Source organism: Pseudomonas sp. 300 (assembly GCF_055803035.1).
In genome coordinates this window covers 1,060,469-1,117,350 of record NZ_JAVLRV010000002.1, presented here as the reverse complement: position 1 = coordinate 1,117,350, position 56,882 = coordinate 1,060,469, and the positions used below count along the sequence as shown (strand labels likewise).

The 56,882-nt window shown below is 58.8% G+C and carries 53 protein-coding genes and 4 pseudogenes (2 of these 57 running past the window's edge); 41 read left to right on the top strand and 16 right to left on the bottom strand.

Annotation, left to right across the window (positions count from 1 at the left end; translation table 11 throughout):
- On the bottom strand, positions 1-276 hold the 5' end (the start) of the coding sequence (locus tag Q7W83_RS11545) for a fumarylacetoacetate hydrolase family protein (RefSeq protein WP_150639531.1). The gene continues 906 nt to the left of window position 1, outside the view; only the first 276 of its 1,182 coding nucleotides appear in the window; the start codon lies at positions 274-276; its stop codon lies beyond the left edge, outside the window.
- Positions 277-390: 114 nt separating this feature from the next.
- On the opposite strand from Q7W83_RS11545, the gene Q7W83_RS11540 reads away from it, so the two are divergent.
- From Q7W83_RS11540 to arsN2, 7 genes are all read left to right on the top strand, one after another.
- Positions 391-1,341 carry a LysR family transcriptional regulator gene (locus tag Q7W83_RS11540; protein ID WP_008024779.1) on the top strand — a complete coding sequence of 317 codons (951 nt, stop codon included), beginning with the start codon at positions 391-393 and terminating at the stop codon, positions 1,339-1,341.
- Between the two features lie 128 nt (positions 1,342-1,469).
- Positions 1,470-3,050 carry an aldehyde dehydrogenase (NADP(+)) gene (locus tag Q7W83_RS11535; protein ID WP_473656077.1) on the top strand — a complete coding sequence of 527 codons (1,581 nt, stop codon included), beginning with the start codon at positions 1,470-1,472 and terminating at the stop codon, positions 3,048-3,050.
- Positions 3,051-3,140: 90 nt separating this feature from the next.
- Positions 3,141-4,523, top strand: coding sequence for an MFS transporter (locus Q7W83_RS11530; protein ID WP_473656075.1), 1,383 nt, complete (start codon positions 3,141-3,143; stop codon positions 4,521-4,523).
- Positions 4,520-5,260, top strand: coding sequence for an SDR family oxidoreductase (locus Q7W83_RS11525; protein ID WP_473656074.1), 741 nt, complete (start codon positions 4,520-4,522; stop codon positions 5,258-5,260). The genes Q7W83_RS11530 and Q7W83_RS11525 overlap by 4 nt, the downstream gene beginning before the upstream one ends.
- Positions 5,261-5,298: 38 nt before the next feature.
- The gene (locus Q7W83_RS11520; RefSeq protein WP_150632653.1) at positions 5,299-6,147 is read left to right on the top strand and encodes an ureidoglycolate lyase; all 849 of its coding nucleotides are present in this window, start codon (positions 5,299-5,301) and stop codon (positions 6,145-6,147) included.
- Between the two features lie 533 nt (positions 6,148-6,680).
- Positions 6,681-8,180 carry a sensor domain-containing diguanylate cyclase gene (locus Q7W83_RS11515; protein WP_458377272.1) on the top strand — a complete coding sequence of 500 codons (1,500 nt, stop codon included), beginning with the start codon at positions 6,681-6,683 and terminating at the stop codon, positions 8,178-8,180.
- A 193-nt stretch (positions 8,181-8,373) separates the two neighbouring features.
- Positions 8,374-8,841, top strand: coding sequence for an arsenic resistance N-acetyltransferase ArsN2 (gene arsN2, locus Q7W83_RS11510; protein ID WP_150639526.1), 468 nt, complete (start codon positions 8,374-8,376; stop codon positions 8,839-8,841).
- Positions 8,842-8,937: 96 nt separating this feature from the next.
- On the opposite strand, the gene arsA is transcribed toward arsN2, so the two are convergent.
- From arsA to Q7W83_RS11490, 4 genes are all read right to left on the bottom strand, one after another.
- Complete coding sequence (arsA, locus tag Q7W83_RS11505; protein ID WP_458377273.1) at positions 8,938-10,698, bottom strand: arsenical pump-driving ATPase; 1,761 nt, start codon at positions 10,696-10,698, stop codon at positions 8,938-8,940.
- A 210-nt stretch (positions 10,699-10,908) separates the two neighbouring features.
- On the bottom strand, positions 10,909-11,385 hold the full coding sequence (locus tag Q7W83_RS11500) for a MarR family winged helix-turn-helix transcriptional regulator (RefSeq protein ID WP_150632649.1): 477 nt from the start codon (positions 11,383-11,385) through the stop codon (positions 10,909-10,911).
- Between the two features lie 110 nt (positions 11,386-11,495).
- Positions 11,496-12,839 carry a spinster family MFS transporter gene (locus tag Q7W83_RS11495; protein ID WP_473656073.1) on the bottom strand — a complete coding sequence of 448 codons (1,344 nt, stop codon included), beginning with the start codon at positions 12,837-12,839 and terminating at the stop codon, positions 11,496-11,498.
- A 106-nt stretch (positions 12,840-12,945) separates the two neighbouring features.
- A complete protein-coding gene (locus tag Q7W83_RS11490) occupies positions 12,946-13,179 on the bottom strand; it encodes a hypothetical protein (protein WP_150632648.1) in 234 nt (77 codons plus the stop codon).
- Here Q7W83_RS11490 and Q7W83_RS11485 point away from each other — a divergent pair.
- Positions 13,165-14,145 (top strand): cupin domain-containing protein, encoded by a 981-nt coding sequence (locus Q7W83_RS11485; protein WP_458377275.1) that lies wholly within the window; start codon positions 13,165-13,167, stop codon positions 14,143-14,145. The two genes, Q7W83_RS11490 and Q7W83_RS11485, sit on opposite strands and share 15 nt — an antisense overlap.
- A 17-nt stretch (positions 14,146-14,162) precedes the next feature.
- On the opposite strand, the gene Q7W83_RS11480 is transcribed toward Q7W83_RS11485, so the two are convergent.
- The 7 genes from Q7W83_RS11480 to Q7W83_RS11450 form a co-directional block, all read right to left on the bottom strand.
- Complete coding sequence (locus tag Q7W83_RS11480; RefSeq protein WP_473656072.1) at positions 14,163-15,734, bottom strand: methyl-accepting chemotaxis protein; 1,572 nt, start codon at positions 15,732-15,734, stop codon at positions 14,163-14,165.
- A 15-nt stretch (positions 15,735-15,749) separates the two neighbouring features.
- Positions 15,750-16,514, bottom strand: a complete 765-nt coding sequence (locus tag Q7W83_RS11475) for a class II aldolase/adducin family protein (RefSeq protein ID WP_150632646.1) — start codon at positions 16,512-16,514, stop codon at positions 15,750-15,752.
- Between the two features lie 23 nt (positions 16,515-16,537).
- Positions 16,538-17,524: a ketopantoate reductase family protein gene (locus Q7W83_RS11470; protein WP_150639523.1), complete on the bottom strand. Its 987-nt coding sequence runs from the start codon at positions 17,522-17,524 to the stop codon at positions 16,538-16,540.
- Positions 17,525-17,599: 75 nt separating this feature from the next.
- Positions 17,600-18,394: an ABC transporter ATP-binding protein gene (locus Q7W83_RS11465; protein ID WP_178082315.1), complete on the bottom strand. Its 795-nt coding sequence runs from the start codon at positions 18,392-18,394 to the stop codon at positions 17,600-17,602.
- Entirely contained in the window at positions 18,391-20,193 is a 1,803-nt protein-coding gene (locus tag Q7W83_RS11460; protein WP_150632644.1) for a branched-chain amino acid ABC transporter ATP-binding protein/permease, read from the bottom strand. Before Q7W83_RS11460 ends, Q7W83_RS11465 begins: the two co-directional genes overlap by 4 nt.
- The gene (locus tag Q7W83_RS11455) at positions 20,190-21,227 is read right to left on the bottom strand and encodes a branched-chain amino acid ABC transporter permease (protein WP_150632643.1); all 1,038 of its coding nucleotides are present in this window, start codon (positions 21,225-21,227) and stop codon (positions 20,190-20,192) included. The genes Q7W83_RS11460 and Q7W83_RS11455 overlap by 4 nt, the downstream gene beginning before the upstream one ends.
- 106 nt (positions 21,228-21,333) lie before the next feature.
- Positions 21,334-22,485, bottom strand: coding sequence for an ABC transporter substrate-binding protein (locus Q7W83_RS11450; RefSeq protein WP_150632642.1), 1,152 nt, complete (start codon positions 22,483-22,485; stop codon positions 21,334-21,336).
- 789 nt (positions 22,486-23,274) lie between these two features.
- Between Q7W83_RS11450 and Q7W83_RS11445 the strand changes: the two genes are divergently transcribed.
- The 16 genes from Q7W83_RS11445 (at position 23,275) to Q7W83_RS11370 (ending at position 37,654) form a co-directional block, all read left to right on the top strand.
- Positions 23,275-24,387 (top strand): amidase, encoded by a 1,113-nt coding sequence (locus tag Q7W83_RS11445; protein WP_150632641.1) that lies wholly within the window; start codon positions 23,275-23,277, stop codon positions 24,385-24,387.
- A 26-nt stretch (positions 24,388-24,413) separates the two neighbouring features.
- Positions 24,414-25,586 (top strand): acyl-CoA dehydrogenase family protein, encoded by a 1,173-nt coding sequence (locus tag Q7W83_RS11440; RefSeq protein WP_150632640.1) that lies wholly within the window; start codon positions 24,414-24,416, stop codon positions 25,584-25,586.
- 26 nt (positions 25,587-25,612) lie between these two features.
- Complete coding sequence (locus Q7W83_RS11435; protein ID WP_084317862.1) at positions 25,613-25,972, top strand: IacB protein; 360 nt, start codon at positions 25,613-25,615, stop codon at positions 25,970-25,972.
- A gap of 16 nt (positions 25,973-25,988) precedes the next feature.
- A complete protein-coding gene (locus Q7W83_RS11430; protein WP_150632639.1) occupies positions 25,989-26,522 on the top strand; it encodes a nuclear transport factor 2 family protein in 534 nt (177 codons plus the stop codon).
- A 53-nt stretch (positions 26,523-26,575) separates the two neighbouring features.
- Complete coding sequence (locus Q7W83_RS11425; RefSeq protein WP_150632638.1) at positions 26,576-27,850, top strand: aromatic ring-hydroxylating oxygenase subunit alpha; 1,275 nt, start codon at positions 26,576-26,578, stop codon at positions 27,848-27,850.
- 15 nt (positions 27,851-27,865) lie between these two features.
- Entirely contained in the window at positions 27,866-28,345 is a 480-nt protein-coding gene (locus tag Q7W83_RS11420) for an aromatic-ring-hydroxylating dioxygenase subunit beta (protein WP_150632637.1), read from the top strand.
- Between the two features lie 10 nt (positions 28,346-28,355).
- On the top strand, positions 28,356-29,096 hold the full coding sequence (locus Q7W83_RS11415; protein WP_150639518.1) for an SDR family NAD(P)-dependent oxidoreductase: 741 nt from the start codon (positions 28,356-28,358) through the stop codon (positions 29,094-29,096).
- 79 nt (positions 29,097-29,175) lie between these two features.
- Positions 29,176-30,135, top strand: coding sequence for a PDR/VanB family oxidoreductase (locus Q7W83_RS11410; RefSeq protein ID WP_150632635.1), 960 nt, complete (start codon positions 29,176-29,178; stop codon positions 30,133-30,135).
- A 19-nt stretch (positions 30,136-30,154) separates the two neighbouring features.
- A complete protein-coding gene (locus tag Q7W83_RS11405) occupies positions 30,155-30,655 on the top strand; it encodes a flavin reductase (protein WP_150632634.1) in 501 nt (166 codons plus the stop codon).
- Between the two features lie 225 nt (positions 30,656-30,880).
- On the top strand, positions 30,881-32,158 hold the full coding sequence (locus Q7W83_RS11400) for an OprD family porin (protein WP_150632633.1): 1,278 nt from the start codon (positions 30,881-30,883) through the stop codon (positions 32,156-32,158).
- Between the two features lie 139 nt (positions 32,159-32,297).
- Positions 32,298-33,479, top strand: coding sequence for an alpha-hydroxy acid oxidase (locus tag Q7W83_RS11395; protein WP_150639517.1), 1,182 nt, complete (start codon positions 32,298-32,300; stop codon positions 33,477-33,479).
- 151 nt (positions 33,480-33,630) lie between these two features.
- Positions 33,631-34,737: an NAD/NADP octopine/nopaline dehydrogenase family protein gene (locus Q7W83_RS11390; protein WP_473656071.1), complete on the top strand. Its 1,107-nt coding sequence runs from the start codon at positions 33,631-33,633 to the stop codon at positions 34,735-34,737.
- Complete coding sequence (locus Q7W83_RS11385) at positions 34,734-35,732, top strand: 3-hydroxybutyryl-CoA dehydrogenase (protein ID WP_473656070.1); 999 nt, start codon at positions 34,734-34,736, stop codon at positions 35,730-35,732. Before Q7W83_RS11390 ends, Q7W83_RS11385 begins: the two co-directional genes overlap by 4 nt.
- Before the next feature lie 134 nt (positions 35,733-35,866).
- Entirely contained in the window at positions 35,867-36,490 is a 624-nt protein-coding gene (locus Q7W83_RS11380) for an NIPSNAP family protein (protein ID WP_473656069.1), read from the top strand.
- Positions 36,491-36,637: 147 nt separating this feature from the next.
- Positions 36,638-37,189 (top strand): GMC family oxidoreductase, encoded by a 552-nt coding sequence (locus Q7W83_RS11375; RefSeq protein WP_263596863.1) that lies wholly within the window; start codon positions 36,638-36,640, stop codon positions 37,187-37,189.
- Positions 37,190-37,246: 57 nt separating this feature from the next.
- Complete coding sequence (locus tag Q7W83_RS11370) at positions 37,247-37,654, top strand: helix-turn-helix domain-containing protein (protein ID WP_473656068.1); 408 nt, start codon at positions 37,247-37,249, stop codon at positions 37,652-37,654.
- 45 nt (positions 37,655-37,699) lie between these two features.
- Here Q7W83_RS11370 and Q7W83_RS11365 read toward each other — a convergent pair whose 3' ends face one another.
- Both Q7W83_RS11365 and Q7W83_RS11360 read right to left on the bottom strand, forming a co-directional pair.
- Positions 37,700-37,954, bottom strand: a complete 255-nt coding sequence (locus Q7W83_RS11365) for a hypothetical protein (RefSeq protein WP_473656067.1) — start codon at positions 37,952-37,954, stop codon at positions 37,700-37,702.
- A 27-nt stretch (positions 37,955-37,981) separates the two neighbouring features.
- On the bottom strand, positions 37,982-38,887 hold the full coding sequence (locus tag Q7W83_RS11360) for a LysR family transcriptional regulator (RefSeq protein WP_150632626.1): 906 nt from the start codon (positions 38,885-38,887) through the stop codon (positions 37,982-37,984).
- 97 nt (positions 38,888-38,984) lie between these two features.
- Between Q7W83_RS11360 and Q7W83_RS11355 the strand changes: the two genes are divergently transcribed.
- The 12 genes and pseudogenes from Q7W83_RS11355 to Q7W83_RS11300 all read left to right on the top strand — a co-directional run bounded on the left by Q7W83_RS11355 (position 38,985) and on the right by Q7W83_RS11300 (position 50,326).
- Complete coding sequence (locus tag Q7W83_RS11355) at positions 38,985-39,770, top strand: SDR family NAD(P)-dependent oxidoreductase (protein WP_473656066.1); 786 nt, start codon at positions 38,985-38,987, stop codon at positions 39,768-39,770.
- Between the two features lie 298 nt (positions 39,771-40,068).
- On the top strand, positions 40,069-41,469 hold the full coding sequence (locus Q7W83_RS11350) for an aspartate aminotransferase family protein (protein ID WP_473656065.1): 1,401 nt from the start codon (positions 40,069-40,071) through the stop codon (positions 41,467-41,469).
- A 70-nt stretch (positions 41,470-41,539) separates the two neighbouring features.
- The gene (locus Q7W83_RS11345) at positions 41,540-42,907 is read left to right on the top strand and encodes a glutamine synthetase family protein (RefSeq protein WP_150632623.1); all 1,368 of its coding nucleotides are present in this window, start codon (positions 41,540-41,542) and stop codon (positions 42,905-42,907) included.
- Between the two features lie 36 nt (positions 42,908-42,943).
- Positions 42,944-43,015 (top strand): annotated as a pseudogene (locus tag Q7W83_RS11340) (aldehyde dehydrogenase family protein); the annotation flags it as partial.
- Between the two features lie 51 nt (positions 43,016-43,066).
- A pseudogene (locus Q7W83_RS11335) lies at positions 43,067-43,222 on the top strand (histone deacetylase family protein); the annotation flags it as partial.
- Between the two features lie 163 nt (positions 43,223-43,385).
- Positions 43,386-43,505, top strand: a pseudogene (locus Q7W83_RS11330) (MFS transporter); the annotation flags it as partial.
- A gap of 116 nt (positions 43,506-43,621) precedes the next feature.
- On the top strand, positions 43,622-44,890 hold the full coding sequence (locus tag Q7W83_RS11325; RefSeq protein ID WP_473656064.1) for a serine hydrolase domain-containing protein: 1,269 nt from the start codon (positions 43,622-43,624) through the stop codon (positions 44,888-44,890).
- 125 nt (positions 44,891-45,015) lie between these two features.
- Positions 45,016-46,353, top strand: coding sequence for an alginate export family protein (locus Q7W83_RS11320; RefSeq protein ID WP_473657613.1), 1,338 nt, complete (start codon positions 45,016-45,018; stop codon positions 46,351-46,353).
- 39 nt (positions 46,354-46,392) lie between these two features.
- Positions 46,393-47,496, top strand: coding sequence for a polyamine ABC transporter substrate-binding protein (locus Q7W83_RS11315; protein WP_150632620.1), 1,104 nt, complete (start codon positions 46,393-46,395; stop codon positions 47,494-47,496).
- A gap of 48 nt (positions 47,497-47,544) precedes the next feature.
- Entirely contained in the window at positions 47,545-48,033 is a 489-nt protein-coding gene (locus Q7W83_RS11310) for a DUF3237 domain-containing protein (protein WP_150639506.1), read from the top strand.
- 136 nt (positions 48,034-48,169) lie between these two features.
- Positions 48,170-49,468, top strand: a pseudogene (locus Q7W83_RS11305) (PDC sensor domain-containing protein); the annotation flags it as partial.
- Positions 49,469-49,507: 39 nt separating this feature from the next.
- Positions 49,508-50,326 carry a methyl-accepting chemotaxis protein gene (locus Q7W83_RS11300; RefSeq protein WP_412071776.1) on the top strand — a complete coding sequence of 273 codons (819 nt, stop codon included), beginning with the start codon at positions 49,508-49,510 and terminating at the stop codon, positions 50,324-50,326.
- Between the two features lie 71 nt (positions 50,327-50,397).
- On the opposite strand, the gene Q7W83_RS11295 is transcribed toward Q7W83_RS11300, so the two are convergent.
- Both Q7W83_RS11295 and Q7W83_RS11290 read right to left on the bottom strand, forming a co-directional pair.
- Complete coding sequence (locus Q7W83_RS11295; protein ID WP_150639504.1) at positions 50,398-51,351, bottom strand: aldo/keto reductase; 954 nt, start codon at positions 51,349-51,351, stop codon at positions 50,398-50,400.
- An 89-nt stretch (positions 51,352-51,440) separates the two neighbouring features.
- Positions 51,441-52,052 carry a TetR/AcrR family transcriptional regulator gene (locus Q7W83_RS11290; RefSeq protein WP_473656063.1) on the bottom strand — a complete coding sequence of 204 codons (612 nt, stop codon included), beginning with the start codon at positions 52,050-52,052 and terminating at the stop codon, positions 51,441-51,443.
- Between the two features lie 357 nt (positions 52,053-52,409).
- On the opposite strand from Q7W83_RS11290, the gene Q7W83_RS11285 reads away from it, so the two are divergent.
- From Q7W83_RS11285 to Q7W83_RS11265, 5 genes are all read left to right on the top strand, one after another.
- Entirely contained in the window at positions 52,410-53,078 is a 669-nt protein-coding gene (locus tag Q7W83_RS11285; protein ID WP_473656062.1) for a GntR family transcriptional regulator, read from the top strand.
- Between the two features lie 72 nt (positions 53,079-53,150).
- Entirely contained in the window at positions 53,151-53,957 is an 807-nt protein-coding gene (locus Q7W83_RS11280) for an ABC transporter substrate-binding protein (RefSeq protein WP_150653630.1), read from the top strand.
- 12 nt (positions 53,958-53,969) lie between these two features.
- On the top strand, positions 53,970-54,743 hold the full coding sequence (locus Q7W83_RS11275; protein WP_150653629.1) for an amino acid ABC transporter permease: 774 nt from the start codon (positions 53,970-53,972) through the stop codon (positions 54,741-54,743).
- A gap of 2 nt (positions 54,744-54,745) precedes the next feature.
- Positions 54,746-55,525, top strand: a complete 780-nt coding sequence (locus tag Q7W83_RS11270) for an amino acid ABC transporter ATP-binding protein (RefSeq protein ID WP_150632613.1) — start codon at positions 54,746-54,748, stop codon at positions 55,523-55,525.
- A gap of 84 nt (positions 55,526-55,609) precedes the next feature.
- On the top strand, positions 55,610-56,882 hold the 5' portion of the coding sequence (locus Q7W83_RS11265) for a gamma-glutamyltransferase family protein (RefSeq protein WP_473656061.1). 338 nt of this gene lie beyond the right edge of the window; 1,273 of the gene's 1,611 nt are visible here — the first part of the coding sequence; its start codon is at positions 55,610-55,612; its stop codon lies beyond the right edge, outside the window.

The window sequence follows — 56,882 nt, the reverse complement described above, 5'->3', positions numbered from 1 at the left end:
TCTGGACGGGTCGGCGTCAGGTCCGGTGTTGGCGAGCAGGGCCTCGATACTGGTAATGAAGGTGCCCGGCGTCTCGCGCACTGCCGACACAGGAGCGTCCAATTCCAGCAAGTCACTCAGGGTCGCGAAGCGCTCCGACAGATCGAACACGCCGTCGGCGCGCAGAACGATCGGCGAAGGCCCGGCGATCTGGCCCGGTACCCAGGCGCGACCGATCAAGGTACCGGCGACGCCATCGACGGGCAGGGTGTTTTCGGGAGTAAGCAATAGCGACATGGGGCATCTTCCTGGTTCGTAAAGACTTCACGCTAGGGCGGACACTCGATAAACTCCAATGAGATAAATTCAGTATTCGATAACTTGTGGTTATTACTTGTACGAGGCGTGTTCATGTCGGATCTGTCCTTCTCCAGTTTCTGCGGCTGGCTCAAATTCAGGCATTTGCTGCTGATCGACACGTTGGGGCGCACCCGCAACATGCACTTGGCGGCGCAACAGATGAACCTCAGCCAGCCGGCCATCAGCAAGATGCTCAAAGAGATCGAAAGCCTGCTCGGTTTCGCCTTGTTCGAGCGCCAACCACGGGCCATGCCGCCCACGGCATTAGGCGAGCACGTGCTGCGGTATGCGCAAATTGCCTTGAACGATGCCCGCTCGTTCGTCGAGCAAATCAGCAGCCTGCGCGAGGGAGGGCACGGTCACCTCAAGGTCGGCGGAATATTTGCCGCTACGGCGGTGGCCCTGCCCGAGGCGATCTTGCAGATCAAACAGCGCTGGCCATTGCTGTCGATCGAGGTAGTGGAGCAAACCAGTAACCATCTGATGGAAATGCTTGAAGAGAAAAAGCTGGACCTGGCCATCGCCCGTTTCACCGATCAAAGCCAGCAACAACGGTATGACTTTCAACCGCTGGCTCCCGAACCGTTCTGCATTGTGGTCAACGACCGGCATCCGCTGGCAGGTGTCGGACCCATCTCGTTGGAGCAATTGGTGGACTTGCCATGGATTCTTTACCCGGTGGGCACGCCGATTCGCGGGCGCATGGAACTCGCGTTCGCCGAAGCCGGCGTGGGAATGCCCCGCAACACCGTCGACACCATTTCGATGCAGACCTTTCTCCAGGTGCTGCAGCGTGGGCCGATGATCGGGATGCTGCCCAATGCCATGGTCAACCCTCTGCTCGAAAGCGGTCAGCTCAAGACGCTGGATACGCCTTTGCATTTGGTCCCGCAGGATTACGGCATCCTCACCCGCAAGGGCGAGCAACTGGTGGGGGCCGCTCTGGAGTTTGCCGAAATACTCAAGGACAACGCCCGCTTGAACAACGATTCAGCGAGTTAATTACGATGAGGTTTATCGGGTATTACGATAACGGATCGTTATCGGTTAATCCAAAAATGCCATTGGGAAAGAATCGATTCGCGACAGTACAGTAGCGACCTGCTTTCAATCAGGGTCAGGAGACTGTCATGCCCGAACTGTCCGGACACAATTTCATCGCAGGAGGCCGCAGCGCCGCCGGATCGGTGGTGTTGCACAGCGTTGATGCGACGACCGGGCAACCTTTGCCCAGCGCCTTCATTCAGGCCACGGTCGAGGAAGTGGACGCCGCGGTAACGGCCGCCGCCCAGGCCTATCCGGTTTATCGCCATCTGCCGGCCGCCCGTCGCGCCGAGTTCCTTGAGGCCATTGCCACAGAGCTGGATGCACTGGGCGATGACTTCGTTGCCCTGGTCTGCCAGGAAACCGCTTTGCCTGCGGCACGCATCCAGGGCGAACGAGCTCGCACCAGCGGCCAGATGCGCCTGTTCGCCCAGACCCTGCGTCGCGGCGACTTCTACGGTGCACGCATCGATCTGCCAATTCCGGCACGCCAACCCTTGCCGCGCGTCGATCTGCGTCAATGTCGCCTGGGTGTCGGCCCGGTCGCGGTGTTCGGCGCCAGTAACTTTCCGTTGGCATTTTCTACCGCTGGAGGTGACACCGCGGCTGCGCTCGCTGCCGGTTGTCCGGTAGTGTTCAAAGCCCACAGCGGACACATGGCGACCGCCGAACGAGTGGCCGAAGCCATCGTTCGCGCTGCCGAGCATACCGGCATGCCCGAGGGCGTGTTCAACATGATTTTCGGTGCGGGTGTGGGAGAAACGCTGGTCAAGCATCCGCTGATTCAGGCGGTCGGTTTCACCGGTTCGCTCAAGGGCGGCAGGGCGCTGTGCGACATGGCCGCCGCCCGCCCGCAACCGATCCCGGTATTTGCCGAGATGAGCAGCATCAACCCGGTGCTGGTCCTGCCCGAGGCACTGCAAGTGCGCGGCGAGCGCATCGCTACTGAACTGGCGGCGTCGGTGGTCATGGGCGCGGGGCAGTTCTGCACCAATCCCGGTCTGGTCATTGGCATTCGTTCGCCGGCCTTCAGTCACTTTGTGCAGACGCTCAGCGCCTTGATGGCTGATCAGCCCGCGCAAACCATGCTCAATGCGGGAGGCCTGCGCAGTTACGTTCACGGTTGCGAAACGTTGCTGGCGCATCCGCAGATCATTCATCTGGCAGGTCCGGCACAGCAGGGCAACAAAGCGCAGGCGCAATTGTTCCAGGCCGATGCCAGCCTGCTGCTGACGGGCAATGAATTACTGCAGGAAGAAATCTTCGGCCCGGCCACCGTGGTGGTTGAGGTGGCTGATCGGGCCGAGCTGTTGGCGGCCTTGCACGGTTTACGCGGCCAACTGACCGCGACCTTGATGGGTGAGACGGCAGAGTTGGAACAGTCCGCCGACCTGGTGGCGCTGCTTGAGCAAAAAGTCGGTCGCGTACTGGTCAATGGTTATCCCACCGGTGTGGAAGTCTGCGATGCCATGGTCCACGGCGGTCCTTGGCCGGCGACATCCGATGCCCGTGGCACCTCGGTGGGTACATTGGCTATCGATCGCTTCCTGCGCCCGGTGTGCTACCAGAATTTTCCGGATGCCTTGCTTCCTGATGCGCTGAAGAACGGCAATCCACTGGGACTGATGCGCCTGGTCAACGGAGAAAAAACCACCGAGGCACTCTAGTCATCGCTTCATTGCCGAGTGAACGGTTCATTCGGCCTGACCCATTCGATAAAAACAATCAGGCATGTCCACATGCCCAGGGGTTACCTCATGCAAACGATATCCGAGCAATTGCCTGCGCAGGCGCACGCCAGCGCACTCGAATTTGAAGACCGGACCTACCGCAAGGTGATCTGGCGAATTCTTCCTGTCCTGCTCCTGTGTTACATGGCCGCTTACCTGGACCGGGTCAATATCGGCTTTGCCAAACTCGACATGCTCAACGAGTTGCAGTTCAGCAATACCGTCTATGCCTTGGGCGCCAGTATGTTCTTCTGGGGCTACTTCCTTTTTGAGGTGCCCAGCAACTTGTTGCTGCATCGCTACGGCGCGCGCTTCTGGATCGCCCGGATCATGTTGACCTGGGCCGTGATCTCCATGGCCGTGGCGTTCACCGTACCGCTGGCGGGTTTCTTCCACATAGAATCGAGCACGATGTTCTACGTGCTGCGCTTCTTGTTGGGCATCTGCGAAGCCGGCTTTTTCCCGGGTGTGATTCTGTACCTCAACTACTGGTTTCCGACCCATCGGCAAAGCCGGGTGATGTCCGGGTTCCTGATGGCTTTGCCGGTCAGCCTGACCCTGGGCGGGATACTCTCCGGCTGGCTGATGAGCAGCATGCAAGGCGTGCAGGGTATGTCCGGATGGCAGTGGATGCTGATCATCGAAGGCATTCCATCGGTGATCATGGCGTTCGTCGTCATCGTCTGCCTGGCCAACAACATCGACTCCGCCAAATGGCTGTCCGCTGCGGAGAAAGCCTTGCTCAAGGCCAATCTGCAAACCGATAACCAAGGCAAGGCTTCCCGCCTGAGCGAGGTGTTTTTCAATCCTCGGGTGTGGTTGCTGGTCTTTATTCTGCTGACCTTCAACACCGGCTTCTACGGCCTGGCGTTCTGGATGCCCTCGATCATCAAGAGCACGGGCATCACCAACAGTTTGCACATTGGCCTCCTGACTGCCATTCCCTATTCGATAGCCACGGTTGCGATGCTGCTCAATGCACGGCACTCCAACCGGACCGGTGAGCGTCGTATGCACGCGGCGGTCCCGGCCTTCATCGGTGGTTTGGGGTTGATCCTGAGCGCGTATTTCGCCGACAACCTGGTGTTGTCCGTGTTGTTCCTCAGCGTATCTGCCTCGGGGATCCTCAGTCTGATGCCGATTTTCTGGACCTTGCCGGGGACCGTGCTTTCCGGCGTGGCCGCTGCAGCGGGTATCGGCATGATCAACGCCTTCGGCAACCTGTCCGGTTTCACCGGCTCGATGATCACCGCCGTCGCTGAAAACCTGACCGGCAATATCAACAACGGCACCTACGTACTGGCGGTCTGCTTGTTCGTCAGCGGTGGGCTGATCCTCGCCATTCCCGCGTCGATGCTCGGCAGAACCCCTAAAACCGCAACCCTCAGCGCGAAGCTGGAGGCTGCATGAACCTGCAGGACAAACGGGTACTGATCACGGCGGCGGGGCAGGGTATCGGCATGGCCAGCGCCATTGCCTTTGCCCGGGCCGGTGCCGAAGTGTTTGCCACGGACCTCGATATCAGCAGGCTGGAAGGGCTTGAAGGCATAACGGCGATTATCCTGGACGTGACCTCGACCACCGCCATCAGCGAAATCAGTGAACACATCGGCGCTCTGGACGTGTTGTTCAACTGCGCCGGCTACGTGCACAGTGGCAACATTCTCGAGTGCGATGAAGCGGACTGGGCGCGGTCGATGGACATCAACGTCACCGCCATGTACCGCATGATCCGCGCGTTCCTGCCGGGCATGCTGGAACGCGGAGGTGGATCAGTCATCAACATGTCATCGGTGGTTTCCAGCGTCAAAGGCGTGCCCAACCGTTTTGCCTATGCGGCCAGCAAAGCGGCGGTGGTAGGCCTGACCAAGGCGGTTGCCGCCGACTTCGTCGGTCAGGGTATTCGCTGCAACGCCATTTGCCCCGGTACCGTGGAATCGCCGTCGCTGCGTCAGCGCATTGCCGCCCAGGCTGCGCAACAAGGCGTCGACGAGGCACGGGTCTACCAGCAATTCCTTGATCGCCAACCCATGGGTCGCATCGGCAGTGCCGAAGAGATTGCCCAGTTGGCTGTGTACCTGGGCAGCGATGCGTCCGCCTACACCACAGGCGGCGTGCATGTCATCGATGGCGGCATGAGCATCTGAAACCCGCTTCGCACTTTCGGTTTGAGCAGGAGAACTACATGAAACTGTTGCGTTATGGCGAAAAAGGTTCGGAAAAACCGGGCCTGCTGGATGCCGATAATCAGCTCCGCGACCTCTCGGCTCATGTGGCGGATATTGCCGGACAGGCGCTGAGCCCGGAAAGCCTGGCAACGCTTGCCGCAATCGATCCGTCCAGCCTGCCCATCGTTGCCGGAAAGCCACGGATAGGCGCCTGCGTCGGCCAGGTCGGTAAATTTGTCTGCATTGGTCTGAACTATGCCGATCATGCGGCTGAATCGAACATGGAAGTTCCGAAAGAACCGATCATCTTCAACAAATGGACCAGTGCCATCTGCGGCCCGAACGATCCCATCGAGATCCCGCGCGGTTCAAAGAAGACCGATTGGGAAGTCGAGCTCGGCGTGGTCATCGGCAAAGGCGGGCGCAATATCGATGAAGCCAGCGCCATGGAACACGTCGCCGGTTATTGCGTGATCAACGATGTCTCCGAGCGCGAATGGCAACTGGAGCGTGGCGGTTCCTGGGACAAAGGCAAAGGCTTCGATACTTTTGGTCCGCTTGGCCCGTGGCTGGTAACCCGCGATGAAATCACCGATCCGCATTCGCTGGACCTGTGGCTCGATGTTGACGGACACCGCTACCAGCAAGGGAATACGCGGACGCTGATCTTTAACGTGCCGCAACTGATTGCTTACCTGAGTCGTTGCATGAGCCTGCAACCTGGCGATGTCATTTCAACCGGGACACCCCCTGGCGTGGGGTTGGGTATCAAGCCCCATCCGGTCTTCCTGCGCCCGGGCCAGACCATTCGCCTGGGAATCGCGGGCCTGGGTGAACAGCATCAGGTCACGGTGCAGGCAGACTGATCTGGTTATCATTGGCGTGCTACGGCCTGTGACTGGCTTGTATTTCTTGCCAGCGAGAGCCGCGTTCTGTCATTACCCATAGGGCTGACCTGATGGGCCGGATAGGAGTCTCGTTCCTCGCTCCAGATAACAAAAACGCCACTTTCTGAGTGGCGTTTTTGTTTGTGCATGATGGGTCGCATCGGTATGGCTACCATGGTCACCAGCAGTCACCGATAGATAACAGGCTCTTTGTCAGCTGATGAGGGATCTGGCGCAGAGCAAGTCAATCACATCCTGAAAGCATGGCGATGGTTTGGACTGGCATTCTTGTCGTTGTTTCGCCAAGTGCGATGCTTCTTTCTTAAAGTCTCTGACTCGCATCGTCTGAATCAGGCAAAGCAAAAATGTACTTTTTTCTGCCAAATAATCTGTTGCTGCAGCGATCCGCCCCTGCTTGTATCCTTGTTCAAGACGATGACGAGCGGCAACAGGGATTGAGTTGGCCCATTAGTCGCTGGAACGGAAAACCGGACTTTCCATAAGGTAGTAACGTGAAGCGTGATACCCGCCTTGTTGTGCTTTTGTTGTTGGTTATCAGTTGTTCCCTGGCGTCTCTGACGGTGTGGAAAGTGTTGGCTTCTCGAGATCGGGCACTGGAGGAGGTAGACGTTCACGGCTTGAACCTTACCCAGGCGCTTGCAACTTACTCTGAGGGTATCGTCCGCCAGAGTTCACTGCTTTTGCTCGGGCTCGTCGAACGCCTGGAAATCGAAGGGAGTGGCCCCGCACAGATTCAACGCCTGAGTGCGCTGATCAACCGCCAGGAACCGCTGATGCCACAGCTCAGTGGCATCGCTATCTACGATAATCAGGGTCGTTGGTTGATGTCTTCCAATCGGCCAATTCCAGCCGGGGCGAACAGCAGCGATCGTACCTATTTCATTCATCATCGTGACGATCCATCCCGTGAGACGTTTATTGGCCCGCCCATCCAGAGCCGCTCCAATCAGGAGTGGGTGATTACTGTCAGCCGACGTTTCAATGATGCTCGCGGCGAGTTTGCCGGCGTGGTGGCGGTCACCTTGGGTGTCGAAAACTTCCTGCGGCTGTTCGGGACGATCGACGTAGGACAGGAGGGTGCAATCGGCTTGTCCTATACCGATGGTACGTTGCTGGTTCGCTATCCGTTCCGCGAGCAGGACATGGGGCGCAACTTTTCCAAATCGCCGATCTATGCAAAGTATCTTGTCGATCGATCAGTTGGCACCGCGTCGTTTACCTCCAGTCTGGATGGTGTGGAGCGGCTCTACGCCTTCCGCAAGAGTGATCGGCTGCCCCTGATAACCACCGTCGCACTCGGTAAGCGCGAGGCCCTGGCGGCGTGGCGAATGGAGGCGCTGCTGTCGGCTGTGGTGGTGATGGGGTTGCTGGGGCTTACCGGCCTCATCGGCTGGTTCCTGATCCTGGATATCCGTCGGCGTACCAGGGCAGAAGATCAGTTGCGGGAAACCCAGCAGCAGTTGCTCACATCGAATCGGCAGCTTGAGCTGCTTGCGATGAAGGACGCTCTGACCGGTTTGGCAAATCGGCGCTGCTTTGATGAGAGTCTGGCCATGGAAGCACGGCGCGCACAACGTAACGGCACGACGTTGGCATTGCTGATGATTGATATCGACTACTTCAAGCGGTTCAACGACTCACTCGGACATGTAGCCGGAGATGCTTGCCTGCAGACAGTTGGCAGGATCCTGGAGGATTGTGTGCGGCGACCGTCGGACCTGTTGGCACGCTATGGGGGAGAAGAGTTGGGTGTAATCATGCCTGACACCGACAGTGACGGTGCCGCGGTGGTCGCGCAACTTATTCTCGACCGTTTGAAGCAAGAGAACATCCCGCACACATCCAGCCCGTTCGGACGGGTCAGTGTCAGCATCGGGATTGCTACGGCCAGGGGAACGGAACTGGGGAATTTGCAAAGATTGATCGAGGTGGCAGATCAAGCGCTGTATAACGCCAAGGCGTTGGGGCGTAACCAGTTTGTGAGAGGGTGAACGCGCTGAAGAGGGGCTTCACCGCCTCATCCTGCGGCATTCTAAAACAATCGATTATTCAACAGCGTCGGCCGGATTTTACCTGCCGCGAAGGGCTGTATCCGACCCGAAACGGACCACTTTAAGCTCCGTTGTTGATTAAGGATCGAGCCTGCTAGCATTGAGTGCAAGTGAGCCTATAAGAGCCCTGACGATGCAGATGATTAAAGTAGAAGCGAGCGGTTTGGATCAGCTCCGTGATTCGTTGAGTCAAGCCGGATTGCCCTTCGATGATGTGAGCGCGCCAGGGCGGCAGTTCTACCACTTCGACATAGACGGGAAACTGGTTGCTTATGGCGGGCTGGAGGGTACCGGTCACGATCTCCTGCTTCGCTCTCTGGTCGTTTGCGAGGAGCATCGTGGAGCGGGACTTGGTAAAACGGTATTGTCGAAACTGGAACAGTACGCGGTCTCCCAAGGCGCGGTCCGACTGCATTTGTTGACCCAAAGTGCTGCTGATTTCTTCGTAGCCAATGGGTACGAACTGCTTGATAGGGATAAGGCGCCTGTCGCAATTACCCACACAGCTCAGTTCAAGCATTTGTGCCCCTCATCAGCGAGCTACTTACGGAAAACGTTAAGTGCTCCCCTCTGTGCCGAGCGCCCCGTCGAAACGTGCTGAACACCTAATCGTTCATTTGTTCATCATGTTGCGATGATGTGCGTCGCTTTCCATCGATCTCCAGTAGAGACAGGGCGTCAAGCCGACACTGGCTCGTCAATCCAACAGGTGCTTTAGCGCAGCGACGCCAACAGGCGGCTCGGCTGTCCAGGGCACCACAATGACAGCATGGCGGGTTTGATCGGCTACTCGCGTCATCTGTTTTTGCTCGCTATCCAGGCGCGCTCGCAGCAGCGGGTCGGTGGTGTCTGTGGCCAATAGCGACTTATTGACCACCCATGCAAACGGTTCGATGCTGGCCCTGCGCAAGTCATCTTGCAGCGCTGCCGCCTGAGACACCGGTGTGGCTTCGGGCAGCGTCACGAGGAGGATTTTGGTGTAGTCAGCATCTTGCAGGCGCATTAATGGCGTGACGATGTGGTCCGAGGCTTGGCCTTTGAATTCCCTGACCATCTGACGGTGATAGGCGCCTGTGGCATCCATCAAAAGCAGCGAATGACCCGTGGGAGCGGTGTCCAGCACCACGAACGAGGTCCTGGCTTGAGAAACCACGCGGGAGAAAGCATGGAAGACGGCGACCTCTTCGGTGCAGGGCGAGCGCAGATCCTCAACGAGCAAGGCTATTTCATCTTCCGTCAGGGTCGAAGCGCGGGACGCTACGATCTTGTCGACGTATTTTTGGGTTTCGACCTTCGGGTCGATGCGGCCGACGCTGAGCCCTTTAACATCGGCGTTGAGGGTCATCGTCAGATGCGCCGCAGGATCCGTCGTGCTCAGATGAACGGACTTGCCGTGCTGCACCAGGCCAAGCGCGATAGCGGCGGCAATGGTTGTTTTGCCAACCCCCCCTTTGCCCATGACCAGGATCAACCCGCGTTCGTCATTCGCAAGCTCGGCAACCAGTTCCGAGAGTTTGTGATGTTCGAGGCGTGAGGGCTCGTGGGTGAAAGTGTTTGTTGGCCGAGTTAATTCCGGGGCAAGCAGCCCGCGTAGTGCCGGTAAGCCAACGGAATCCACAGCCTTGAGCGGAATGTAGTCGACTGCAAGCTGGCGCAGCGAAGCTGGCATCTCGTCGAGCGCCTGCTGGCCGATGGCTTCGATGGCGGCTGCAATCGGGTCATTCAAGTTGCTGCGTTTGAATACAGCGTTCACCACTAGACGTTGGTTTTCCAGACCCAATTCACGAAGCTCGTCAGAGGATCGCGCGGCCTCACCGAGCGCGCCTTTGTCCGGTCGAGCCACTAGCACGACGGTGGTCAGAGCTGGATTATTGAGCGCGGTCAGCGCCTGATTGAAAAGCTGCTCCTGCATTTTCAAACCCGAGTGCGGCCCCAGACATGACGCACCACGATCATTGCCTTTCAGAAATCCGCTCCACGCTTTTGGCAGGCTCAACAGCCTGAGCGTGTGTCCCGTAGGAGCGGTATCGAACACGACGTGGTCATAGTCCGCGCCGCCTTGAGACAGGAGATGGGAGAACTCATCGAAGGTTGCGATTTCGGTCGTGCATGCCCCCGAGAGTTGCTCGCGCACCAGAGCAATATCTTGGTCGCTGGCCTGAGGGCCCATTTGCTCGACCACTCGGGATCGGTAGTCGATGGCAGCGGTCCCGGGGTCGATGTTGAGCACGAACATTCCAGGCACGTCCGGCACCGCTACAGGCTGATTGCTCAGCTCGACACCGAGCATCTCATCAAGGTTCGAGGCGGCGTCTGTGCTAACCAGCAGCACTTTCTTGCCTGCATCAGCCAAGGCGATTGATACCGCTGTGGAGACCGACGTTTTGCCAACCCCGCCCTTGCCAGTGAAGAACAAATATTTGGTGGGCTGATCGAGCAGTTTGATGGTGGACTGCATGGGACGCTAACCTCCTCGTGGAGCACAACTGAGGCTCAGAGTTTAGACCGATGTGCAGCACCCCCGACTTTATCTTATGAATCAAGCGGAAACTTTTAGCCATCGAGTGACCGACCTTGGCCGTTTGCAGTACCTCACGAAAGGCCCAACTGCAAAACTCCTTTTTAGATATGCAGTTGCCGCCGGTGCCACAGCGTTGGTCGTCGCGGGTCAGTCTTCCGGCAGGTTATTGAATATTTTTTCCAGCGTTCCGTTCAGTTTGGTGATCTGGGCTTCAGTCAGACCTTTGAAACTGGTGCGGAAGATATCGCTGGTAGCGTGCTGGATTTCTTCAATGGTGTGGCGGCCGACATCGGTGAGTGAGACCTGAGTCACGCGTCCGTCGCTGGCGCTGGTGTTGGTTTCTACCAGGCCGTCGGCTTTCATGCGATAGACAATTTTGGTGATGGTCGAGAGCTTCGCGATCGCGTGGATGGAGATTTCCGAAATGCTCGACTCGCCATTTTCCTTGAGGATGAACAGAATCCTCCAGCGCGGTATGTCCATATCGATTTTTTTCAGCGCTTTCTCCATGGCCATGGAGTAGCGTCCGTGCAGGCGAGCCAGCCAGTAGAAGGGAAACTCTTCCTTCTTGAAGTCTTCGCTGGCGGGGTTGTATCGGCTCAGGCGCTTTTTCGGGGTGGTCATAAAGGTTGGCGTAGTCTTTCAGGTGAGCGGGTTTGATAGCGGGCGTCATTGTCGCGCCACCCGCGGCAAAAAACCAGCAGACACGCCGTAGCGTGCCTCCGGTAAGGACGTCAGGCCAGGCCTTCGTGTTTGAGGCTCTCACGGAAGTGACGGCACCCCTTGATCAGCAAGAGCAGGGTGAGTGCGACGGCGAAGGCATTGAGCAGGGAAATCGATGAGCCGACCATGGCCGGATTGTGGAATAACCGGTCGGTGAGCAGCGCGACCAGCGTGGTACCAAGACCCAGGCCGATCAGATTGGAAATCAGCAGGAACAGCGCGCTGATCTGCGCTCGCATCTGATTCGGCGGCAGGATTTGCATGGCCGCGGTCGAGGCCGGCATTGGGAACGAAGCGAAGAACATCGCCGGTGCCAGCAACGCCACGGACATCCACAGTTCGCTGACCTGGGTGAACGCGATGGCGGGCACGGCCATGCCGATTGCCCCGATGACTCCCGCACGGATCGGCGCATCGCTGTAGCCTTTTTTCGCCAGCCAGTCGATCAGCCAACCGCCACAAAACACGCCACTGGTATTGGCCAGCAGCACCACGATCCCGAGCATGTAGCCGGTATCGCTGGGGGCGAGGCCGAATTTGCGCATATAGAAGGCCGGGGTCCAGCTAAGCATGCAGAACAGCGTCATCGCGTAGAACGAAAACCCCAAGTAGTGGCAGAAAAAGGTCTTGCGGTGCTCTGCCAGGAACTTGAATGCCTGCTTCATGCTGGGCGCATGGACCTTTCCCTCCGCATCCAGCTTCAAGCCCTTGCGAGCCGGGTCGCGAATGGTCAGGGCAATCAGCAGGGCAACGAGAATGCCCGGCAGTCCCACCAGAAAAAACGTCACTTGCCATGGCCGCATTTCGCCTAGCAGGGGTACCGCGACACTGTCGAGGTTCTTCAGCAAGTCGATGACGTAGCCGCCAATCAGAAAGGCCACGCCGCCACCGATGAATGAGCCGATCGAGTAGATCGCCACGGCGCGCCCGAGTTTTTCCCGGGGGAACATATCGCTGAGCATCGAATAGGTGGCCGGCGACAGCGCCGCTTCACCAATCCCGACGCCGATGCGCGCCATAAACATCTGCAGGAAGTTTTTGCTCACCCCGCACAGGGCTGTCGCCAGGCTCCAGAACGCAATGCCGATGGCGATGATTTTCGGGCGGGAAAATTTGTCCGCCAGCAGCGCGATGGGCATGCCCATGAAGGCATAGAACAGGGAGAAAGCCAGGCCGTGCAACAGGCTGAACTGGGTGTCGGATAGCTGCATGTCGTGTTTGATCGGCTCGATCATCAACGCCAGGATTTGACGATCAATGAACGAAAAAATATAGGCCAGCATGCAAACGGCAACGACATACCATTCGTAGGCATAGCTTTTACGGGTGACCTCGGTCGGTGTTTTGCTGGTCATGCTGTTTGGCCCCTTCAGGGTTGGCAATCAGTCAGTCGGCGGCAGCGGTTTGCAGTTGGGTGTATTGGTGACGCCGTCGTTACCCGAGCGCCTTGCCCTGGTGCGTTTATTGGTTTTGTTGTGCGGTTCCAGGTTGCCAATGGCTTGGCATGTGTGTGTTGCAGGACCTTTTTAAGCCCTTGTTTGCCTTGACTCTATGCACCAGGCGCAGAGGCTGTTCCGGGCGCGCAGAAAGCGTTTGCGTGGCGTGAAAATTGCTTTCCATTTCCACTAAATTATCGATGTGCCTGCGGGCAACGGTGTCATTTTCTGGAGGTGCTTCAGCATGTTCGATCAACATTCTTCGCTCCGTCATCATTGCCTTCTGAGTTCCGGCGGGTTTGGTGAGGTCAAGGATCGGGTCAGTCACTATCTGTGGCCCCACCAGATGAAAATGCAGCAGGGCGGGGCCCTTCAATCGCAGCTGTACGGCGTGTTTTTCGGCAGCTCGGCGTTGTTCGATCTGCACTACGGTGCACCGGTGGAAATCGACGCTGGCGATATCAGTGACTACTACCTGATTCGGGTCACTCTGGAAGGCAGCGGTATGGTCAGCCTGGGCAAGCAGAGTGCGATTTTGCGCAAGGGCGGGCTGACCATTTCTTCGCCTTCCGAGCGCAGTTCCATCCGTATCGACAAGGACTGCCGCAACCTGATTTTGCGCGTCGATCGCCAAGCCCTCGAGCGTCAACTGCAAGTGTTGCTCAACCGGCGTTTACGTCAGCCGTTGGTGTTCGACATTCAGGTCGACGCCGAGCATCAGGGCATGGCGACGGTAAGGACCACCCTGGATTACATCTGCCAGCTCTATGGCGACACCCGCCAGGCGCTGCTGATCTCGACCATGGGTGTGAGCCTGTCGGACTATCTGCTGTCGGTGCTGCTGACCCAGTTGCCGCACAATTATTCGGTCGATCTGTTGCAAGACCAGCGCCAACCAATGCCCCACCACGTCAAGAAGGCCCGTGACTACATCGAACAGCACCTGGCCGAACCGATTGCGCTGGCGAGCCTGGCGCAGTTCTGCGACGTGTCGATCCGCACCTTGCAAAATGGCTTCACGCGCTTTCTTCAGCAAACCCCAAGCGACTATGTCCGCACACGTCGGCTGGCGTTGGTTCACGTAGCCCTGCAACAGGCCGGACCGACCGACAGCGTGACGGATATCCTCTTGCGTCACGGGGTTGCCAGTTTCGGTCATTTCGCCATGCAGTACCGCAAACAGTACGGCTGTCTGCCTTCCGAGACCCTGCGACGTCAGGCCTGATGCGGAGGATGAATCGCTCAGCCCTGTAGAAAGCGCTGGGCCAGGTCGAGTTGGGAGTTGGCCAGTTGATGCAGCTCCTCGCCAATCTGGGTGCTGCGTCGGGACTGATCGCTGCTGGTTTGCGCCAGGTTCACGATCTGGGAAATCTGCCCATTGATCTCTTGCGCGACTTGACCTTGCTGTTCGATGGCCGAGGCCATTTGCAAGCTCATGCCGGAGATCTGTCCGACTTCCTCGCAGATGCGCCGCAATGCGGTTTGGACTTGCGATACGTCTTCGCGTGATTCCCGCGCGGCCGATTCGCCGCGTTGCGCGGTGGCGAGGGCGAGGGCGCTGCCGTCACGCAACTGCTCGATCGAACGTTGGATTTGTTCAGTGGATTCGCGGGTGCGGGTTGCGAGGCTGCGTACTTCATCGGCGACCACTGCGAAACCGCGTCCGGTCTCGCCGGCGCGGGCCGCTTCGATGGCCGCGTTCAGCGCCAGCAAATTGGTCTGCTCGGCAATGCTGCGAATCACATGCGCGACGCCGCTGATGGATTCGATCGATTCCGCAAGGCGGCTGACGGCCTGGCCAATTTCCTCGACCGAGGTGCACAGGCCGGTCATCGAGCGCTGGCTTTGCCCGGACATCCGGTCACCATCGCGAGCCAGGCGATCGACGGCTTGGGTAGCTTCGGCCGCGTGTTGCAGGTTGCGCGACAGTTCCTGGATCGTGGCGCTCATTTGATGGACGGCCGCGGCGGACTGCTCGGCTTCTTCGAGTTGTCGTTGCAAGTGCCCGGACTGGGTCTGCACCAATGTCGACGATTCTTGCGCGCGTTGACGCACGGTCTCGCCGTTGATCCGGATACGCGCCATGACCGTGCGCATCCGTGTGTTCTGGCTATTGAGGGCCATGTCAAAACGGCTGGCGAGGCTGGCGCTGCCCTCCTGAAGCGGGGCGAGCAAGGCGTCGCTGTAGACCTGATCGTGCCGGGCCATGATCCGGCGGACGTCCGCCTGTTGTCTGGCTCGCCATTGCCAGCTCGCGGCGAGGACTCCGCCGAGCACCAGCAGGCCCGGTGCCAGGTCGATCTGTCCAACAGCCATTGCGCCCGTGACGCCAAGTCCCACTAACCAGGCGATACCCTGGCTGCTGGCGTGTTCCTGCATGCGGCGGGCAAAAGTCAGCGGGCCGTGACCGTCATTCAAGCGTCGATAGAGTTTTTCCGCTCGCAGGCTTTGGGCGGTGTCCATCGGGTGATATGCCGTGCCCAGCGCATTCAGCTGACCGCCCTCCAGCAGTGGTACCACATAGAGATTGCACCAGAACGTCGTGCCCTGTTTATCGCGACCCATCATGGGCGCTGTCCAGGGCACACCGCTGCGCAAGGTCTCCCACATACGATCAATCACTCGCTTGGGCATCAGCGGATGATTGATCAGCTCGTGCGGCTGGTTCAGCAGCTCCTCTCGGGCGTAACCGCTGAGCGCCACATAGGCATCGTTGCAGGCCATCAGGTGGCCGCGAGTATCCAGGCGCGAGATCGGTATTTCCGGCTGCGCCGCCACGATGGCCGACGGCGTGTATTCCTTTGACTTAGCCACTGAACGCTCCCGCGATTACCAGCATTGGCCGCGCTCGGCGCGCATTTTGCGAACCATGGCGTCGAAAAATTTCACAGCGAAGCCGCTGTCCCGAATGAGCATGGCCGTGAGTTCGGCACACTTCTGGCTGATCGCTTCAGGCAGCGGATTGTCCTCACCGCCGAGAGCGCCGGCCTGGCACTGGATTTCGGCGGCGCGCTGCACGGTCCACAGCAGGAAGAACGCCTTGGCAATGCTGCTTTCGCCGACGGCAATGCCGTGATTGCGCAGCACCAGGATGTGCTTGTCGCCAAGGCTGTCGATCATCCGTGCTTTTTCGTCATCGAACAGCGTGATGCCTTCGAAGGTGTGGTAACCGATCCGTCCGTAGAGTTGTGCGCCGTAAAAGTCGTTATGGGCAAAACCGGCCTTCTTCATGACGATGGCCGAAATCGGCGTGGTGTGCGTATGGATCAGGCACTGAATGTCCGAACGGGCGCCGTGCACCGCGCTGTGCAGGGCGAAACCGGCAGGGTTGCCGTCATAGGGCGAGTCCTCGAGCTTTTTGCCGTGCAGGTCGACCTTGAGCAGGTTTTGCGGTGTCACTTCGGTGTAATTGAGGCCGAACGGGTTGACCAGATAATGGTGCGCCGGGCCGGGCAGGCGTGCGGAAATATGGTTGAAGATCGTCTCGGTCCAGCCGAAGAAATCCACCAGGTGGTAGCAGTGCGCAAGTTGCACGCGCAGTGCCCATTCTTCGTCGCTGTACGCCTGCGGTTTTGTCATTGGGGTGTGGTCCATGTCGGAGTCCTTGTCGTAGTGATTCAGTGACGGGCCTGTTCGCCGCGAAAGCGTGCCAGGGCAATGAGGTGTCGAGTAACGGGCATCGGGATCGCCATGCCATCGGCCAACTCCAGCACGGCGTCGCCGATGGCGGCCAACTCCAGAGGGCGACCTTTCTCATAGTCCTGCAGCATCGACGTGCGCACGGCACCCATGCCGGCGCCGAGTTCGAGAAAGGTCCGTGGATCGATGCTTACGCGCGCGCCGTATGCGGCGGCCGTCAGCAAGGCTTCGTGCAGGCAACTGCTGACCAGGTCGCGTAACTCCGGCAGGCTGTAAAGCTGATCAAGCGTCGCGCCGGTAATCACTGAGAGCGGGTTGGAGGTGAGGTTGGCGATGATCTTGGTCCACAGATTGTCGCGGATGCGGTCGGTGGCCCGTGCTTCGATACCGACACTTTCGATCAATGCGCGCACGCGCTCCAGGCGGGGGCTGAGGCGGTTGTCAGGCTCACCGAAAATCATCAGGTGCGGGGTGTTCGATTCAGCCACGGCGTTAGCCGGGCAGTGCGCGGTGATGAACACCACGCAGCCGATCACGTGGCGCAGGTCCAGGGCCTGGTTGAGCGTCGACTGCGGATCAACCGCGTTCACCCGTTGCCCGTCGTAGCGTCCACCTTCACCGTGGAAGTACCACCACGGCACGCCGTTGATCACCGGGATCACCACCGTCTCGGCGCCGATCATCGGTTGCAGTTGCGGCAGCAGGCTGGCCAGCGCTTGTGCCTTGGTGCAGAGGAATATCAGGTCTTGCTCGCCAAGGCTCGCAGCGTCGTCGCTGGCCTCGACTTGCACATGATGATGACCGTCCAGATCGGACAAGTGGATGCCGTCACGGCGGATGGCGGTCAGGGTTTCACCTCGGGCCAGTACGTTGACCGTATGGCCGTTACCCGCGAGACGGGCTGCGAGGGTGCAGCCGATGGCACCGGCGCCGGCGATGCCGATGCGCAAGGGGGAAGCGTTCATCGTGACTCCGGATGTTCAGAAGAGCCTGGGAAGGCCGGCCCCGGCGCCGTTAAGGGCGTCGGGGCAGGGCGGTGGTCAGTTGGCGAGCATTTCCTGGTGCTTGCTGGCCAGCCCGAGATAGGCTTCGATCACGCGGGGGTCATCAGCCAGTTGCTGCGCCGGGCCCTGCATGGCGATCTGGCCGGTTTCCAGCACATAGGCGTAATCGGCCACCCGCAGGGCGGCACGCGCGTTCTGCTCGACCAGCAGGATCGATACCCCTTGCTCCCGCAGCGCCGTAATGATGCGGAAGATCTCCCGGGTAATCAGCGGCGCCAGGCCCAGGCTTGGCTCGTCGAGCATCAGCAGCTTGGGCTTGGCCATCAGCGCCCGGCCCACGGCGAGCATCTGCCGTTCACCGCCGGACAACGTCGCCGCCAATTGCTCGCGGCGTTCCCACAGGCGCGGGAACAGTTCATAGATTTCGCCAAGCGTTTCGCTGTAGCGACGGTCGCCCCGGCGATGGCGTTGAAAAGCGCCGAGCAGCAAGTTGTCGGCCACGCTCATGCTGGTGAACAATTCGCGTTTTTCCGGCACCAGGCCCAGGCCCCGCGAGACCATCACTTCCACTTCCGGCAAGGTTTCCAGGCTGCCGTCGAAATGCACCTGACCCCGGGAGCCAAGCACGCCCATGATGGCCGAGAGCAGGGTGGTTTTGCCGGCGCCGTTGGGGCCGATCACCGTCACAATCTGACCCTTGCCGACGGTCAGGCTGGCGTCGCTCAGCGCTTCAACCTTGCCGTAGGCCACACTCAGGCCTTTGATCTCCAGCACGGCGTCGTCAACCTGGTTGCGCGGTGCGAGGTGCGGTTCCACTTGCATGTTCATCATTCAACTCCTCCCAGATAGGCTTCCAGCACGGCCGGATCCTTCTGTACATCTTCGGGCAGGCCCTGGGCGATCCGTTGACCGAACTCCATGACCACCACGCGATCGACCAGGCCCATGACGAAGTCCATGTCGTGCTCGACCAGCAGAATCGCCATGCCTTCGGAGCGCAGGCGGCTGAGCAGAATGCCAAGGGCTTCCTTTTCTTTCAGGCGCAGGCCAGCGGCGGGTTCGTCGAGCAGCAGCAGGCAAGGATCGGCGCACAAGGCGCGGGCGATTTCCAGAATCCGCTGTTGGCCGAGTGCCAGGCTCCCGGCCTCTTCATACAAGTAATCGCCCAGGCCTACACGTTCCAGCTGACGCCGGGCTTCGCCGAGCAGTTCGGCTTCCTCGCGACGATCCAGGTGCAGAGCCGCCGACAGCACACCTTGCTGGCCACGCAAATGCGCGCCAATGGCGACGTTCTCCAACACACTCATGTTGCCCAGCAGTTTCACGTGCTGAAAGGTGCGGCTCATACCCATGCGCGCGACTTGCCGCGAGTTCAGCCCGTTGATCTTTTGACCCATGAACAGCACTTCGCCGCTGCTCGGTGTATCGACGCCGGAGAGCTGGTTGAACATGGTGCTTTTGCCGGCACCGTTGGGGCCGATCAGCGCGAGGATTTCACCTGAGCGGATTTCCAGGCTCATGTCGTTGTTGGCCACCAGTCCGCCGAAGCGCTTGGTCACATTGCGCGCTTCAAGGATCAGCTCGCCATGTTCGGGCAGTTGCCGACGGGGCAGGGGTGCCGCTTTGGCGTCGACATTCCGGACCTTGGCGCGGACCCTGAAGCGGACCGGTATCAGGCGCGTCAGCAAAGGCCAAAGACCACCCGGTGCACGCTGCATAAGCACCACGATCAGGATGCCGAATACGATGATTTCGTAGTTGCCGGTGTTACCCAGCAAGTGCGGCAACCAGTCCTGCAGCCATTGCTTGAGCAGGGTCAGGATGCCCGCGCCGAGCAGGGCGCCCCACACGCTGCCGACCCCGCCGATCAGGGCCATGAACAGGTAATCGATGCCCATGTTCAGGCCGAAGGGTGTCGGGTTGACGAAGCGTTGGGTGTGCGCATAAAGCCAGCCGGAAATGGCTGCGAACACCGCAGAGATGACGAAGATCACCATCTTCGAGCGGAAGGTGTTGACCCCCATCGACTCGGCCATGACCTGACCGCCCTTGAGTGCGCGAATGGCGCGGCCTTCGCGAGAATTCAGGAGGTTCTGGGTGATGACGATCGCCAGTAGCAGCAGGGCCCAGATCAGGTAGAAAATGTTTTCGCCCTTATCCAGTTTCAGGCCGAACAACGAAATCGATGGCAAGCCGCCGACGCCGGTATGGCCGCCCAGGGATTCCAGCGTGCCAAACAGGTAGTACAGCGAAAGGCCCCAGGCAATTGTTCCCAGCGGCAGGTAATGCCCAGACAACTTGAGCGTCAGGGCACCGAGGATCAGTGCCACTGACGCAGTGAGCGCCACACCCACCAGCAGCGTCAGCCACGGTGACGTCCCGGCCCACGCCAGCCAGGCTGGCAATTGCTCGGTGGTGGTCAGGTAGGCAGAAGTGTAGGCCCCCAGCCCGACGAACGCGGCCTGACCGAAACTGGTCATGCCGCCGACACCCGTGAGCAGCACCAGCCCCAAGACGACCATGGCGTACATGCCGATGTAATTGAGCAGGGTGACGTAGTACGGCGGCAACAGCAGCGGCGCAACGCCCACCACCAGCAACAGGGCAAGCAACAGATAGCGCGAATTCATTCTTCTTCCTCCACATGACGACTGGTGAACGAACGCCACAGCAGGAACGGAATAATCAGTGTGAACACGATGATCTCTTTGTAGGTACTGGCCCAGAACATCGAGAAGGCTTCGATCAAGCCCACCGCCAGGGCGCCGAGTGCGGCGACCGGATAGCTCACCAGTCCGCCGATGATCGCGCCGACAAAGCCTTTGAGGCTGATGACAAAACCAGAGTCGAAATACAGGGTGGTGATCGGGGCGATCAGGATCCCCGACAGCGTGCCGATCAGCGCTGCGAGCAGGAAGGTCGACTTGCCGGCGAGGGTCGGCGAGATGCCCATCAGCCTCGCCCCCATGCGGTTAACCGCGGTGGCACGCAGGGCTTTGCCATACAGCGTGCGCTCGAAGAACAGATACAGTCCGACGATCAGCCCCAGGGACACGGCCAACACCCAGAGTGTCTGGCTGTTGAACGTGACCGGACCCAGCTCCAGGCCGGCTTCGGAGAATGGTTGCGTGCGTGCGCCTTCGGGACCGAACAGCAACAGGGCGATACCGACCATGCTCACGTGCACGGCGATCGACACAATCAGCAAGACCAGTGAGCTGGCCGAGGCGATCGGCTGGAACACCAGTCGGTAGATTTGCGGCCCCAGCGGAACCACCAGCGCCAGCGTCAACAAGGCCTGGACTGCCATCGGCAATTCGGCCAACGGCAAGGTGTTGATCAGCACTGCCAGCAGGCCGGCATAGCCCAGCTTGAAGAGAATGCGCACGGGGAACCGAAAGGCCTGGCTTGAACGTGCCGCGCCCCAGACATCGAGAGCGCAGTCGATCAGCGTCAGGCCGAGCAGCAGCCAGACCAGAGCAGTCGGGTGACCGCTCTGCAACGTGGCCATGGTCAAGGCGCCGTAGGTCACGAATTCACCCTGGGGGATCAACAGGATCCGGGTCACGGTGAACACCAGGAGGATCGACAAGGCCAACAGCGCATAGATCGCGCCGTTGGTCATGCCGTCCTGGCCCAGCAGCATGGCTATCTGGAAATTCATAATGAGAGCTCTTTTCTACAGATTGAATATCAGGCCCGCTTGCCGGCGCAGGTTGGCTCGCCGGCAAGCGGGCAGGACGCGCAGTGGTTGTGCGCCCGGGTTTCGATCAGTTGTCGTGCAACAACATCCAGTTGCCGTTCTTCACCACGATCAATTCGCGCCCGCGCTCGTCGAAGCCGCTGTGGTCCTGCGGCGTCATGTTGTAAACGCCTTGGGTGCCGGCCAGTTCGTGGCTTTGCTCAAGCGCATCACGCAGGGCCGCACGAAATTCAGGCGTGCCCGGTGCTGCTTTTTTGGCTGCAATCGGAATCGCCTGCTGCAGCAGCAGACCGGCATCGAAGGTGTTCCCGCCGAAGGTCGCCGGCTTGCTGCCGTTGAGCTTTTCGTAGGCCGTGGTGTAGTCGCTGGCGATTTTCTTCGAAGGATGGCTGTCGGGGATTTCATCCAGTACCAGCATCAGGCTGGCCGCCAGAATGGTGCCCTCGACCTTCTTGCCGCCCAACTTGAGGAAGTCTTGCAGCGCCGCGCCGTGGGTCTGGTAGACCTGGCCGCGATAGCCTTGATCGAACAGGGTGGTCTGCGGCATCACCGCCGAACTGCCCGGCGCTGCGACCAGCACGGCATCGGGGCGGGTGGCGAGAATTTTCAGGCTCTGCCCGGTGACCGAGGTGTCCTGGCGCTGGAAGCGCTCGTTGGCCACGACCTTGATGTTCTGCTGCGCTGCCAGACCGGCCATGACTTTGGCCCAGTTCTCGCCATAAGGGTCGCCGGTGCCGATGAAGCCGAGGGTCTTCACGCCTTTCTTGGCCATGTGTTCGAACAGCGCCTTGGCGATCAGGTCATCGTTCTGCGTGGTCTTGAATACCCATTTCTTCTGTTCGGTCATCGGTAGTACCACCGCAGCGGTACCCACCGGTGCCAGCAATGGCACGCCTGCCTCGGCGACAAACTGGATCACGCCCATGGCGTTGGGCGAGCCGCTCGGGCCGATGATGGCATCGACATTTTCTTCGTCGATCAGCTTCTTCAGCGCCTTCACCGTAGCGGTCGGGTCGCTCGCATCATCCAGAGAAATGTACTTCACCACCTGGTCGCCGGCCTGGGTCGGCAGCAACGGCACGGTGTTTTTCTGTGGTAGCCCGACCAGTGCGATCGGCCCGGTGGAGGAGGTAATGACACCGACTTTCACATCCGCCTGCGCAGCGGCGGCGCAGGCGGCACTCAACAACAACGTGGACACGGCTTTTCTGAAAAGCATGACTTTCTCCGAAGAGTTGCAACGCTGCAAAAGGCTAATGGCCAGCCGCCCCGACCACGACGTGGTGCGAGTACGGCCCAAGGTACGGCCCTGTTTTAGTTATCGAACTGCGGCGGCACCCCAGGTCTGTTACCGAGCCATCAGGGTGCCGCTCGACCATGAGTGATCGGTCGAAGGCGAAGAGGGCAAAAGCAGATTGCATGCCAGAAATTTTTCAGTGCATGGCAGAAAGCCGTTACTGCGATGCCTGATGCGAACGCTTCGAGGCGGTCCGGCCAAGGTGATCCGAAGGACCGGCAGAGGGGCATTTGACGGGCGGGAAAAACCCGCAGCACGCCATATCAAACAAGGCTTTGATCTGGATCAAGGAAGCCCTCGAATGGCCAAAAACCAGCTGACAAAAAACTCAAAAAACAGTGATTTTTTAGACTGTTTTTAACTGCCGTTTTTCGGCTGATTTATTTTTTACTGATTGCCATTCCAGAGAGCCTCCTGCTCAACATTTTTCCAAATGTTTCGCTGCATTTTGTTTGTGATGAATTCATAAAATATTGATTTATAAAGAAATAATATCAAATAACGGTGTTTTTTCGTTTTGGCGGCAGTGTTACCAAACTGCACGTCGTTGGTGCGGAAAAGGAAAATCTGCACCGAAAATACACACTCTTTTATTTGGTAAAATTCAATTGACATTTCACGTAAATATTACGATTTTAGATTTAAGCGTTTTCCACGGCCATGGTGCCGAGGTCATCCGTTCTGGTGACACATAACGAGCAGGTAAAGAGCATGTCGATCGTTGTTGAGGATTTAGCCTTGGGAGGGAATGGCCTTTCGGTCATGGTGAAAGACACCATCGACATCGCCGGCTATCCGACCCGCGCTTCAAGCAGCGCCCTGGCCGATGCGCCGGCGGCCGGCGAACATGCACACGTGGTTCAGTCTGTTCTGAAGGCGGGTTGCCAGATCACTGGTAAAACCAGCCTGCATGAATTGGCATTCGGCACCACCGGCCTCAACGCGTGGACCGGCACGGCGTCCAATCCGCGTTATCCGGGCTATATACCGGGCGGCTCTTCCAGTGGTTCGGCAGCTGCGGTGGCGGCAGGCCTTTGCGACTTTGCGCTCGGCACCGATACCGGCGGTTCGGTACGGATTCCAGCGGCGTGCTGTGGTGTATTCGGTCTCAAGCCAACCTTCGGTCGTGTCAGCCGTCAGGGTGTGATGCCTGCGCGCAGTACCCTTGATTGCGTAGGCCCTCTGGCACTGGATATCGATCGCTTGATTGAAGCGATGCGCGTCATTGATCCCACGTTCACTTCCGTCCCGGTGCCTGAGCATCTTGCTATCGGCGTTGTCGCGGTAGAGGCCAACGAACAGATCCATTCGGTGGTGAACCAGGCGCTGGGTCGTTCGCGCTTCAAGCTGCTTGAGCAAACGCTGCCTGGCATGGCCGCAGCGTATGGCGCCGGCATGGTGATCATCAACGCCGAAACCTGGGCTGCGTGTGGTCATCTTCTGCAAACCGGTCGGGTTGGCAACGATGTCGCCGACCGTCTGCGCGCCGCCAGTCTGACCTCGGCCGAGTCCGTTGAAGAGGCCGAAATCATCCGCCGCGCGTTTATCGCAGAAGTGGACGCAGCCTTGGCCATCACGCCGATTCTGGCCATGCCGACCATGCCCGACTTTCCCTTGCTGGTCGCCGATGCGGCCGACACTCGCGCTGCCCTGGGCATGACATCCCTGGTGCGCGCTTTCAACCTTTCCGGTCATCCGGCTCTGAGCATTCCTCTGGAAAGTGCTTCGGGGCTTCCGGTCGGCCTTCAACTCATTGCCGCCCACGGCGCGGACGAACTGCTGTGCGCAGTCGCCCGCGAATTGGTCCGGCGCCTGGAAGAGTAATCGTGATGCTTACTATGGAGAAACCCATGACTGCGCCAAGCGAGCTGAATCACCAGCGCTGCGTGCCGATCACGGCGAATGAAGCGTTTCAGAAACTGCTGGTCGAGATTCGTGCGCGTGCTCGGAACGAAGAATTCGACCAACAAAAATTCATCTCGCAGGACGTTATCGAGCAGTTCCGCAAGCTCGGTGTCTATCGGGCGCTGGTGCCAAAACGCTTCGGCGGAGACGAGCGTTCGCCGGCCGAGTTTTGCCAGATGGTGGAAGATATCTCCATCGCTGATGGCTCCGCCGGTTGGGTCGCCAGCTTCGGCATGAGCCCGGTTTACCTGGCAGCGCTGCCACTGGAAACCATCAAGAAAATCTATGCCGACTCGCCTGACGTTGTGTTCGCCGGCGGGATCTTCCCTCCGCAGCCTGCGTCGTTTGTTGAAGGTGGCCTGGAGGTCAACGGGCGCTGGAAGTTTTCCAGCGGTTGCATGGGCGCGTCGCTGATCGGCGTCGGCATCAGCCCGAAAAACGGCGAGATGCTCGGCCTGCCACGGCTGGCGGTGATGCCTCGGGAAAAGGTCCGGATCGAGGAAACCTGGAACGTCGTCGGCCTGGTCGGCACCGGCAGCCATGACGTCGTCGTCGAAGGCGTGGTGGTGCCGGAGGAGTGGACCTTCGTTCGCGGCGGTCCATCGAATCTTGACGAGCCGTTCTTCCGCTATCCGTCACTGTCGTTTGCCACGCAGGTGTTGTCCGTGGTCGGCCTGGGCGTTGCCCGCGCGGCACTTGATGAGTTGAGCGGCATGGCCAGTGGCCGAATCTCCGTGACCGGTGCTCCATCGTTGTCCGATCGGCCGCTGGCCCAGGTCGAGATGGCCAAGGCCGAAGCGTCGCTGCGCGCTGCACGTTCGTGGTTCTACCAGTCCATCGACGATGCCTGGACCAGCGTTCTGGCCGGCGACCCGGTGAGTGTCGAGCAGACCAATATGCTGCGCTTGTCCTCGACTCACGCCACGCGCGTCGCGGCCGATGTCGCGCGCACCGCGCAAATGCTGTCGGGCATGAGCGGGGTATACCGCACCAGTCCGCTGTCGCGTTTCGTCAACGACACCCAAGTCATTACCCAGCACGCCTTCATGGGCGATATGACCTACCAGAACGCCGGCGCGATCTTCTTCGGCAATAAACCGCTGCCTGGCTACCTGTAATTTTTTCCTACTGATTGGTGAACCCCATGACCGATAAAAAAGCCCTGCGAGTTCTGTTCTGCATCGGCATCAACCAAAACTTTTTCGATGCTCCGCGTCCTGAAGCGCTGGAAGTCTGGGCCGCGTTCGGCGCCATGTGGAACGGCATCGCCGACCTGCCAGGCGTCACCGTGCTGGGCAACATGGACGACGATCAAAGCATGGTCGGCCCGTCCGCCGGCTGGCCCTGGACGACTTACCTGCTGGCCGATGTACCCGACATCGAAACCGTCCACGCCGCCTGCAATCTGTTTCGAACCACGGATGTCGGCAATGGCCCATACAAGCTCTGGAAGTATTGCAAGGTCGAGGCCCGTACCGGTCGCGAACTGATCATCCAGCGCTGAGTCGAGAGAAGTCGCCATGTCATCACAAGAGCATTTGCGCGCACTGGAACAGCGTCTCGAGCAGCTGGAAAGCGAGAACGCGATCCGCGCCTGCATGAATCGCTACATGTTTTTGTGCGACGAGCTGGGCGTGGATTCCCCGCTCGAGGAACTGGCCGGGTTGTTCACCGAGCAGGCGGTCTGGGAAGGCAAGGGTGCCAAGTACCAGAACAGCTTTGGCGGTTACCAGGGGCGTGAGGCGATCAAAGCGATGTTCGCGACCTACATGGTTGAACCGGCGCACTTTTCTCTGAACGTGCACTTCCTGACCTCGGAACTGATCCGGGTCAGCGGTGAGACCGCAGATGCCAGTTGGGTGATGTTGCAGACTTCGACCTTTGCCTCGGGTGCCTCGCACCTCAACAGCGCCCGCCTGACCGTGCGGTTCGCCCAGGAACAAGGGCAGTGGCGCATGGCGCATTTTCAGACCGAGAACCTGTTCAGCCGACCGGTAGACACCTGGAACAGCGCCGCGCACCTGCCCGTACCCGGTCAGTCCGGCCAGTCCTGAAAGTAACACCCAGAATTCTTAGAGTCGGCGAACAATGCCGACGAGGAGTGATCGTGAGTAACCTGATAGACACCGTAACGCTCGACGCCAGTCCTTCCGACCTGGTCCTGCATGACCGCGTTCACACGTCGCTGTACACCGACGGCAAGATCTTCGATCAGGAGCTGGACAAGATTTTCTACAGCACCTGGATCTGGGTCGCTCACGCCAGTGAGATTCCGGAGTCCGGCAGCTACAAGAGCACCTATATCGGCAAGCAGCCGGTGATCGTCGTGCGCGACCGCAAGAAAGAAGTGCATGTGTTGCTCAACCGCTGCCGCCATCGTGGCGCGACGGTGTGCGAACACAAGAAAGGCAAGACCAACAGTTTTGTCTGCCCTTATCATGGCTGGAGCTACGCGCTGGATGGCAGCTTGCGCGGTGTGCCGCACCCGGAAAGCTACGCCGATTGCCTGGACAAGGGCGAACTGCCTTTGGTCAGCCTGCGTGTCGAGCAATACAACGGCATGATCTTCGCCACCTTCAAGGATGACATTGAGCCCCTCGCCGATTTCCTCGGCCCGGCCAAGAAGTGGATCGATCTGTTCATGAAGCAGGGCGCCGGTTACCCGGTCAAAGTGGGCGGTGAGCACCGCTTCCGCTTCCCTGGCAACTGGAAGATCCAGCTGGAAAACACCACCGACGCCTACCACTTCCCGCTGGTACACAAGTCGTTCCTGTCGTCCGTGGATGAGCAGACCCTGGAGCTGTTCGACTTCGTCGAAGGGCCGGGCTATGTCGAAGACCTCGGCAACGGTCACAGCGTGATGGTGATGATTCCTGACCTGGTCGACCTGGAAGCCAACCTCGACTTGCCGATCCCTGAGCGTTTCGAAGACCTGGCCGCGCAGTTGCGCGCCGAAGGCCAGGACGAAGCATCGGTCCGTCGCATCGTGCGCGCGGTCGGCGGTTCGGGCTTCAACCTCAACCTGTTCCCGAACATCGCCTGTTCCATGGCGTTCTTCCGGGTGCTGCAACCGATCGCGGTGAACGAAACCGAAATCCATCACGCCGTCATCACCATGGACGGTGGCCCGGCCGTGGCCAACCGTTATCGCCTGCGTCTGCATGAGCACTTCCAGGGGCCGATGGGTTTTGGTACTCCGGACGATTCCGAAGCCTGGGAGCGCGTACAGCGCGGCGCCAGTGCCGGCACCGATCTGTGGATCATGCTCAACCGCGGCTTGCCGGGTGAAAAGGAATCCGAAGACGGGCGGGTGAGCGATGTGAGCGCCGAGACCGGCATGCGCGCTGGTTACCAGCAGTGGAAAAAGATGATGTCGGCCTGAGTGACGGAGAACACCATGAACAACCTGCAATTGCTCAACCAAGTCAGCGCTTTCATCTGGCAGGAAGCGGACATGCTCGACCACGGCGATTTCGTCGAATGGCTCGATTTGTGGACCGAGAACGCGACCTACATCATCCCGATCGATCCGCTGGAAACCGACTTCGAGAACACCCTGAACTACGCCTATGACGACCACCACATGCGTCAGTTGCGTGTCACCCGATTGACCAGCGGCGAATCGATTTCGACCACCCCGCGAGCGCGCACTGTGCGCAGTCAGTCGCGCTTTCGCGTGCTGTCGGATGAAGACGGAATTGTCACCGTACGCTGTGCGCAGAATCTGCGTGAGTTCCGCAAGGATGTGCTCAAGCAGTACACCGCCGATGTCACGTTTGAACTGGTGCGTAGCGGTGACAGTTTCAAGATTCAGCGCAAGTTGATTCAGCTGATCAACTCCACCGATACCCTCGCCGGTATCGGCTACATCCTCTGAGGACGTTGCCATGACACAGGTTGCATTGGTCACCGGCGCGGCCCAGGGGCTGGGCAAAAGCATTGCCGAGCAATTGCTGAACGCCGGCTATCGGGTCGTGATCAGCGACCGTTCGCTGGAATCGGCACAGGCCACGGCCACTGAACTCGATGCCACAGGCGAACGGGTCCTGGCGCTCAAGCTCGATGTGTCGAGTAAGGCTGATTTCGAAGACGCGCTGGCGGCCGTCGTGGCGCATTGGGGTGAATTGCAGGTGGTGGTGAACAACGCCGCGATGACCATGACCACACCGGTGATGCAGATCAGCCCGGAAGAGTTCGACCGTGTTGTGAGCGTCAATCAGCGCGGCACTTTTGTCGGCTGCCAAGTGTTCGGCAGCTATCTGGCGGCCCGGGGGTACGGGAGGATCATCAACATGGCTTCCCTGGCCGGGCAGAACGGCGGCACCGCGACCGGCGCGCATTACGCCGCGTCCAAGGGCGCGATCATTACCTTGACCAAGATCTTCGCCAAGGAGCTGGCGGCGTCCGGTGTCACGGTCAACGCCATCGCCCCGGGCCCTATCGAGTCGCCGGCGGTGCGCGCCGCCGTGCCGCCCGAGCGCCTGGAAAAACTGATCGAGGCGATCCCGGTCAAGCAATTGGGCAACGCCGCGTTCATCGGCAAGCTGATCGTGCAACTGGCCAGCGAAGACGCCTACTTCACCACCGGGGCGACCTGGGACGTGAACGGCGGGATCTTCATGCGCTGAGTCCACGGTTACACGGTTTGAAATAGCAGTCGGGGGTGCCCAGATGTGCCCCCTTACAACGAAATCGGGATGGTCCTGTATGAGCGATCAATTATTGAAAGTCGTCGTGCGCAAGCGCGAAGAACAGGGCGAAGGTGTTGTCGTACTGGATCTGAGTGATCCTGCGGGACAGCCTTTGCCCGCCTTCGAGGCGGGCGCGCATGTCGATATTCACCTCAAGACCGGTCTGGTCCGCCAGTATTCGCTGTGCGGTGATCCGGCCAACGCAGGTGCCTATCGCCTGGGCGTACTCAAGGATCCCGCCTCGCGTGGCGGTTCGGTGGCGGTGCATGAACTGCTGCAGGAAGGTCGCGAAATCGAGATCAGCCTGCCGCGCAATCACTTTCCGCTGGCCAGCGATGCCAGGCGTTCGATACTGATCGGCGGCGGTATCGGCATCACCCCGATGGTGGCCATGGCCTACGCGCTGAATGCCCGCGACAGCGATTTCGAACTGCATTATTGCGGTCGTTCGCGCAGCCGCAGCGCCTTTCTCGAGGAGCTGGGTAACGCTGCGTTTGCGTCGCGGTTGAACACCCACTTTGACGACGAAGCCGCCGAACAGAAACTCGACCTGCCAACAGTGCTGGGCACGCCACAAGCCGGCGTACACGTGTATGTCTGCGGGCCGGCCGGTTTCATGGACTGGGTCATTGCCCAGGCCCTGGAAGCGGGGTACGCCGATGATCATGTGCACCGCGAATACTTCCAGGTCGAAGTCGACGCTTCGGGTGCCGGTTTCGAAGTGGTCGCTCAGCGCAGCGGCAAGACCGTACAGGTTGCCGAAGGCCAGAGCATCGTCGATGCGCTGACTGCCGTGGGCATCAAGATTGAAGTGTCGTGTGAGCAAGGCGTTTGCGGCACGTGCTTGTGCGACGTCATCGAAGGCGAACCGGATCATCGCGACGTCTATCTCACGGATGACGAAAAATCTGCCAATGACCAGATTCTGGTGTGCTGTTCCCGGGCCAAGTCCAAGAAGCTGGTGCTGGATATCTGATAGACCGGAGGGTAAGACCATGGTCGATACAACTGGATTTCGTAACTCAATGGCAATGCTTGGTGGCGCGGTTTCGGTCATCACCACCGATGGCCCTGCGGGGCGTTTCGGGTTTACCGCTTCGGCGGTGTGCAGCGTGACCGACCAGCCACCGACGCTGTTGGTGTGCATGAATCGCTCGTCGTTTTCCAACGTGCATTTCAAGAGCAACGGTGTGCTGAGCGTCAACGTGCTGACCCCTGGTCATCAGGAGGTATCGGGGGCTTTTTCCAACCGCAATCTCGATACCGAACAGCGCTTTTCCTGCGCATCCTGGAGCACGCTGGAAAGCGGTGCGCCGCTGCTTGATGAGTCACTGGTCAGTTTCGACTGCCGCATCGCCCAGGCCCATGAAGTGGGATCGCACACGATTTTCTATTGCGAGGTGCTGGGTATTCGTAATGGCGACAGCCAGGAAGGCCTGGTGTATTTCAATCGTGCCTACCACCGTCTGGGGGATGCCTCTAAAGCAACTTCCTGATGTGGGTTTGCCCAAAAAAACGATAAGACTTTTCCTGATCGTTGAGTGTTTAAAATAAATATAAAGCGGTTTTCGCTGTTCTGGCGAACGGCTGCGTTACGACTTTTTTGCAGTAAGTGGTTATAAAAACAATACTGCGGATTGACTGCCAAAGTTGCACTTTTGCTGAATTGATCTGCTTCCACTAGTCGTGCCTATGTGCATGTAAAAAAGAAGGAAAGTTTGATGTTCCAGAAGAGCTGGGTAAACCGTGGCATCACCACCGCGGCCGTAATGGGGATCTTCACACCTATCGTTGCGCAAGCCGATTTCGTAGACGACAGCCAAGTCAGTCTGGGAATGCGCAACTTCTACATCGACCGCGATTTCAAACAGCATGATGCGCCGCAATCGCGGATCGGCAGTTGGACCCAAGGCTTCGATTTTCGCGCGATCTCGGGTTACACCGAAGGCACGCTGCAGTTTGGCCTGGACCTCTCGGCGCAGTACGCCTATCGCCTGGATGGCGGCGGTGGCCGGGGTCCGGACAGCATCATTCCGTACGACACCAGCAAGGGCGAACAAGTCCGGGACTATGGCCGTGCGGCGCTGACCGGGAAGGTTCGTTACAACAAAACCGAACTCAAGGTTGGTGAACTTCGCCCGACGTTGCCGGTGGCTTACATCGACGATTCGCGGCAATTAATCACCACCTATCACGGTGTGCAGCTCGAATCGAAGGAAGTGGATAACCTGACACTGACCGGTGGCCGTTTTACCGAAATCAGTTCCCGGGAATCTTCCAATACCGAGAAGATGTATTTGTTCAATGGACCTAACGTTAAACGTCGCAGTGACGGTTTGAACTTTGGTGGCGCCACGTATGCGTTTACGCCGAACTTGTCCGGTACTTATTTCTTTGGTCAGCTGGAAGATATCTACAAACAACACTACCTGGGTTTGACTTATAACCACGATCTGGGGGGCGGTTACGGCGTGAAGACCGACCTCCGTTACTTCAATAACAGCGAGGACGGCAAGGCGTTATACGGCGACATCGACAACAAGTCCTACGGGATCATGACGACCCTGAAGAAGGGTGCCCATGCGTTCGGTGTCGGCTATCAGCGCATGCTTGGCGAGTCGACATTCCCGACGCTCAACGGCTATGCGCCGCAGCCGTACCTGGTGAACTGGTCGACAGTGGCGTTCGTCAAGCCGAACGAAAGCTCCTGGCAATTGCGGTATGACTACAACTTCGCGGGCATTGGTTTGCCGGGTCTGAAATTGATGACGCGTTACATGCGCGGCACGGGTGTCGACCGGGGCAACAATGCCCTCGACCAAAACGTCGAAAGCGAACGCAACATCGTGCTTGGCTATGTGGTGCAAAGCGGTCCGCTCAAAGATGTGGGTTTCGAATGGCGCCGCATTGACGTCAAGACGCGCTATGGCAATGGCAGTGCATCGGGTGCGGATTATCAGGAGAACCGCCTGATCACCACCTACACCTGGAAGTTCTGAAATCCTCCGGGAGCCGTTCGCGGCTTCCGGGTTGCCCGCGCATCGGGCAAAGGTTTTCAACACTGGTTTTCCTTCGCCCGGATCGCTCCTTCCGGGCTTTTTTTCGCAGCGGTTTTTATCCGCCCTACGAGGATGACCTATGCGTCGTTTCTATACCGGTTCCGACTTGAATCGTGTGCACAGCATTGCCGAACTGGCCGACATGGCCCGGCGACGCGTGCCTTACTTCGTCTGGGAATACCTCAGCGGCGGGGCGGAAGCCGAACTGACGCTCAAGGACAATCTTGACGCGTTCAGTGCTTATGGCCTGCACGCCAGAGCCATGGTGCCCTGCCATGCGCCCGACACGTCTCGCGCGTTGTTCGGCAAGGTGCTGTCAATGCCGATGCTGATCGGGCCGACGGGCTACAACGGTCTGTTGCACCGCGATGCCGACATTCACTTGGCCAGGGCTGCAACGGCACGTGGTTTGCCGTTCAGCCTGAGCACCGCGTCCAACACTTCACTTGAAGCCCTCGTTGCGGCGGCGCCTGGTGTCGACCTGTGGTTTCAGCTGTACGCCATGCGCGATCCGGCGGTGCAAAAAAGCCTCTTGCAGCGCGCCGCCGCTGTCGGGTGCCGGACGCTGGTGTTGACCTGTGATGCGATGGTGCTAGGCAATCGCGAGTGGGACCGACGCAGTTTCGCCAGGCCGCGTCAGCTGACATGGCGCAACAAGTTTGACGTTGTCCGTCACCCGCGTTGGCTCAAGCAAGTGATGTGGCCATCGGGGCTGCCCGGCATGGGTAACCTTGAACCTTACTTGCCGCCAAGCGAGCGCAATCCCTTGGGATCAATGGCGTTCATCGGCAAGCAGATGGACACCTTGCTCGACTGGGACATGCTGGCGCGTTTGCGTGATCAATGGGGCGAGCGGCTGTTGCTCAAGGGCGTGTTGCATCCGGCCGATGTGGAACGCGCCGTCGTCCTCGGGCTCGACGGTGTGGTGGTGTCCAATCACGGCGGCCGCCAACTGGACGGCGCCCTTGGCAGCCTCGATGCACTGGCGGCCATCGCGCCCCAGGCGAAAGGCAAACTCAGTCTGCTGCTGGATGGCGGGGTCCGGCGTGGCAGTGACATCGTCAAAGCGCTCGCGCTCGGGGCCGATGCCGTGCTGCTGGGGCGCTCCACCCTTTACGGCGTGGCGGTGGCAGGTGAAGACGGTGCTGGCCGGGCGCTGGACGTATTGACGGAAGAACTGACGCGGACCATGAACCTGATGGGCTGCACCCACCTGAACCACCTTGACGGCGACAGTGTGTTCGAGCGACGACGCGCCTGAGCAATTGTGGGAGTGAGCTTGCTCCCACACTGATTGTGGTCGCACTCGACCTGTTTATTGCGTTGCAGAATCGGAATGACGCTTGCGCGTTTCGGGCAGTGGCTCGCCGGGGCCGTTGTTAGGATCGAGGCTCTTCTACAGGAGTGCTTTCATGAATATCAGTGTTATCGGCGGTGGTCACGGTTGCTACGCGGCAGCGATAGAGTTGGCGGAGAAAGGCCATTCGGTGCGGTTGTGGCGCCGAGACAGTGCCGCGCTGGAAAAACTGCAAGGCCTGGGCCATCTGCTCGTGCGCGACTTTCGTGGCGAACGACGCTTGAGCCTGGGGCAGATCGGGGATGCCTTGACCTTGACGGCCGATCTGACACAGGCCGTGGCCGATGCTCAGTTGTTGGTCATTGCCTTGCCATCAACCTCCCACCAAGCCCTTGCCAACGAACTGGCGCCCTTGTTGCGCGACGGGCAAGTGGTGTTCCTGCCGCCGGGGACGTTCGGCAGCCTGGTGTTCGCCCAGGCAATGGCAAAGGTGGGAAATCACAGCGAGGTGGCGTTTGCGGAGACCGGCACCTTGCCCTATCTGGCGCGCAAGCATGGCGATAACCAGGTGGTGATCAGCGGCTACGCGACCCGTCTGCCGACCGGGGTTTTTCCGAGTCGTTTGAGCGAGTCGGCGTTCGCCGTATTGCGCGAGGCTTACCCCAGCGTCGAGCCGATCGAAGATGCACTCAGCGGCGCGCTGATGAACGCCGGCCCGATCATTCATCCGCCGTTGATCCTGATGAACGCGGGGCCACTTGAGCATTTCGAGACCTGGGACATCCACAACGAAGGGACCGTGCCTTCGATTCGTCGCGTGACCAATGCCCTCGACGCCGAGCGTATCGCCATTCGTGAAGTGTTGGGCTATGGCGCACCGCATTTCCCGCTGGCCGATCATTACGCCACCGACGGCGATGAGTGGATGTACGGTCGCGGCGCTCACGGCAAGCTGACCGATAGCGGCGATTGGCGTGAAGACATCGACTTGCAAAAGCACCGCTACATGCTTGAAGACACACGACTGGGCTTGTCGTTTCTGGTGTCGGTCGGGCGCTGGGCTGGCGTGCCGACGCCGGTCGCCCAGGGCCTGTTGAGCCTGGCCACGGTGGTCAGTGGCATCGACCTGTACGCCGAGGGTCGAACCCTGGAAAACCTCGGGCTGGATCAACTGAGCCGCAGCGAAATGGCGCAGTGCCTGAACCAGGGATTGCAGGCATGAGCGCCGATCCGCAACGCATCTGTATCGTCGGCGCGGGGCGCATGGGCGAGGGCATTGCCTTGGCGTTCATGTTCGCCGGACTGCCGGTGACCCTGATCGATATCAAGCAACGCGAGCCCGTGGCGCAGGACCGCTACTTGCGCCAGATCGAGGGCCACTTGCGCGGCGAACTGGCGACGCTTGCACGCCTGGGAACACTCGATCCGGCACAAGTTGAACAGGCGATGAGCCGTTTACGCTTGAGTGATCGCGAGGGCAGTGGCGACGATTTGCACAATGCCGCTGCCGTGTTCGAAGCCGTGCCTGAAGTGCTTGAGCTCAAGGCGCTGACGTTCGCTTGGCTGAGTGAGATCTGTGGCGATGAAACAGTGATTGCATCGACGACGTCGACTTTTCTGGTGACGCAGTTGGCGGCACTGGTTGCGCACCCGCAACGCTTCGTCAATGCCCATTGGCTGAACCCGGCGTTTCTGATGCCGCTGGTCGAAGTCAGCCGCAGCGAGGCCACCAGCCCGCAGGTGGTGCAACGCCTGATGGCATTGCTCAAGCGAATTGGCAAAGTACCCGTGCAATGCTCCCCGGCTGCCGGTTACATCGTGCCGAGAATCCAGGCATTGGCGATGAATGAAGCGGCGCGAATGGTCGAGGAGGGAGTGGCCAGCGCCGAGGACATCGACACCGCGATTCGCGTCGGTTTCGGTCTGCGTTTCTCCGTGCTGGGGATGCTTGAGTTTATCGACTGGGGCGGCGGCGACATTCTGTTCTATGCCTCCCATTACCTGGCTGAAGCCATCGATCCGCGTTTCCTGCCACCCAATGTCATTGCCGAAAACATGGCGCAAGGGCGCAACGGGCTGCGTGAAGGTCAGGGTTTTTATGATTACCAGGACGTTGATCTGGAGGCCTACAAACTGCAGAGGCTGGGTGAGTTCACCCGCAAGCTTGAGTTGATGGGGCTGTCACCGGTGTTCAACGGTGGCGTGGCAACGTCCTGAGCGCGGAGCTGACGTGTGATCGCGACAGCTTCACGACCTGGTTGCACAACCGGCGCGCCGTTATGGCGGCGTCGGTTTTTTCGTGGTGGATGCAGGTCATCCACGCATTTGTCGGGTCCTGAATCGAGGTTGTCATGAAGCTGTACGAATTGATCACGTTCACCGTGCGGGTGCGCACTGTCGCCACTGCCATGGTTTGTCTGGAGCAGCGCCTGGCCGTCGATGACGCCGCCGTGAAACTGATCGGCTGCTGGGCGTCGGAAATCGGCCCGCTGAATCAGATCGCGGTGTTGCGTGGTTTTGCCGATGAGGCGGCTCGCCAGGCTGAGCGCGAACGTTATCTGTTGTGTGGCGACGCGTTTGGCATCGAGGCGTATCTGACGGACATGCGCGTGGAAAACTACACCTTGTTTCCCTTTATCCAGCCGCTGCCTGCCGGGCCCCACGGGCCGTTCTACGAACTTCGCGTATACGACCTCGTGCCGTCGGGCCTGGCGCCCACGCTCAAGGGCTGGGAAAAAGCGGTAGGGCCGCGAACCGGCGCGCACTACTCCCCGGTCTATGCAGCCTTCTACGCCACCGACGGTCAGCTGCCGCGATACCTGCATATCTGGCCTTACGACTCGCTCGAACAGCGCCTGGACGTGCGCACCCGAGCGGTGCGCGACGGCGTCTGGCCTCCGGAGAACTCCGCGCCACAGCTGCGCGATATGCATTCGACGGTGTACCTTCCGGCGGCGTTTTCACCTCTGCATTAAACCGTTTCTCGGGCTGGCGAGATTGTCCAAGTTCTTGTCAGCGCCAGGCAAGTATCGCGGGCTGCCACGCGCTTTAATTGAAGGCATCAAGGCCCGCGCCCATGTAGCGCGGGCTACCCTGCGAACCATACCGACCGGGAGCCTGAAATGAGCGAAGCATTCGACTATATCGTGGTGGGGGCCGGCTCTGCTGGCTGCGTGGTGGCGGCGCGGCTGATCCAGGCCAAGGCCGGCAAAGTCCTGTTGCTGGAAGCCGGGACCAAGGACAACAGCCCTTTCCACAGCATGCCGGCGACAGTGGTCAAGGTCTTCCAGCAGAAGTCCTGGCCGTACATGACAGTGCCCCAGGTGCACTGCAACAACCGCGAGATGATTATCGCCCAAGGCAAAGTGCTCGGCGGTGGCAGCTCGGTCAATGGCATGATCTACATTCGTGGCCAGCACCAGGACTACGACGACTGGGCCAATCAGTGGGGTTGCGTTGGCTGGTCCTATGACGACGTGCTGCCGTTCTTCAAGAAGGCCGAGGCTAACGAAAGCCTTGGCGACCAGTACCACGGCCAGGACGGGCCGCTGCCTGTCAGCGAAAACCGCTACCGTCACCCGCTGACCATGGCCTTCGTGCGCGCCGGCCAGGAGCTTGGCGTACCCTATGTAAACGATTTCAACGGAGCCCGTCAGGACGGTATAGGTTTCTAGGCCAATGCCGAAGAGGGCGGGGCGCTTGAGAACGCACTGATCTCGCTGCTGCAACCGATGATGCAATACGACCTGCGTAACGTGCCGGTGGACTCCCTGCGCCTGCAGGCAGAGCGCTTGATTCGCGAGCAACTGGGCAGCGCGCAATTGAGCCCGGCAAGTATTGCCGAACAGATGCGCATGTCGGTACGGCAGTTGTACCGGTTGTTCGAAAGCGACAACGAATCGGTGTGCCGCTACATTCAACGCAAGCGCCTGGAGCAGGCGGCGTTGTCTTTGCTGGAGCCGGCGCTGGCGCACCGTTCGATCACCGACATTGCATTCGCCTGGGGGTATCAGGATGCCGCGCATTTTTCACGGGTGTTCAGGAGCCTGCATGCCTGTTCCCCGCGTGAGTACCGGCAAAGGAAGGCATTGGATGAAACCGGTCAACGTGATGTGACGGCGTCTATCGGAACGGTATGAGGCTTCCAGGTCCAGGGTATAACGGACGTCCTTTTTGCTAGGACTTCATACCCGTGCAACCGCCCCATACGCGGCGGCCGGCTGCTTGTGGCCCAGAGTGTGTAAAAACGCCTTCGCGATCGTTGGGTTAGCCAAATCAAACTCACCTGTCGAGATACCGAGCTGCTCGAAGTAAGCGGCGAGCTCCAGGTAACCATCGAGCAAGCCGCCAGCGAGGAACGGCGTGCCGGATTCATCGAGTGCCTTCTCTCGTAGAACGCCAGGCTTCGGCTCACGCCAGAGGAAGCAGTTGGCGGCCACTAAGAATGGCCCGTAATTTTTGACTCATCAAACACGACGAGGCTCGCCCTCGACAATTTCGCGCATCAGACTCAGGTAACGACTCGCTCCCAGCCCCAGAGGTCGGTTCTTCACCCAGATGATATCGACCCATAACCGCATCTGACTCGGCATGTTGTCAAACACCACCTCCGTCAATACGCCCGAAGTGATTAGAGGTTGTACCAGCGGTTGTGGAAGATAAGCCCAGCCCAATCCTTGCTGCACCAGATCCAGCGTTGCCAGATAACTGTCGCTGAGCCAAATCCGCCGCGACAGCACAACACGTGGGTCAGAGTCTGTAGGTCCTCCAGTAGCAACGATGATCTGCCGAACGTTGACCAGTTGCTCTTCACCTAAGGGGCTTTTCTTGCCGGCGGCCGCCGGATGATCTGGAGAGGCAACTGCTACTAACAATTGGCTCCCCGCTTCAAGAAACGTCTCCCGCTCGTCAAGCCCTGGTCGCTCAAATCCAAGTGCCAATTGCACACGCCCTTCATGGAGCATGCGCATCGCCTCCGGATGGGACGCGGAGCGAATCTCGATTTCAAGCGTAGGAAACTCTCTGGCGATAATTGACAGCGGGCGATTCCATACGCCTGTTTGCAGCTCCGGCGCCATCGCAAGGATCAAGCGCCCCTCCAACCCCTGATGAAGCTGGAGGGCATGCGCGTCCAGCAGGTTTAACTGGCTCGCGACCTGTCTTGCTTGGGGCTCAAGTGCTTTGGCGGCTGCTGTAGGAATGGCTTTGCGGGTTGATCGGTCAAAAAGCAAGAGATCCAGCTCTGCTTCAAGCTGTGACACCGCCATGTTGATAGCGGAGGGAACCCGGCCTAATTTTCGTGCGGCGGCGGAAAAGGAGCCGCTGTCCACGACCGAGAGGAAAACTTTAAGTGACTCGCTGGTAAACGCCATTATGGTTGTCAAATTTTCTGATAATGATCGTCTTTATTTATCAGATTTATTAGCCTAATTTCCACTCCTATTACAAATTAAGTACGTGGGGGACACCATGTTCGGTACGGAATTGAGGGGGCATGTGGCACTTGTCAGTGGTGCCGGAAGTGAAGCAGGTATTGGTATGGCGATCGCTCGCAGGCTAGGTGCATCTGGGGCGAAATTGATCGTCACCGCCAGCAGCAACCGCATCGCGGATCGGGTTAAAGAGCTACGCCTCGAAGGGTTTGAAGTTGAAGGCCGGCCAATTGACCTCACGGATGAAAGTCAGGTGCGTGAATTCAGCCTATGGGCAGAGTCAGTCTGGGGGCGGGTCGATATTCTGGTGAATAATGCGGGAATGGCCATGCAAGGAAGCCCCGAGATTTTCTCGGAGTTGGCAGCGATGGAACTGCATGAATGGAATCTGTCACTGGCAAGAAACTTGACGACAGCTTTTCTTCTAACTCGGGCCGTTTTGCCCGGTATGAGGGCGCGAAATTACGGGCGTATTGTCAATATCAGTTCCACCACGGGCACCAGGTGCAGCAATCCGGGCGAAGCTGCTTATAGCGCCGCTAAGGCCGCAATGGTTGGCATGAGCATGGGGCTTGCACTTGAAGTAGCCAAGCAGGGGATCACTGTAAACAGCGTTGCTCCCGGCTGGATCACGACGGGGTCATCCTCCCCCGTTGAAGCAGAGGCGGGGCGCTTCACCCCAATAGGGCGGGCAGGCAGTCCTCGCGAAGTGGCTGCAGCGGTTGCATTTCTGGCGTCTCCTGAATCCAGTTACATCACCGGTGAAGTCATCGTGGTGGATGGCGGGAACTGTCTGGTCGAGAACAAAGCCCCTCAAGCCTGAGATCAGGACACGGACGGTTTATTCTCTTTTGGCCGAAAGTAAAACAGAGCATTTGATCTACTCAAGCCGGCTATTAAGTTTGAATACTCTCCAGCGCGATCAACGAATGATCTTGGGGGGCGGCGGCTATCACCCCGATATATTAAATCGCGATATATCACAGAGTTTGTAAGTTCACTGGGCGGTATTAACCGGTCGTATAGGAGCTGATAGGAGAATGAATGCAGCGGTGGGTTGTTTTTCTATATGAACGGCAACGGCTTTTAATTAACTTGATAATTAACATAGGGTTTTGATCATGTCGAAAAGTGGAATTAGTGAATCAGCGATTGCTGCGTTTACCGCCTCCGAGCGTGCCCGTTTTATAGAAAGCAACCCAACGTCAATGGCGCTGGCCAAGCGTGCCAAGGCGAATTTGTTCAACGGTGTTCCCATGCACTGGATGAGCGATTGGTCGATGCCTTCGCCGCTCTTCGTCCAGCGTGCCAAAGGGGCACGCTTCACCGATGTTGACGGTCATGACTACATAGACTTTTGCCTGGGCGACACAGGCACTATGTTTGGCCATTCACCTGATCCTATCGCCCGCGCCATCGCAGAGCAGGCCAATAATGGCCTGACAACGATGCTGCCTGGCGAAGACGCGGTGGTCTGCGCAGAGTTGCTGGCTCAGCGCTTTGAGCTGCCTTATTGGCAGGTGACCGCCAATGCGACTGACGCCAATCGTTACGTTCTGCGCTGGGCGCGCGCTATCACCAAACGCAACGTTTTGCTGGTGTTCGACGGCTGCTATCACGGCACCGTAGATGACGTGATGGTGCGCTACCGCGACGGCAAAACGGTGCACCGTGCAGGTCTTGTGGGCCAAGCCTACGACTTGACCCAATACAGTCGATCCATCCCCTTCAACGATGTCGCCGCACTGGAGGCTGCTTTAGCCCTGGGCGATGTGTGCGCGCTGATGTGCGAGCCGGCGATGACAAACATAGGCATGGTCCTGCCCGATCCGGGATTCATGCAAAAGTGCCGCGAATTGACCCTTAAATATGGCAGCCTGTTGGTCATTGATGAGACCCACACTATTTCTACCGGCATCGGTGGATGCACTCGCCAATGGGATTTGAAACCCGACTTTTTTGTGGTGGGTAAACCCATCGCAGGGGGCGTGCCTTGCGCTGTGTTTGGCGTGACCGAGCAAGTTGCCTTGGCAATGAAAGCCGCTCAGAAGACCATCAGCGAAGAGAGTGGCGGGCATGGCCACAGCGGCATGGGAACGACGCTGTCCGCCAACGCACTGGCGATGCGTTGCATGCGAGTCAGCCTCGAAGAGGTCATGACAGCGTCTGCCTACCAACGCATGCTGCCCCTGGCCTCAAGACTGGCCCAGGGATTTCGAGCGTTGTTCAAGCGGCACCGACTGAACTGGTCTGTCACCGAGTTGGGGGCTCGTTGTGAGTTTCAATTCTGTGCCTCCCCGCCCAGAACAGGTGCGCAAGCCGAGGCGGCTTTTCATGACAGCCTTCAAATGGCGCTGCACCTGTATCTGATCAATCGCGGAATCCTGATCACGCCTTTTCACAACATGACCCTGTGCTGTCCACAGACAAGTGATGCGGATGTCGACAGGCTGATCGGTGAACTGGATAGCGCGCTGACCACGCTGCTTGCCCTACCTGGCGCTCGGGTCATCCCTTCATGAGTGGACGTTTGACGCCCCCACTTTTCTCAAATACTGCCAAGTCGCTTGAATGAGCGCTAAGAGGTTTGACATGCAATTTGCTGATAAAAAAGAGGCCGTAGATTATCTGGCCGCCCACCCTGAAGTGCGGAGCATCGAGTTGTTCCTTATCGACGCCAATGGTGTTCCACGGGGCAAACTGCTGCATCGCGATGAACTGCTGGCGATCTACGAAAATGGTCGGCCGCTGCCAAGTTCCATTCTTGCCTTGACTGTACAGGGGGAAGACGTAGACGACACAGGCCTGGTCTGGGATGTCGCTGACGCTGATTGCTGGACCTACCCCTTGCCGGGAAGCCTGACCTTGCAACCCTGGCGCACTAACCCAACAGGCCAAGTGCAGGTGAGCATGCACCCGACCCAAGGTGTTCCCGCCGCACCGGCCGACCCGCGCCACGTACTGGTGCATACCATCGAGCGGCTTCAAGCCGATGGATTCCATCCGGTAATGGCCGTTGAGTTGGAGTTTTACCTGCTGGACCGGCAACGCGATGTTAACGGTCGGCCGCAGCCGGCGTTGCAAACCAATGGGGTTCGCCCTGCTGCTCCGCAGGTTTATGGCGTATACGAACTGGAGCAGCTTCAACCGTTTCTTGATGACCTCTACGCTGCTTGTGCGCTACAGGGGCTGCCAGTACGCACGGCCATTTCCGAGTACGCGCCTGGCCAGGTCGAATTGACGCTGGAGCATCGTTTCGACGCACTCCAGGCCATTGATGAAGGCGTACGTTACAAACGCTTGGTCAAAGGGGTGGCCAACAAACATGAACTGCAAGCGTGCTTCATGGCCAAGCCGTTCAGCGACCAGGCCGGTAGTGGCATGCATTTGCACGTCAGTCTGGCCGACGAGGAGGGTAACAACCTCTATGCGAGCGAAGACCCACAGGGTACGCCACTGTTGCGTCACTCAATTGGCGGGATGATGGAGACCTTGTTTGACTCGCTGGCGATATTTTGCCCCCATGCCAATTCATATCGCCGGTTCCAGACCGGTAGCTACGCGCCGCTGGCCAAAAGTTGGGGCGTCAACAATCGTACGGTGTCGTTCCGCGTGCCCGGCGGCCCCGCGATAAGTCGGCACATCGAACACCGCATTTGCGGAGCCGATGCCAACCCGTATCTTGCCGCTGCCGCATTACTTGCGGGCATTCACCATGGCATCACTCATCAAAGCGATCCTGGCGCGGCGATTGAGGGTAATGGCTATGAGCAGGCTACCGAATTTCTACCTACCGACTGGCTGACAGCGTTGCAGGCATTGCAACATTCAACGTGGGCACGTGAGGCGCTGGGAGCCGAATTCCTAAAGGTATTTTTGGCGATCAAGTGGCGCGAGTTCCGTCAATTCAATGCTGAAGTCGGAGAGCAGGACTGGCGCTGGTACCTCACTCACGCATGAGTGTTGGCTCGTCAACATGCCTTGCAATGGACCGCTGAAGCTATCGGCGTCTGCGCCCTGATCACGCCGTGGAACTGGCCGCTGAACCAGATCGTCTGCAAGGTCGCGGCCCCTACCGGAATTATCTTTGCCGAAATACTGCCATGCGGGCGGATTTTTCAACTCAAAGTTTCTGTCAGCCATGAGGGCTTCCGTTTACTGGGACAGCGGATTAAGGCACTGGGGATTCCATGTGTGGTGGTTCAGGAGGGTGGCTATGACATCGCCACGCTGGATGAAAATGCCTCGCGATTCTTCGCCGGCATGACCGCTTGACTTAAGAAACGGATTACCCCGGGTCGTATCACGGATCATCGTGAGCTGTCCGGGGACTTTTGCCCAGTACCACCTAAGTGGTGCTTAAGGTCGTGGGCTTGTTTATTGTCGATGAGGTTCAGTCAGGAATTGGTTGCAGCGGCACGCATTTATGGGGGGCGCGCCGCTAAAGATGCGCGTCATGGAATCGGCCGAGGACGCGCCTGATCTGGCCTCGGCGGTGAACATCGGTGCCTTCAATCTCGGCAACGCATTGGGTGTGGCGCTGGGTGGAGCGGTGTTGGCGCTGAGCGCGGCGAAAAGTTAACCAAGCAAAATGTTTTATTGACTAAAAAATAATATCGGGTAATTATTTCCCTGCATCTGCTCGCACGCAGAGTCATTTTCAGGGTCAACCCGATGAGTCAGAAAACCGTGCCTTCACTGGCCAGTCTTTACATCGAGACTAATGGATCGTCATTCGACGCGCGCCAGGCGCCTTTGCTTATGCAGGGCTTCCCGGCAGAGCCGCAACGCCGCGTCACCTGGAACAATTGGATGCGCCCGCCGTTTAGCCAGTGGGGTTTCCGTAACCTGGCGCGCCTGCGTCCCTCCATTGATGTGCAGGCAGGTTCCGGACCGGTCAGTACGTTGCAAGAATTTCCACAAGCGTTGGATGAGCTGCACTTCGACAGTGAGTGTGGTCTGGGAATCAGCGTCATCGATCACCTGGTGGCCAGCCAGACCGATGCCTTTTTGGTGATGCAGGGCGACACTGTGCTGTTCGAGCGCTACTTCAACGGTCAGCGGCCCCGAGACCGGCACATCATGTTCTCGGTGACCAAGTCACTGATCGGCACCCTCGGTGAGCAACTGGTCTGTGACGGTTCACTCAACCCAACGTTGCCTGCAGCGTATTACGTGCCTGAGTTGGTGGGCAGCGCGTTTGGTGATGCCACCGTACGCCAGCTGTTCGACATGGCTGTGGGCATTGAGTACAGCGAAGTTTATGACGACCCCAACTCGGAGAGTTCGCAATACGGCTATGCCTGCGGTTTTCAGCCTGCACCTGCGCAATACACCCAGTTCGAGTCGTTGTACCAATACCTGCCGTCTCTAAAAAAACGCGGCACCCACGGTGGCTTTTTCCATTACGTGACCGCCACTACCGAAGCCTTGGCCTGGGTCATGGAGCGCGCCTCGGGCAAGGCCTGTGATCAGTTACTGCAAGAAATCTGGAGCCAATTGGGGTGTGAGCGTGACGGCTACTTTATGGCCGACCCGTGGGGGCGCAGTGTCGCCGGGGCCGGTTTCAGCGCCACTTTGCGTGACATGGCGCGTTTTGGCCGCCTGCTGGCCAACGATGGTCGCCAGGGTGGAGTGCAATTGTTGTCGACCGAGACGGTCGCACGTCTCTTCGCCGGTGCCGACCCAGCGATCTATGCCAAAGAGCCCGACTTCTCCAGCTGGACCCCCGGCGCTTCCTACCGCAGCCAGTGGTACGCCTTCAACGATCACAGCCAGGCGATTATGGCCGGTGGTATTCATGGCCAATACCTGTTTGTCGACAAACCGTCCGGTGTGGTGATCGTCAAGCAGTCATCGCTGACCGACGCCGTCAGCCAATTCGATGCTGACAGTGTGCGCATGCTGCGTGCCATTGCTGCGTGCCATTGCTGCGCACCTTAGCGACTGAAACGCCCCATAAATACAAAAAGTTTGCGTCCTATTCGCCTGGCTCGGCCAGGTGTTGGCGGCGTACTGCGCCGCCATTTCACTGCCCTGTAACAACAATAATCACACAGGAGCTTCATATGGTTTCGATGACGCGTTTCTCTCGAGCGCTCTTAGCGTTCGGCTTACCCCTAACGACCCACGTTGCGTTGGCTGGCTACAGCTTCGAGGACGGCAACCTCAAAGGTGAGTTCAATCTCAGCGCCGGGGGGGCGACCCTTTCCACTCGAAACGTCAACTTTGGCAGTGGCCGCGTCGATATGCGCGGCGGCAAAAATGGCGGCACGAAAATCGACTGGCAGGAGTTCTACGTCAAGCCAGGCATCAAGCTGGACTATTCGCTGCAGCCTGACTTCAGCCTGCTGGCCGGTGGCTCGCTGGTGGCGGCGACCACCTTTGGCGATGGCGATGCCGGTGGCTTTACGCGCAGCTCTGATGGTGATGTGGCCGCTGAAGAACTCTACGGCGGTTTCCGCGCCGGGGAATGGACGCTGACTGCCGGGCGCCAGAACTACATGATCGGTACAGGCTTCATCGTCATGGACGGCAACCTTGACCAACTCGATGACGGCGCCTATTGGCTTGGCCCAAGAACCGCCTTCAAGGATTCGGCGATCCTGGCCTGGGATCATGGCGCGTTGAAGGCCCAGGCTTTTAGCTTGCGAACCGACGACGATCTGGGTGACTTCCGCATGACGGGCGCCAACCTGGATTACAACCTCGACGACCAGGTGACGCTGGGCGCCATGGCGATGAAGGTCAATGCGCTGGGCCCCAAGGGCAGCACGGCCCCTCGATTCAGGGACGGGATGCAGGTGTACAACGTCAGGGCACTCAACGCCAAGGTGCCGGGCGTATCCGCCTTGACGCTCAACGCCGAATACGCGCTGGAGAAAGGCAGCGGCGAGGGCTTCGATTACGATGCCAAGGCTTGGTATGGTCAGGCCGATTACGCGTTCAATAGCTTGCCCCTGACGCCGGTCATCGGCTATCGCTACGCCAGTTTTTCAGGCGATGACAACCTCACCGATAATCGCCAGAAAGCCTGGGACCCTCTGAGCAAAGGCTTCGTCGACTGGAGCACCTGGCTGGTGGGGGATGTTGTTGGTAACTACTTGTTGTTCAACAGCAACGAAAACGTTCAGCAGTTCTCACTTAAAACTCACCTGAACCCAACGCTGACCCTCGGTGCGATTCACTATCAGTTTTGGCTGGACGAAAAAAATTACATGGGCGCACCGGTCAGTGATCGGCGCTTTGCCGATGAGAGCGTCGTTTTCCTCGACTGGACTCCGACTCCATCTTTTTATACGTCGCTGTCCTACAACTGGGTCAAGCCCCTCGCCGCTGCCAAGCAGGTATTCGGCGATGATAAAAAATTCAGTGCGCTGGAACTGTACTTCACCTACCGCTATTAAGTGTCGCGAGCCGCCGCGGCCGCTTAGGAGTGTTTGACCATGAACAAGAAAGTACGCAATGCCCTGTTGTGTGTCGCTCTGTCGTTGTTGACGGTAGGAATGTCTCAGGCTGAAGAGCGCACGGTGCGCATCTATAACTGGATCGAATACTTGCCACCGGAGATCCTCAAGAGCTTTCAGGAGGAAACCGGGATCCGTCCGATCTATGACGTGTTCGACAGCGTCGAGACGCTGGAGTCCAAGCTGCTAACCGGCAACTCTGGCTATGATGTGGTCTACCCCGGTAGCGCCAACCTGAGTCACTTGATCGCGGCGGGTGCTGTCCAGCCTCTGGACCGTAGCCAACTGCCGAACTGGCAGCATCTGGCCCCGGAGTTCATGAAATCCCTGGAGGCGGTAGGTGACACGGGCAATCGCTACGCTGCGCCCTACCTGTGGGGCACCACGCTGATCGGCTACAACGTCGACAAGGTCCAGCAGATTCTGGGTGCCAATGTGCAGATGAACACCTGGGACATGATCTTCAAGGAAGAGAACCTCAGCAAGCTGGCCAGTTGTGGCGTCGGTTTCCTCGATGCAGCCAACGAGATCTTGCCCATCGCTTTGCACTACAAGGGCCTCGATCCCAACAGCCAGAAACGCGAGGACTACCCGCAGGCTCAGGCGGCGATGATGAAGATTCGCCCTTACGTCACCTACTTCAACTCGTCGCGCTACGGCATGGACCTGGCCAACGGTGACATTTGCGTCGCCGTTGGCTGGTCGGGCGGCGTGGCGCTGGCCAAACAGCTGGCCGATGCTGCGGGCAAGGGTGTGAGGGTGGAAATGGCGTTACCCAAGGAAGGCGCGCCGATGTGGTCGGACGTGATGATGGTGCCGGTTAACGCCCCCCACACCAAGGAGGCCCACGAGTTCATCAATTACATCCTGCGCCCGGATGTGATCGCCCGGATCAGCAACAAGATCGGATACCCCAACCCGAACAAGGATGCCACCGCGCTGGTGAATGCGGACATCCGTAATAACCCCAACATGTATGTGCCGGACGAAGCGCGCAAAACCCTGTTCGCTTTACAGCCCATGCCGCCAGCCATGGAGCGGATCCGCACTCGCACCTGGACCAGCATCAAGACCAATCGCTGATCATCGTGGCCCGGTGCTTTTGTGCCGGGCCACACAGGAGTGTTTGCCATGGCTGAACCATTGGAGTTGAGGGGCGCCGCCCCCAGCTTGTATCGGGTGCTGGCCCTGCGCGTCGATATCGGCCCTGGGCTGTTGTTGGGGGAGAGCGTAGATGGAACGCGTTGCAACTACCCAATTCTCGGGGGGGATTTCGAAGGGCTGGACTTCAAAGGTCAGGTGCTGGCCGGGGGCGAGGATTTTTTCCTGCTGCGCCCTGACGGCGTCGGTCAACTGGACGCACGCTACAGCTTGCGTACCGACCAGGGGGAGTTGATCAACATCCGTAACATCGGCTTGCTGAACATGACCGAATACGGTCGCCAGCTGGAGCGACAAGGCCAGTGGCCGATTCCCGAAACGGAGTACCACTGCACCTGCACGCCGGTGTTTCAAGTGCCTAAGGGGCGCCTGGACTGGCTCACCCGTGCAAGCTTTATCGGCCATGTGCATTACCCCAACGCAAGTCAGGTAGTGATTCACTGCTACCGCTTCTATTGATGCCCGAGATTCACCTCTGCTGTTAAGTACGGCCTCTGTTAACCCTTGTCGCTGGCGCGCATCGCCGGTCGGACGGGTGTGGATGACAGGCAGTGCAACAGGGGGGCACGGGCACTTCCTCTGATCGGCGACAGGCATGTCGCCATTTTTTTGTGTGGCCACTCGGCACAGGAGACTCGCCATGTTTGTCACTTTACGAGCCCGAATTATTCTACTGGTCGGGCTATGCCTGACACTGTTGGCCTTGGCCCTGATCAGCACCGCAATCAAGGAAGTGAGTGGCTTGAGTCAGCGCGCCGAAGGGCTGACTTCTGCCAGCATGACCCAGGCTATCGAGGAACGTGTGGTTGAGTCCGTTCGTTTCCAGTCCTCTGGTGTCCAGGTGTTTTTCCGCGATGCCCTGCGCGTCGGTGAGGCCTCATCAGCGGAGGTCATGCGAATCATGTCGCTTAGCGGTAGTGGGGCGCTGACACCAGAGCACGCCAGGGCCTACATCACCGGGCAGTTGCAGGCCAGCTTGCAAGCCAATCCGACGTTTATCAGCACTTATGTCGTCTTCGAGCCCAACGCTTTCGACGGGCAGGACGCGCACTTTTCCGGACAGAGCGAACTGGGTAGCAATGAGTTGGGGCGTTTTGCGCCGGTCTGGTTTCGCCAGAGCGGCGGGAAGATGGAGCAAGTCACGGTGCAAGAAAAGAGCATTGTCGACGACAAGCCCATGGCTGACGGCAAGGCATCCCGCACCTGGTATGACTGCCCGCTACGAACGACGCAGCCTTGTCTGCTGAATCCCTATCTCGATGATGCCTCTGGCAGTCCGATTCTCATGACCTCGCTGACCCTGCCAGTGATCGATCACGGTCGTGTGGTAGCGGTGCTGGGTATCGACATTCAGTTAAGCCAGATTCAAGTCGTAGCCTTGGCTGCCAAGGCAGGCTTGCCGGGGCAGGCTGGGGATGTGTGGATTGTCAGCGCCTCTGGACGGGTTGCTGGCAGTACGCTGGACAAGGATGCATTGGGCGGTCACTTCAAGGAACCTGGCGTGGAGTACTCCGCATTATTGCCGGGACAATCACGACCGCTGCAGGATTTGCTCGTCAGTCGGACGTTCTCACCCATTCCTGGGGCCGAACCTTGGCGCATTGTGGTCAAGGTACCCTCGGAGCAGATGTTCGCACCGCTGCTTAAGTTGCACGAAGCGATGAATGAGCACCTGCTCGCGGCAGTGCAAAAGGAGGTGCTGATGGGCTTGGCGCTGACGGTTTTTGGACTGGTGGTGATCTGGCTCGCGTCCCGGAGCATCGTACGACCACTGCGGGCAATGTCGCTGATGGCCGACGATTTGGCCCGGGGCGAAGGCGATCTGGTCAAGCGCCTTAACTACGCCCGTGCCGACGAATTGGGCGGCGTGGCCAGCGGACTAAATGCTTTTCTTGATGTGTTGCAGCCTATTGTCACCCGCCTCAAGGGCTCTATGACCGAGTTGCGGGCGGCGGCGGCCAGATCTGCCCGAGGCAGCACCGCTAATTTGCAAACCATGGAGCACCAACGCCAGGACATCGATCAGGTTGCAACGGCTATGTACCAGATGAACCTTTCGGCGCAGGAGATTGCTCGCAATACCGCGTCGGCGTCGCAAGCAACGGGGACTGTATTGCAGACCATTGACGACGGCACCGAGCTGATCGAAAGAACCACCCGGATAGTTGCCCGCCAGGGCGAGGACTTGGCCAACGCCAACCGCCAGGTCAACCAGCTGTCCGTCAAGAGTGAAAAGATCGGCAGCGTCCTCGATATCATCCGCGACATCGCCGAACAGACCAACCTGCTGGCGCTCAATGCAGCCATCGAGGCGGCACGGGCGGGTGAATATGGGAGAGGGTTCGCCGTGGTGGCTGATGAGGTACGCAACCTGTCCAGCCGCATTCAGGATTCGATCCAGGAAACGCGCTCGATCATCGAAGACCTGCAGCAAGATACCGTCGTGGTCGTGCATTCGATGACGTTGAATCAGAATCTCGGCCAGGAACTGGCGGCGCTGTTTGGTGCGTTAGTCGAGTCGCTGTACGGCGTTGGTGAAGGCATAGGTCAGGTGGCTCAGATGAACGTCCAGATTGCCAGCGCTGCCGAAGAACAGAGCGCGGTGTCGGAGCAGATCAATAGTTCGGTCGGTCGCATCCGCCGGCTCAGCGAGGACCTGACGGCCAGCGCACGTGAGTCGGCGCAGGAGATCGCCGATGTGAGTGGGCAGGCCACTGAGCAAGGACGTTTGCTGGAGCGTTTCAAGACCTGAACTGAGTGGGCTTCGTTTTTTTGTGGCTGGTCATGCCAGCCACATGCCTGGGCTCTTGCTTACAGACAGTCTCAAAGGAGGCTGGCCAGGTCCAGTCGCTCAAGGGTTTGCGCATCCAGCCCGAGTTGCGTCGAACGCGCCAGGCTATTGAGTTGCTCCAGGTTGGTGGCACTCGCAATGGCAGAGGTTACACCGGGTTGGTGCATGACCCAGGCCAAGGCGATTTCCGCAGGTGGGACCTGCTGTTCCTGCGCCACCTGATGCAGAACGTGCAAAATGCGTATGCCGCGCTCATCGAAATACTTTTCCAGGTCCTCGCGGCGAGCACTGTGCGTCAGGTCATTCAGGCCTTTGTATTTGCCACTGAGGAAACCCGAGGCCAGGCTGAAGTAAGTCAGGACCTCGCAGCCCTCGGCCAGGGCAAAAGTACGCAACTGCTGTTCGAAGTCATGGCGATCATAGAGGTTGTACTCCACCTGAAGGCAGGTGTAGTGGGGCAGGGCGTGGCGATCGGCAGAGGATTTGGCCGCCTGCAGATCTTCCAGGGTGTAGTTGGATGCGCCGATCGAGCGAACCTTGCCGCAGGCGATCAACGTGCTGTAAGTCTCCAGGGTTTCCTCGTGTGCTGTCGAGGCATCCGGGTAGTGGGAGAAGTACAAATCGATGTAATCGGTTCGCAGTCGACGCAGCGAATCATCCACGGCTTGCAGGATTCTGCCTTTCGAGAGCCCGTGCTGATCGGGCGAGAGTTCGGCCCCGACCTTGGTGATAATCTTCACTTCACTGCGTCGGTGGCTGTTCTGACTCAGCCATTTACCAATGATGGCTTCCGACTCGCCGCCGCGATTACCACTGGCCCAGATGGAATAGGCGTCTGCGGTATCAAAGGTGTTGATGCCGAGTTCAAACGCTGCGTCGAGTAGCTTCAGCGAATCTTGTTCGTTGACGGTCCAGCCAAAGACATTGCCGCCCAGCACCAGGCGTGAACTCTCCATCGTTGAACTGCCCAAATAGTCTTTTTTCATACCGGTCCGCCGTTTGAGCTAATCGTCAGTCCTCTGGTTTTTGGCGTTCAGCCAAACACCCTGCGAGGTGATTGCATCTGTGTATTTTCTCAGGCCCGCATGCCGTAAAAGAGCAACTCGGTGATGTGCCTTACCTGAGCGGAGTGGGACTCGACATCCGGCTGCTCCTGGTTGACCAGTCTGAACAACTGCAAGTGTGAATAGTCGTTCAACAGGAAAGAGGCCAGGTCGACGTCGAGGTCGGCGCGAAGTTTGCCGGCCTGCTGCAACTCTCTGAGCAACCCACTGATTTCAGTCCTGAGTGCATCGTTCATGGCGCGATAGCCTTGGGGCAGCCCGTTGTCGCCGCCAAACAATATCAGTGGCAGCAGTTCACGCCAGAGGCTGGGGTGCATGACCTCCAGTGCGTAGCCGGTCAACCGCCGCTCCAGGTAACACATGGCATCGACCGGGTCCTCAATGTCAGGCATCTGGCTGCGAGCGTCCTTGATGGCACGCTGGTCGGCGTCGTGCAGGATTTCCAGAATGATTTCCTGTTTGTTACCGAAGTACTTGAACACCGTGGGCGCTGACACCCCAGCCTGGTTGGCAATTTGTTCGATGGTGGTGTTCTGGAAACCCTGGTGCTCAAACAGTTCGATGGCTGCCTTGCTGATGGCTTGGCGTCGTTCGACTTTCTGACGTTCACGTAGTCCGCTCACGGGTGATCCTTGTCGCTATGAATAAGGGGGGCGGCTGTCGCCCAATCATCCATTCAAAATACTTAATCGGATAAAATATTTAAAGCGATAATTTCTGTAGTGCACTCTCTCGCGGGAGCAAAAGACCTCGAAGGTTGGCGAAATGATTTGTTACCTGGATACCGTTATTCACCTATTTGGGGCGCGCTGGGCCATTTCGTAGCACACGGTGACTATCGCGCCGATCTGAAGAACATCAGGTTTTGAGTAATAACTCCTTTTTAATTAATAACTTGAGGAATTTATAAGCAGGCTGGCACGGTTTCTGCTGATTTGAATCAATGGATAATTGGATACAAAACTGCAAAAGGTGACTTTATGCAATTCGCTCCCACCTACGTTGAACGTCAGCCCCTGACCGCTGAGGAGGAGGCTTACAACTTTTTGCTGGAAGCGATCTGTGGCGGTCGTTACCGCAAAGGCGACCGTCTGATCGCGGAGGACATTGCCAGCGAAGTCGGGATGAGCCGGATGCCGGTGCGCGAAGCCTTTCGCCGTCTCGATGCTCAAGGCCTGGTAACCCTGCGACCTAATCGCGGGGCCATTGTCAGTGGTTTGGATTTCGACGAATTGCACGAAGTCTTCGAGATGCGCAGTGCCCTCGAGGGTCTGGCCATCCGCGTGGCCGTGGCCAAGATAGGCGAGCGGCAGTTGGCCGCTTTGGAACGCATGCTGGATGAGATGGATGACTACCGCGACGAAAGCGCCGAGTGGGTCAGACTTCATCGTTCCTTCCATGAATACCTGTGCAGCCTCAGCGGCCGCCCTCGGCTGATGAAGCAGATCTCGGCGCTGTATTCGCTGATTGAGGCGCCAATGCGCCTGTGGCTGCAACACAGCGAAAAACCCTTGAGCGCTCGCCAGGAACACGCGGTGATCCTCGATGCCATTCGCTCAGGCAATGTCGACCGGGCCGAGGCAATTGTGCGCGAGCACATCGAGGGCACGGTGCCGGCGCTGATCCAGTTTCTGCAATCGGAAAAATAGAATCGGGCTCAAACCCGACAGTGTTTTGACTTTGAGTACTGCCCCGTTATTAAACAACTGGAGTGTCTCGTCATGCATAAACGCCATATGTTACTTGCCGCTGTATCCCTCGGGCTCTGTGCACAGTGGGCGGTTGCCGCGCCCCAGGTGCCGGAGCGACTGCAAAAGGCCGACAAACTCACCTATTGCTCGGGCATGGACTCACCGCCCTTGGTGTCGTTCGATGAGGCACAAAAACCCAGGGGGCTGACGGTCGATCTGGGGCTGGAAATCGCCAAGCGGCTGGGAGACAAACCGGTGCAATGGCGGGTCATTCCTTTCTCCGGGTTGCTACCGGCATTGCTCGCCCAGCAGTGCGACATGATCGTTGATCAGCTGTTCGACAAGCCCGAACGGCGGGAGGTGATCGACATCGTCAACTATATGTATTCCAGCCAGTCAGTGGTTGTTCCAAAAGGCAATCCCAAGGGCATCAGAACCCTGGATGGACTGTCTGGGCACAAGGTGGCGGTGCTCAATGGCTCCACGATCAAAACCTTGCTCGACGCCGAAAACGAAAAGCTGACCAAGGCTGGCAAGACGCCGATGAAACTGGTGGTTTACAACACTGACACCGACGCCTTTCAGGCGCTGCGTATCAGTCAGGTAGATGCTTACGGCACCACAGTGGAAACCGCCGGGTACTACGCCGCAAAGGCGCCTGATCTTTTCGAGGAGGGCGTTCCAGCCTTCAGCCGGATTCTCACCGGCTTGGGAGTTCGCAAGGATGATCCGCAGCTCACCGCAGCGGTACAACAGATCATCAGTGACATGCGCAGCGACGGCAGCTACGTACAGTTGCTGAGCAAATGGCATGTTTCCAGCGACACACTCGACTGAGGCGAACGCTCGATGAACTTCAATTGGGATGTGTTCTGGCAATACCTTTTACAGCCCAGCAGCGTGTACCTCACTGGACTCTGGCTGACCTGCCTGATCAGTGTGCTGGCGATGGCGTTGGGCTGTGTGTTGGGGCTGGGGGCGGCGCTGATGCGTCTGTCGCGCAATCCGTTGCTCAACCTGCCAGTACGGTTTTACGTATGGCTGATGCGCGGCACGCCGCTGTTGGTACAAATCGTCTTTCTGTACACCGCATTGGCGGCCGGCGGGATCTTCCGATTTGAGGACGTGCAACTGTTCGGTTTGGTCGTGCCGGGCAACATCCAGGCAGCGATTATCGCCCTGGGTCTGAACGAAGGCGCTTACATGGCCGAGATCATCCGTGCCGGGATTGGCGCCGTGGACAAAGGACAGTACGAGGCTGGGCGTTCGCTGGGCATGACTTTCGCCAAACTGATGCGGCGCATTGTTCTGCCTCAGGCGTTCCGGGTCATCGTTCCGCCATTGGGCAACGAGTTCAACGTGATGCTCAAGAATACGACGCTGGTCAGTGTGATTGGCGTGCAGGAGTTGCTGCTGAGCACACAAATGGTCACGTCGGCGACATTCCGGGTATTTGAACTGTACCTGGTGGTGGCGATTTATTTCCTGCTGCTGACCACTCTTTGGGGCTTCTTCCAGCGTTGGTTGGAAGCGCGTTTCGGACAGTCCGATCGACCCGCACCGCCTGCGGCTGGTAGTCGTATGTTCGGCCGCGGCACGCTGAAATTGCTGAGAGGGCGTTAAGCATGGCGCACAAAAGTGAAGAACTGATCATCGAGGCCCTGGACATTCATAAGTCTTTCGGCGATCTGGAGATTCTCAAGGGGATTTCCTTGCAGGTGCGGCGCGGTGAAGTGGTGGTGTTGATCGGCGCTTCGGGCTCGGGAAAGACCACCTTTATTCGCTGCATCAATCTGCTGGAAGACATTCAGGGTGGGCGAATTCGCGTCAACGGCCGAGCGATGGGTTACCGCGAGCGCGCCGACGGCAGCCTGGTACGCGACTCAGAGCGCAACATTGCTCGACAGCGTCGGGACATCGGCATGGTCTTCCAACGTTTCAATCTGTTCCCCCACATGACCGCGCTGGAAAACATCATGGAGGCACCGATTCAGGTGCTTGGCGTGCCACGCTCCGAAGCGTTGGAACAGGCCCGGGCGTTGCTCGCCCGGGTCGGTCTGGCGGACAAGGCGATGCATTACCCCTCGATGCTGTCCGGTGGACAGCAGCAGCGCGTGGCGATTGCTCGGGCGCTGGCGATGAAGCCACAGGCCATGCTGTTTGACGAGCCTACCAGCGCCCTGGATCCCGAAACCGTGGGCGAGGTCCTGCAGGTGATGAAGCAGTTGGCCGATGACGGCATGACCATGGTGGTGGTCACCCATGAAATGGGTTTTGCCCGGGAAGTCGCTGACCGCGTGGTGGTCCTCGATCAGGGTGAACTGATCGAACAGGGGCCGCCGGAGCAGATCTTCAGTCGACCGACTCACCCGCGGACCCAGGCCTTTCTCAGCCGCGTGCTGTGATCTTTTCAGTCAGGTCTTTTATCTCCCGGTAGTGGAACCGGATCACCTCCGGCCAGTGAATCTTTGTTTGGAAGAACTTTTGCCATGTTGAAATTTTCTGCCCACGAATATCCCTATGCGTCGCAACGTCAGAGTGTGTTTGCCCGCCGTGGCATGGTCGCGGCTTCCCAGCCGCTGGCTGCCGAGGCCGGCATCGAGATCATGCGCAAGGGCGGCAATGCGATTGATGCCGCGATTGCCACGGCAGCAGCGCTTACGGTGGTTGAACCCACCGGTTGCGGCTTGGGCGGGGACGCCTTTGCCTTGGTCTGGAGCAAAGGCCAATTGCACGGACTCAACGGCAACGGCCACGCGCCGGCAGCGCTAACTATCGATGCAGTCAAGGCGTGTGGTCACGAGCAGATGCCGCTTTATGGCTGGACGCCGGTCACGGTGCCCGGTTGCCCTTCGGCCTGGGCGGAGCTGTCCAAACGTTTCGGCAAGCTGCCCTTTGCCGAGTTGCTGCAGCCCGCCATCAGTCTGGCCAGGGATGGCTTTCCGCTGTCCCCGGTGGTCGCCCGGCAATGGCAGACGGCTCTGGATGAATTCAGCCCCCATCGAGACTCAGTGCTCGACGCCTGGTTCGACACGTTCCTGATTGATGGCCGTGCGCCAAAGGCCGGTGAATTATTCCGCAACCCGGCGCAAGCCCGAACGCTGGAAGAGCTGGCGGACAGTGCTTGCGAAAGCCTCTATCGCGGTGATCTGGCTCAGCGTCTGGATGCCCATTCCCGCGCCACCGGCGGCTACCTGCGAGCGAGCGACCTGCAAGACTATCGCGCGCAGTGGGTGGAGCCGATCAGCGTCAGTTATCGCGGCTACGATGTGTGGGAAATCCCCCCAAGCGGGCAAGGACTGGTGGCCCTGATGACCCTGAAAATCCTTCAAGGCTTCGACTTCGATCACCGAGACAGCCAGCAGACCTGGCACCGTCAGTTGGAAGCCATGAAGCTCGCCTACAGTGACGGCCTGCATTACATCACCGATCCGCTGCACATGCGTGTGGCGGTGGCTGACCTTCTCAGCGATGCCTACAGTAGCCAGCGCCGTGAACAGATCGTTGATCAAGCTCAGACTCCTAAGCCCGGCACCCCCCACTCCAGTGGTACGGTGTATCTGGCCACGGCGGATGCGGAGGGCAATATGGTCTCCTTTATCCAGAGCAACTACCACGGCTTCGGTTCCGGTGTGGTGCTGCCTGACAGCGGCATCGCCTTGCAGAACCGCGGGCAGGAATTCAGTCTCGATCCCGAGCACGCCAACTGCCTGGCTCCGGGCAAAAAAACCTTTCACACGATCATTCCCGGTTTCATCAGTA

What these genes read in the sequence shown, in the direction of transcription:
- Q7W83_RS11380 (WP_473656069.1), top strand. Translation starts at nt 35,867, where the DNA reads ATGAAGCTGTACGAATTGATCACGTTCACCGTGCGGGTGCGCACTGTC.
- Q7W83_RS11385 (WP_473656070.1), top strand. Translation starts at nt 34,734, where the DNA reads ATGAGCGCCGATCCGCAACGCATCTGTATCGTCGGCGCGGGGCGCATG.
- Q7W83_RS11490 (WP_150632648.1), bottom strand. Translation starts at nt 13,179, where the DNA reads ATGTTGATCGAACATGCTGAAGCACCTCCAGAAAATGACACCGTTGCC.
- Q7W83_RS11465 (WP_178082315.1), bottom strand. Translation starts at nt 18,394, where the DNA reads ATGATGAACATGCAAGTGGAACCGCACCTCGCACCGCGCAACCAGGTT.
- Q7W83_RS11285 (WP_473656062.1), top strand. Translation starts at nt 52,410, where the DNA reads ATGCAATTCGCTCCCACCTACGTTGAACGTCAGCCCCTGACCGCTGAG.
- Q7W83_RS11430 (WP_150632639.1), top strand. Translation starts at nt 25,989, where the DNA reads ATGTCATCACAAGAGCATTTGCGCGCACTGGAACAGCGTCTCGAGCAG.
- Q7W83_RS11500 (WP_150632649.1), bottom strand. Translation starts at nt 11,385, where the DNA reads ATGACCACCCCGAAAAAGCGCCTGAGCCGATACAACCCCGCCAGCGAA.
- Q7W83_RS11435 (WP_084317862.1), top strand. Translation starts at nt 25,613, where the DNA reads ATGACCGATAAAAAAGCCCTGCGAGTTCTGTTCTGCATCGGCATCAAC.
- Q7W83_RS11350 (WP_473656065.1), top strand. Translation starts at nt 40,069, where the DNA reads ATGTCGAAAAGTGGAATTAGTGAATCAGCGATTGCTGCGTTTACCGCC.
- Q7W83_RS11450 (WP_150632642.1), bottom strand. Translation starts at nt 22,485, where the DNA reads ATGCTTTTCAGAAAAGCCGTGTCCACGTTGTTGTTGAGTGCCGCCTGC.
- Q7W83_RS11520 (WP_150632653.1), top strand. Translation starts at nt 5,299, where the DNA reads ATGAAACTGTTGCGTTATGGCGAAAAAGGTTCGGAAAAACCGGGCCTG.
- Q7W83_RS11485 (WP_458377275.1), top strand. Translation starts at nt 13,165, where the DNA reads ATGTTCGATCAACATTCTTCGCTCCGTCATCATTGCCTTCTGAGTTCC.
- Q7W83_RS11405 (WP_150632634.1), top strand. Translation starts at nt 30,155, where the DNA reads ATGGTCGATACAACTGGATTTCGTAACTCAATGGCAATGCTTGGTGGC.
- Q7W83_RS11295 (WP_150639504.1), bottom strand. Translation starts at nt 51,351, where the DNA reads ATGAAAAAAGACTATTTGGGCAGTTCAACGATGGAGAGTTCACGCCTG.
- Q7W83_RS11310 (WP_150639506.1), top strand. Translation starts at nt 47,545, where the DNA reads ATGGCTGAACCATTGGAGTTGAGGGGCGCCGCCCCCAGCTTGTATCGG.
- Q7W83_RS11370 (WP_473656068.1), top strand. Translation starts at nt 37,247, where the DNA reads ATGATGCAATACGACCTGCGTAACGTGCCGGTGGACTCCCTGCGCCTG.
- Q7W83_RS11355 (WP_473656066.1), top strand. Translation starts at nt 38,985, where the DNA reads ATGTTCGGTACGGAATTGAGGGGGCATGTGGCACTTGTCAGTGGTGCC.
- Q7W83_RS11540 (WP_008024779.1), top strand. Translation starts at nt 391, where the DNA reads ATGTCGGATCTGTCCTTCTCCAGTTTCTGCGGCTGGCTCAAATTCAGG.
- arsA (WP_458377273.1), bottom strand. Translation starts at nt 10,698, where the DNA reads ATGCAGTCCACCATCAAACTGCTCGATCAGCCCACCAAATATTTGTTC.
- Q7W83_RS11345 (WP_150632623.1), top strand. Translation starts at nt 41,540, where the DNA reads ATGCAATTTGCTGATAAAAAAGAGGCCGTAGATTATCTGGCCGCCCAC.
- Q7W83_RS11375 (WP_263596863.1), top strand. Translation starts at nt 36,638, where the DNA reads ATGAGCGAAGCATTCGACTATATCGTGGTGGGGGCCGGCTCTGCTGGC.
- Q7W83_RS11420 (WP_150632637.1), top strand. Translation starts at nt 27,866, where the DNA reads ATGAACAACCTGCAATTGCTCAACCAAGTCAGCGCTTTCATCTGGCAG.
- Q7W83_RS11320 (WP_473657613.1), top strand. Translation starts at nt 45,016, where the DNA reads ATGGTTTCGATGACGCGTTTCTCTCGAGCGCTCTTAGCGTTCGGCTTA.
- Q7W83_RS11470 (WP_150639523.1), bottom strand. Translation starts at nt 17,524, where the DNA reads ATGAACGCTTCCCCCTTGCGCATCGGCATCGCCGGCGCCGGTGCCATC.
- Q7W83_RS11300 (WP_412071776.1), top strand. Translation starts at nt 49,508, where the DNA reads ATGACCGAGTTGCGGGCGGCGGCGGCCAGATCTGCCCGAGGCAGCACC.
- Q7W83_RS11390 (WP_473656071.1), top strand. Translation starts at nt 33,631, where the DNA reads ATGAATATCAGTGTTATCGGCGGTGGTCACGGTTGCTACGCGGCAGCG.
- Q7W83_RS11455 (WP_150632643.1), bottom strand. Translation starts at nt 21,227, where the DNA reads ATGAATTTCCAGATAGCCATGCTGCTGGGCCAGGACGGCATGACCAAC.
- Q7W83_RS11535 (WP_473656077.1), top strand. Translation starts at nt 1,470, where the DNA reads ATGCCCGAACTGTCCGGACACAATTTCATCGCAGGAGGCCGCAGCGCC.
- Q7W83_RS11410 (WP_150632635.1), top strand. Translation starts at nt 29,176, where the DNA reads ATGAGCGATCAATTATTGAAAGTCGTCGTGCGCAAGCGCGAAGAACAG.
- Q7W83_RS11525 (WP_473656074.1), top strand. Translation starts at nt 4,520, where the DNA reads ATGAACCTGCAGGACAAACGGGTACTGATCACGGCGGCGGGGCAGGGT.
- Q7W83_RS11400 (WP_150632633.1), top strand. Translation starts at nt 30,881, where the DNA reads ATGTTCCAGAAGAGCTGGGTAAACCGTGGCATCACCACCGCGGCCGTA.
- Q7W83_RS11395 (WP_150639517.1), top strand. Translation starts at nt 32,298, where the DNA reads ATGCGTCGTTTCTATACCGGTTCCGACTTGAATCGTGTGCACAGCATT.
- Q7W83_RS11280 (WP_150653630.1), top strand. Translation starts at nt 53,151, where the DNA reads ATGCATAAACGCCATATGTTACTTGCCGCTGTATCCCTCGGGCTCTGT.
- Q7W83_RS11495 (WP_473656073.1), bottom strand. Translation starts at nt 12,839, where the DNA reads ATGACCAGCAAAACACCGACCGAGGTCACCCGTAAAAGCTATGCCTAC.
- Q7W83_RS11415 (WP_150639518.1), top strand. Translation starts at nt 28,356, where the DNA reads ATGACACAGGTTGCATTGGTCACCGGCGCGGCCCAGGGGCTGGGCAAA.
- Q7W83_RS11325 (WP_473656064.1), top strand. Translation starts at nt 43,622, where the DNA reads ATGAGTCAGAAAACCGTGCCTTCACTGGCCAGTCTTTACATCGAGACT.
- Q7W83_RS11460 (WP_150632644.1), bottom strand. Translation starts at nt 20,193, where the DNA reads ATGAATTCGCGCTATCTGTTGCTTGCCCTGTTGCTGGTGGTGGGCGTT.
- Q7W83_RS11475 (WP_150632646.1), bottom strand. Translation starts at nt 16,514, where the DNA reads ATGGACCACACCCCAATGACAAAACCGCAGGCGTACAGCGACGAAGAA.
- arsN2 (WP_150639526.1), top strand. Translation starts at nt 8,374, where the DNA reads ATGCAGATGATTAAAGTAGAAGCGAGCGGTTTGGATCAGCTCCGTGAT.
- Q7W83_RS11530 (WP_473656075.1), top strand. Translation starts at nt 3,141, where the DNA reads ATGCAAACGATATCCGAGCAATTGCCTGCGCAGGCGCACGCCAGCGCA.
- Q7W83_RS11440 (WP_150632640.1), top strand. Translation starts at nt 24,414, where the DNA reads ATGACTGCGCCAAGCGAGCTGAATCACCAGCGCTGCGTGCCGATCACG.
- Q7W83_RS11360 (WP_150632626.1), bottom strand. Translation starts at nt 38,887, where the DNA reads ATGGCGTTTACCAGCGAGTCACTTAAAGTTTTCCTCTCGGTCGTGGAC.
- Q7W83_RS11275 (WP_150653629.1), top strand. Translation starts at nt 53,970, where the DNA reads ATGAACTTCAATTGGGATGTGTTCTGGCAATACCTTTTACAGCCCAGC.
- Q7W83_RS11270 (WP_150632613.1), top strand. Translation starts at nt 54,746, where the DNA reads ATGGCGCACAAAAGTGAAGAACTGATCATCGAGGCCCTGGACATTCAT.
- Q7W83_RS11445 (WP_150632641.1), top strand. Translation starts at nt 23,275, where the DNA reads ATGTCGATCGTTGTTGAGGATTTAGCCTTGGGAGGGAATGGCCTTTCG.
- Q7W83_RS11315 (WP_150632620.1), top strand. Translation starts at nt 46,393, where the DNA reads ATGAACAAGAAAGTACGCAATGCCCTGTTGTGTGTCGCTCTGTCGTTG.